Here is a 57,671-nt window from a genome sequence, read left to right on the forward strand (position 1 = left end):
GAACCTGAGAATAATACTTCTTCCGCAGATAACTATTTACTTGAGGCTTCTTCGGGTACCGGGGGCAGTATTTCTCCCTCAGGAAAAACGTATGTGTTTGGCGGCAGCAACGTAACCTTCAATATGACGCCTGATGCAAATTATAAAGTTCTTGACGTGCTGGTGGATGGGGCATCCGTAGGACCGGTCTCCAAATACACCTTCAATAATGTGTCCTCCAACCACAGCATCCATGTGAATTTTACCGTGAATTTTACTGTTATAAACAACAATACGGTTGTACCTAAGGGAAACTTCACGGTCAATGCAACTGTGCTTGGTGCTGCTTTTATTAGAAAAGCTAAGGTGCATGGTGAAGAAAAAATGGTACCGTTTCCGATTACTTGCCGCCTCAAGGTAGGGGACCATATTGAAGATCCCTGGGGAGATTACACGAATCCATCGAAAGGGAATATCAATGATGGAGAAAATCCTAGTTTATGGGAGTCTCGAATTTCCTTTAATGCAAATACGCCTGTAACGGTCGAGGCTTGCTCCTGGGAATATAATAAACGAGATAAAATCCTTACAGTTAACACTTCGACTAATTCGCCCAATTTGAAGGTTCTCAAGAACGGAGACCGTGTTCCTGATATCCCTGGATTTCAAGGTCAGGACTCAATTGAAGACTTTGTGAAGGGCTATATCAAGAACGGTAGTATTAAGCTCAAAGAAAATGAAGCTATATATCTTTTTGAGCTGGGCAATACAAACCTGAAAAGCGATGGTGCTGATTTTCAGGACCTTGTCGTTTTGATTTCAGTAAACGGAGCAGATACCCCACAGTCTGCAGTCAAGTCTCAAGATGTAGTCTCCTCTCAGGAGCCAGTTTCGTCTCAGGAGACAAGTTCCCTCTCAGGAGGCAGTTCCCTCCCAGGGGCCAGTTTCCTCTCAGGAATCAGTTCCTTCTCAGGAGGCAGTTCTCTCTCAGGAGGCAGTTCCCTCCCAGGGGCCAATTTCCTCTCAGGAATCAGTTCCTTCTCAGGAGGCAATTCTCTCTCAGGAGCTAGTTCTCAAGATACAATCTACAAGTTCGTAATCGAGCACCGTGGGGGAGATACAATTAATTTCAAATCTACTGATGAAACAAAGGTTATACTTCAGAAAGGAGATGATCAACGTTACCTCAATTTCACGGAGCTTGGAGTCTTCAAAAGTGGAGATAGAGTCATTTTGATCCCTAAAGAGTACGGCAATAATACACAGCTTTACTTTAATCAAGGGGATCAACTGGTTATCAAAATCGTGGATGTCCCAAGCAAATCCTTAATCTACTCCAGAAGCATCACAGTTAAATGAAGTCTATTAATGGAGCTGACCTTTAAGGACTCAGCTCCAAAAATAGAATTATGGTTTTTGGTTCCCGTGTTATCATGAAGCAGCTTGCTATTTAATTTATATTCTTCTGGATCAAGATATGAATGTAAACTGCCTACTTATGCGTGCGCTCGCTTAACTCTTCTATATGCTCATAAGGTTGGCTGTGGGCAGAATGTTTATTTTTCCGTAAAATCATATATCTTAAAAGTTGGTAGTTTGAAAATTCTAAATTAGGAAAACGGAATTTACTCATTGTACAAAAAATTAACTTTAAATTTACAGTAAATTAGCGAGACTGCCGAAATATGCCACAACTTCGAAAATACACTACGAATAAATGGATTAATGATATAGAAAGCAGAAATATAAGCAATGATTATGTAATTGGCAGTTTTCTTGTTTTGGTCTCACTATTGTTTTTTTCGGGTAATCTCAAATAGGTTTTAAATAACAAAACCCACTCATCAAGTAAAAGTAAATCCTCTTCTGTATCTTATGTTAGTTGGATTTTGCTTTTATCCGGAAGACATAATAAATTAGAAAACTGACATCAAATGAGTTTAGAAAGCTAACAATGTTCCTTTAACAATATCTCCAGAAACATTTAAAATTTTTAAAAGTCATTCCTGAATTATCGGCAGACAAGAAAGTCACTAAAAAATCGGAAATTGGGAGATCCCAGGTTAAACGTATGACGCAGAAGAACGGATATATGCAGTATTTTACAAAACAGAGTTGCTACCCTAACCAGGCAGAAGCCATGGAGAAAATTCATTCGGCTCTCCTGAGTGAAAAAATCGTACTCTTTGAGGGGGCATGCGGGACAGGCAAGACATTGAGTGCACTTGCTCCTGCATTGAGTGTGGGGAAAAGACTCAACAAGGTCGTTATTATAGTCACCAATGTCCATCAGCAGATGGTTCAGTTTATAAGTGAGGCAAGAGAGATTTCCCGTGACAACGACATAAAAACAATCGTTTTCAAGGGCAAGACTTCAATGTGCCCTGAAAATCTCGATTACGAAGAATGCAGGCTTAAAGGGGAAAATACATATGACCTCCTTGACCTTGAGCGAGAAGTATCTTCAAAAGAAAAAGAGCTCAAAGATGCCTATGAGAAATACAAACGGACAAAAGACCCTGCCCTCTATAACCTGAGAACTGAGCTTGAAAAAGAACTTGAAGAAACTAAGAAAAAAGCTCGGGCTTTGAGGAATAATTCCTGCCCGGAGTTATATGAAGTCCTCAAATTTGAAGGTAACGAATTTTCCAACTGGCTTTTTTCCGATGTAAGGAGCCCGGAAGAAATCCTGGAGTATGCCGAAGACCGGGATATGTGCGGGTATGAACTGCTTAAAAAAGAACTCAAAAACGCCGAACTTCTAATCTGCAATTTTCATCACGTCCTCAGCGCCGACATTTTCATGATGCTGCTTAAATGGCTCGAACGCGACCCTGAAGATATTATCCTGATTTTTGACGAGGCGCATAATATTGAGGCTTCTGCCCGTTCCCATTCATCAATAATGCTCTCGGAACTGACTATCGAAAAAGCCCTTTCGGAAGTAGGCGAGACTCCCGAATCTGACAATTCCCTTATGTTCGGGAAAGAAACTGGTTCAGGAGGCGGCATTCCCCTTGACCAGGACTATGCGGCCCGGCTATATGCGAAAAAGCTGTTTACCTGCCTCCTGACCGCTCTCAGGGATACATACGACGCGAAATTGAAATTTGGGGAAAAGAACAGGCTTGGAAAGCGCTGGCAGGATATTCAGATAAGTGATCCTTATGAGCGCCTTGACATCCTGAAAGCTCGCTTTTTGCGGGAAGCGATAAAGGAAGGTTTTGCGGATGAAGAAAAGGTCCTGACCCGGCTGCGGGAGATTGGCGATTTCGGAGGAAGGATGGAAGAGATTTATGCGGAAAATTACAAAAAAGGGCTTCTTGCGGTTCCTAAACGTTCCCAGATCCGGTATGTTGCCGACTTTTTATCTTCTTATCTCGTACTTTCGGACAGGCAAAACTACTATCCAATTCTGAACGTGCGCAGGGATTTCAAAAGCGACAGGATCGCCGGCAGGATCGAGCTTTTCACATGCATTCCTAAAAACGTGACCCAGCCCTTGCTTGATTCCGTTTATTCGGCAGTGCTCATGTCGGCTACACTCCGACCCTTCGAAATGATAAAATCCACGCTTGGCATCTCAAGGGAAATGGAAGAGATTTCCTACGGCACGACATTTCCCAGGGAAAGAAGGCTTACTCTTGCGGTTTCCATCCCTCCCCTTTTTGCAAAGAACCGGGACAGCCCGGACACGCTTGAGAACGTGAAAGAAACCCTGCTTGCAGCTACTGTTGCGTCGCCCGGAAACGTGATTATTTACTTCCAGAGCTATGCTGAAGCGCTCCGCTATACCAAACTCCTTGAGCCTGAACTTTCTATTCCTATTTTCCTTGATGAGACAGGGGTTTCAGCTCAGGAGATCCGAAAGGAATTTTTCAAAATCGGAGAGCAGGGAGGAAAAGCTTTACTTATAACCTATCTCTGGGGAACGCTAAGTGAAGGCGTTGATTTCAGAGATTCCAGAGGCAGGACAGTGATTGTAGTGGGAATTGGGTATCCGGCCCTAAACGACCGAATTAAGGCTGTTGAGTCTGCTTATGATGCGATTTTCGGCTGTGGGGAAGGCTGGGAGTTTGCAGTTCAGGTACCTACAATCAGGAAGGTCAGACAGGCAATGGGAAGGGTGGTGCGTTCTCCGGAAGACTACGGGGTAAGGATCCTCCTTGATTCACGCTATCAGAGTTCCCAGGTGCGTAAACTCGGTAAATTTTCGGTTTTTGACTATTTTCCGCCTGAAGAAAAGATAGAGTTCATTGATATTGCACCCAGGGACGTGGGAAGCCTTGTGGAAGAATTTTTTGCACGCGTCACGTCTAGTAATCTTGAAAAAAATGAGTCGGAATCTCAGGCTTCAAGTCGTGTGGATTTCGGGAACCTTGCTGAAAAGCTTTGAAAGCCTTTGAGGTAAATACTAAAATTCAAACTGTTTAGAACAACTGTTTGATATCTTAAAACTATTTGGGAACGGCGTTGTTATCTGATATTGTTATCTAATAAAAGAAGAGTTGCCTGTCGTTCATATTTTGGACTTCAGGCATTTAATTGTTTATCAAAAAGGTTTTTGCAACTTGGTTTTATGAATTTTTCACTTATGTTACTTTTATATAAGCTGATTTAGTCTTGGTGTTGCTGCCTGCCGCATTGGTTGCTGTAAGTTTAACAGTATAAGTTCCTGCAGCTGAATATGTATGCTTTGGGCTTTTTTCTGTTGAAGATTTCCCATCTCCAAAATTCCATTTCCATGAGGTTGGCGATCCTTTGCTGGTCTCCGTAAATGTTACCTTTAATGGGGCTTTTCCTGAACGCGGTGAACCCCAGAAATCTGCAGTCGGAGTCTGTGAAGTTACTGTCACTGTGATATAATTAGATCTCATCTTAATATTACTGCCTGCCGCATTGGTCGCTGTAAGTGCCACGGTGTAATTCCCTACTTTGGAATACTTATGCGTTGGATTCTGCAAGGTTGAGGATGTCCCGTCTCCAAAACTCCATTTCCATTTAGTTGGTGAGCCTGTACTTTTGTCGGTAAAAGCAACAGTTAATGGTGCTTTTCCTGAGACCGGCGAACCTTCAAAGTTTGCAACCGGCTTTGTCGGAGTTGTTACTACTTTTATATATCCGGTTTTTTTTAATGTATTACTGCCTGCCGCATTGCTTACTGTAAGTGCCACGGTGTAATTCCCTGCTTTGGAATACTTATGCATTGGATTCTGCAAGGTTGAGGATGTCCCGTCTCCAAAACTCCATTTCCATTTGGTCGGTGTCCCTGTGCTTTTGTCAGTAAATGTCACATTCAAAGGCGCGGCTCCTGAGGTTGGAGATGCAGAAAAAGCAGCAACCGGTTTTTTCGACTCGGGTTTATATATAACTAGAGGAAGGTTGTCAGAATAGATGCTGCCTGCTATATTTTTGTATGCGGAATCAGAAATTCCGTCACTATTCTTATCTATTGCGGTATTGGAAAATCCTGTACCATCAGGTTTTCCCCAGAAGTTGCCTCCTATATAAGGGCCGCCTACAATGTTAGTACCTGCGGTTTTTTTAGTGTTAAGTACGTTTCCGATTCCGTTTGTGATAGTTACAGTGTCATTGAAATAATTGTTGTAAATCTGATTAGTGTCGCATCTAGGACACATAGAAAACCCATAAACATCGTTGTCTCGAATGGTATTGCCTGATAATATGTTGCCATCAGAGTTACCAAAATGGATCCCACGACCGTTACTAAAAGCCGTATTTCCTGAAAGGATATTGTCTGTTGCAGTTCCAAGCGCAATTCCATATTGTAGATTATTCGTAGCCGTATTCTTTGAGAGTTTGTCCACTTTGGAACGCAGGACATAAATTCCATAACAGTTGTTCAAAAGCTTGTTGTTCTCGATTATGCAGTTACTGCACGAAGACAGACAGATTCCTGCATAGCCGGACCGTGTTGCTCCTACAGCCTTAAATCCAGATATCTTTATATTTTCTCCCTGCAGTAGGAGTACATTGGCACCCGAATTTTTAGCTTTTATTATTGTATTATCAGGGTTCCCAGATTCTGACCGAATTGTAAGATCATCTTTAGTTACTATGACATTTTCGGTATAGGTTCCGGGCTTTACAGTTATTATATCACCTGAACCTGAATTATTTACAGCTTGTTGAATCGAACTTCCTGGCTGCACTATAATCTCAGCCGCAGCTCCAGGGCCTGATATTAATGCTAATATAAAAATAGCTACTAATAAGGTGGTTAATGTTTTTATTTTAATTCCTCCGTCCACTAAAAGAAGTTTTGAGTGAAACATTAATTGTAATTGTAAGAAGTTTACACTGAATGCCAATGTGAATGCTCGAATGCAAGGGCATTCTCTTATTCAAAGAATTTGCTTACATTTCGTAAAATTCTTAAAGTAAAACCCTTTAGTTGAGCGGGAATTCAAATAATATAATATAAATGTGCTGAAATGATGCTAAATCGAATAAATTGAATCTAAAAAATATTGCTTATGTAAATTCTATATTCGGATAATCCAGGCCACTTAACTTAATAGAATATCTTATTTGTAGGATCTTGACTTATTTTTATTCAACTATTCATTACTCCCAAAATAAGTGAAGCTTAACTTTGAGTTGCCCATGTAAATGAATAATAGTTCTTAAAAACAGTAAAAATAGGTTATTCTCCTGAAATTAGAAATGGATTTAAATTCGTAGATGCAGAATTACTCAAATATGATTAAATCTAAACTTGATCTATCCAAAATCAGATTAAAAATAAAAAAATACAAAACCTTTATCATCGTCATATACGAAACAATATACAAAAAGGGGATGAAAAGCTGGGTGTAGAAGCCACTATCAAAGAAATCGCAGGTGAACTTGAGAGGATTGCGACTACCAAAACCGTAGTCGGAGACCCTATTACTGCTTCAGGGAAAACAATTATTCCAATTTCAAGGATTATTATGGGTTTTGGAGCAGGTGGAGGAGAAGGCAAGAAAGACACTGAATCGGGATATGGAGGAGGTGGGGGGGCAGGTGCGAAGATAGAGCCTGTGGCATTCATTATGCTTTCAGAAGAAGAAGCCAGAATCTTCCGAATCTCTGAACGAAGCGACGCCGGGTCGATCCTTAGCTCAATTCCTGAGCTTGTGCCTGAGATAATGGACAAGCTCAAAGGCATGAGAGGCAAGAGCAAAAAAGAAGAGATATTGCAGGAACAGGAAGCTAAAGGAAAAGAAACTCCGGAAAAGGAAACTGTAAAAGAAACCGAAATCAAGATAGAAGAAGGGGGATGTTTCCACTAAAGTTTCCACCGAATTTCTGGAACTAAAACCTGTTTAAGGAATTTTCCAGGGAGCGGAATTAAAAAGTCTGGGTTTTCAGGATAGTCAGGACTATCCTCTTCTTCCTAACCTGTTAATATGCTGGTAATTACTCTTCTTCTGCTGGTTTTCCTGTTCATTTTATTTATAATTCTTACAGCAATAGGTCTCACTTTCAAGCTTAAGGTTCTAAGTCTGGAAGAAAAGAAAGAACTTAGAGGCGTATTCACTGTAAAATGGCTACTCTTTTCCCATACCTTTTCCTTCGAGGAACCCGGGGAAAGCGAAAGCCTTCCCGAAGAACCGGAGAAATTGAAAAAGGACAAAACAATAAAAGAGGATCAAAGTGAGATCGTTCTGCAGGAAACTGAAAAGGCACGAGTCACTACAGAAACACAGGGTAAGGCTGAAGTGAAGAAAAAAAGGAAGATTGAAGAAAAAGAGGCTGAAGAAAAAAGAATAGAGGTGATTAAGAGTAAAGAAAAAAGAATAGAAGAGAATGAAAGTAAAGAAAATAGAATAGAAAGTGATGAGGGTAAAGAAAAAAGAAAGATGATAAATGAGGATAACGAAAAAAGAATAGAAATAAATGAGATGAAAGAAAAACAAGGCATAATTGCAAAGATAAGAGGAAAAAAGAAGCCCGAAACTGAAGAAGCTCCAGAATCAGAGATGACTACCAGAGAAAAACTTCACTGGGGCCTGGAGGCATACAAATCTCTCAGAAGACCTCTGTTTCGACTATTTTCCGATTTGCTAAACGGGATAAAAATTAAGCGTCTGGAGTCTTACATGACTTTTGGGCTTGCTGATCCTGCAGATACTGGCATACTTTGTGGGTGTATACATGCTGTTGCTGGAATGGCCTACAGCCGTTGCAGGCATTGCAGTTTTTCCATTAACCCTGTATTTATGAATCCAATGATGGATTTCCGCGGGGAGATTGAGATTCGTGTAAGAATATATTCTCTAATTTTTCCAATGCTCAAATTTATATTTAACGGGAAAACTTTATCTTTTACTTATTCGATTATAAAGGAAAAACTTTGGGGAAAAAGGAAGTTTCTCTCCTGAGATCGCGGAAGTTTAATTCTTAAGCTAGCGAAACTTAATTTTTCAAGTTAACGGAAGTCTAATTCCTAAGCTTTATGAATAGGTAATGAGGATACAGATAGACATGATTAGAGTAGCGTCTCCATCCAGACTGCATCTTACCCTGATAGACCTCAATGCAGAGCTAGGCAGGGTTGATGGAGGAGCAGGAATCACCCTGGAGTCTCCCGGCCTGGAAATTTCCGCAACTGAAGCTGATACCATAGAAGTCATCGGTAATTCTCTTCTCGCAGGCAGAATGCAAAAAGCTGCACAGGCTCTTCTTCCGGCGGGAAAAGGAATAAAACTCCAGATTAAAGATAGTCTTCCTGATCATGTAGGGCTCGGTTCTGGGACCCAGGCTGCACTGTCAACAGCAGTGGCCATAGACAGGATTTATGGGCTTGGGAAAAGCGTTAGGGAACTTGCAGTTGCTGTCGGCAGGGGTGGCACATCCGGAATAGGGGTTGCTGCTTTTGAAAATGGCGGCTTTATTCTGGATGGGGGACATAAATTCAAGGATAAAGGTGCATTTTCTCCTTCTTCAGCCAGCCGTGTACCTCCTGGCCCTGTCCTTTTCAGAAGAGACTTTCCTGACTGGCCTATTGTCCTTGTAATTCCCAATGGACAAGGAGCTCATGATACTGAAGAAGTTGATCTTTTCAAAAAGTTTTGTCCAATTCCCCTTGCCGAGGTTCAGGAAGTTTGCCACGTAATCCTCATGCAGATGCTTCCTGCGCTTGTCGAGGAAGACCTGGAGAGTTTCGGTAAGGCAATTAATCATCTCCAGACTGTAGGTTTTAAGAGAAGGGAAGTTGAACTTCAATCGAAGCCTGTTCTGGATATCAAGAATTACATGCATGATAACGGAGCAAGCGGCTCAGGCGTCAGTTCTTTCGGACCGGTAGTTTATGGCATTGTCGGAAATGTCGCGGAAGGCAAAAAGCTCCAGCAGGAAACTCAGCGCATGCTTGATGAGTCCCTTGGCGGGAGAGTTCTGCTCACAAAGGCAAGGAATCGGGGTGCGGACATCTACGGAGGGCCGGATTGAAAATCAATACCTGGTTTGGAATTCTTGAAACCGACAGAGCCGGAGAAATTCTGGAATCCAGTCTTCTTTCAAAAGACATCCGGGAGCTTGCCCTGCATTCGCTTTCTTTAAGGGACAGCAGGTCGAATTTCCCTCCTGAAGGCTTTGACCTCAAAACTGCGGCTCTCAAATCCGGGTTTGCAGAATCCCCTGCTGAATATTACTCTCTTTTGCACGAAGTTACTCTGGAAGCTGCAAAACTTCAGGTCTCAGGCGCTCTTACTCCTGACCAGCGAATTATTCAGGCTGTAGAAGCCCTGGATGATATCAATGAAACAACAAACGCCCTGTCGGAAAGGCTTTTTGAATGGTATGGAGGTTATTTCCCGGAAAGCGGGTTAGGCGGAGAAGACCTTGCACTTTTTATCGCAAAATATGGTTCCCGTGAAAATGTCAGTTCTGAAGACCCGCTTTATTCGAAAGCCAGAAACTCGATGGGTGCAAAACTTGAACCTGCCGATGAAGCACTCCTTAAAGGTTTTGCAGAAAATGTGTGCAGCCTCTATGAACGGAGGCGGCAAATCGAGGCTTATATTGAGAACAGCATGGAACTGGTTGCCCCTAACCTGAAACTTGTTTCAGGCCCAATGCTTGGGGCAAGGTTGATAAGTCTGGCAGGAAGCCTCGAAAAACTTGCTGAGTTTCCCTCCAGCACCATTCAGGTTATAGGAGCCAGCAAGGCCCTTTTCAAGCACCTCAGGGCTCGTGCTCCATCTCCTAAGCACGGAATCATCTACAGCCACCCCCTAATAAATACAGCGCCGTGGTGGGTAAGGGGAAAGGTATCAAGAGCAGTTGCGTCAAAGCTTTCCCTTGCTGCACGCATTGATTTTTATTCAGGGGAAAAAAATCCCTCTCTTACGGAAAGACTTGAAGCGAAAGTCCTGCAGATAAGGACTTTGAACCCCAGGCCTCCTCAAAAAAGGCAGGAAAGCGGAGCAAAGCCAAAAAAAAGGAGGAGAAAGTAAATGCCTGAAGTAAAAAAGCTGTCAGATGGGATCTTTGAAGTTATAAAAGACAAAAAACATCTTGCTACAAAGAACCTTGACCCTGGAAAAAACGTTTATGGAGAAAAACTGATCCCGGTTGAAGGGGTTGAGTACCGGACCTGGGACCCTCGCAGGAGCAAGTTAGGAGCCATGGTCCTGAAAAAATTCAATATCACCCTTAAGAAAGATTCTAAGGTGCTCTACCTCGGGGCGGCTTCAGGCACAACGGTAAGTCATGTTTCAGATATCATTTCGGAAGGTGCGGTTTATGCTGTTGAATTTGCCCCAAGAAGCATGAGAGATCTTATAGGACTCGCATCAAGGCGGAAAAATATCCACCCAATTCTAGCTGATGCGGGAAAACCGGACAGTTACTCTCATCTCGTTGAGCCTGTAGATATTATTTTCCAGGACGTTGCACAGCCCAACCAGGCCGAGATCGCTGCAAGGAACGCGATCCGTTTTTTAAAAAAAGATGGATATCTCCTGCTTTCCATCAAAGCGCGGAGCATCGATACTGCAGCAAACCCTAAAGAGGTTTTTAAGGCAGAGATGAAGAAACTCGAACAGGCTTTTGAGCCCGGATTTGAGATTCTTAATGCAAAGGACCTGAAGCCCTATCATGAAGACCATCTTGGAGTTCTGGCAAAGTTGAAGTGACACGCCCGTTTTTCAGGAATTTTTCGAGATTTTTACCTTCTGATATTTACCAGCAATCTTTTTTTCGTTACGGGCACCAGCTTTTTCCACTCTACGACGGCATCTTCGTAAAACTCATATTCGTCTACAGTCTTATCCGAGAATTTGCCATCCACTTCATATATATAAAATCCCTCTTCCCCATCCGTAGAAACAACCTTAACTCTGTCTCCCATTTTCTTAACTTCCACGGCAGCCACGCTTTTAAGGGCTTCAAGCAGAGTCGTACCCTGTTCAACCTCAAGCCTCCTGTTTTCTGCAAAGCGGTCCAGAAAAGAATAGACGTTGTTAAGTTTTATTCCTATCATATGAGTATTTCCGATCTTTTTTCTTTCTATAAGTTCGGCTTTTTCTAATATTTTCACATGTTTAGCAGCCACAGGCACGGAAATCCCTATTTCTCTTGCCAGGCCGGATATATGCATATCTCCTTCACTCAGGTGTTCAAGAATTGAAAGTCGTGTGTCACTTGAAATCGCCTTGAAAAGGTTTTCTCTGCCTCCGTTCAGTCCAGAATCCCGCATAACGTTTACTACCATGATGAGCTCTATTTTATCTCAAATACTTATAATTATTGTTTTTATTAGAACAAGTAAAGTAAACTATTCGATCTTTTCATTGCTTTTTTTATTTTTAATTTTAGCAAATTTACTTTAATTACAAATTTTTCTTTCCCTTTTTTCTAAAGCATTATCTTGTAAGCAGAGTGAATTTTTACATAATACTTGTTAAATATTAATTTTAATTTGATATCCACGTCACCTGATCTCGTTTTAAAAAGAGCACTATCTTATTATCTTAACTATCTTACTGTCTTAATATTTCCCGTGCCAGGATTTAACTTATTTATCTATCTTCTCCTTCTTCGGCAAGAAGCGTGGAGTAGTAAAACTCGTATTCTCAAAAATGCACTCAATGAGCCCTTATTACCCCAAAAGGTAACAAATATTACCCAAAAACCAGTTTTTATCTAATTCTACTATAGATGCTCAGAAGGTACTATGGACTCTACGGCATTAACTGTTATTGGTGTTTTGATAGGCATCCTTATCTTCGGGATTAAATCTGGAATAGGTTGTGGATTTTCAAACATAAATACACGAGAAATTTTGATAATTGGAGGCAGTTATTTTTTTCTGGCCTTCTTATTCGGAATAGTTGCTGATCACATAAATCTGGACGCCTTAGAGAAACTTTCTGAAATGGGTATGGAAGTTCATGTTTTTCTCTCCCTGCTCCTTATTGGAGCCGGAATTTACACCCAGAAAAAGTGGAATTCAGGAAAGGATGTTTCCAGACACACTTTCCTGGTTTTATCTATGCCCTGTCCGGTCTGCCTTGGGGCACTTGCTTTGTCCTGTATGCTGCTTTCAGCAAATCTCAACCTTTCCGGGATAAAAATAGGGTTTCTTGTGGGAACTGCTTTTTTTACATCAGTAGTGTTTTCTTCTTTCCTTTTCAGGATGGGAAAGGTCAGGATGGGAATAACTCCCGAAACCCTGGGAAGCGCCATGCTGATGCTTGGAATTTTTTATTTGTCAGGGGCAATGCTCATACCGGCATACATGCAAACAAAACAGATGAATATTGCCTCAACTGGCGGGGAAGAAACAGCAATATTTCCTCTTCTAATTTGTGGGGTCATTGCACTTGCTGGCTTTTTGTTGGAAAATATTAAGAGGTCTGATCAATGAGTTTAACGAGTTTTTTATTTGGAACGATGAATATCATTTCCTCGTCTTTGATGACCCCGGTGTTGATAATCCTGGGCATTCTTGTGCTTTCTACCTTGATGCAATTAGGAGAATTCCTTTCCGAGTATACAAAAAGGCATAGAGACTGGAACAGCCTGGAGACGAACTGTAAAAAAATCCAGAATGATCTCCAAAATACGGATTTTTCGGAAGCTTCCAGGACTCTTAAAAATATAAAACAAAATTACATGGTTACTTCCTTTGCAAGAGAGGCTGCAAAATATCTTGAAGGCAAGCAAATTCCCGCCATCGGGAAGCTCTCACAAGAATATGAGATTAAGATGGCGAAGCGTCTCGAATTTACAAAGATAATTTCTACAATTGGGCCTATGCTTGGACTCATGGCTACTCTGATCCCTTTAGGTCCTTGTCTACTGTATCTGACGGAAGGAGACATCCAATCCCTTGCAGAACACCTGAGAATTGCTTTTGCAGCGACCGTTGTCGGGCTTTTTGCGGCCACATTTGGCTATGTGTTTACGCAGATCCGGAGGCGCTGGTATTGGGAAGACATGTCGGATATTGATTCTATTCTGGATTCAATTGAGGAAAAGATGTTAGGATGAATGTATCTCTGGACAAGGAGGAAAAAATCATGCGAAAATCCAGAAAGTATAGGAGGCATGGCTTATTAAATGATTCTGATGACCAAAACCCCATGAGCGGAGTTATCAACATATTTGACGTGGCACTGGTTATGGTTATGGCTCTCACGGTTGTTATTGCTATGTCTCCTCAAATGCCCAGTATTGTGAGTGCCGGTAAAAACACTACAGTTGTAAAAAATCCTGAGTCTCAGAATATGCAGATTGTCATCAAGGAGGACGGAAAAGCCATAGAAACCCTAAACATGACCGATAAAATAGGTGGAGGTACAGGGGAAGTTTTGGGGACAGCATATAGGCTTGCCGATGGCAGGGTAATCTACGTACCTGATGATGGCAAAGGTAACGGTACATCCACTTCATCAGGCACATCCACTTCATCAGGTACGTCTCCACCATTTCGTACAATTAAAGTATCCGCTTCACGTGAATGATTTCAATAAAATAGGCGAATTTTATTTGTTATGGACTGAGCGATATGATTTATCCGGGATTTTGGAAAAAAATTAAATTTGTATTTGGAAAGCGGTGCCGAATAATAAGCACCGCATCTAATTCTTTATATTTTTTGACAGAGTAATCCCTTTTTAGAAATTCGGCTTATTGATAGTTTTTTCTATAATTTGAGTATAATTCGGGTCATATTTCATTAAAAACGCTACCTTCAGTCTTTTTATCCAAATAGCTAATAATCATGATCCAAAAACCTTGTTTTATGTATTTTATTCCCTAATGCTCCGAATGTTGAATCCATCATACAGAGTGGCTACTCATTGTCTTTAGAAAGTTCGGATTTTAACTGCATGTTATATCAAGAGCTTCCGATTTCATTTTTGATGTCTGATAGCTGTTTCTGTATCATTTCTAAGATTCACAACCTTTGATAATAAAATCATTCTGTGGGCCAGGCGTTCTGGTGATTTTTCTTCCGGGGTGTCCAAAGGTTCATGATGCAATATCTGGGGATAAGATGCGTACGGCACAAAGCAGGTTATTGGTCTTATGTGCAGTAGTCCTTCTACTGCTAGCACAGAATGTATCGGCTGGTGAAAATCAGGTAAATATTACTTTTATCTGTTATGACGGAAGCGCCCTTGCTGCAGCAGAGCAGTCCAATCTATATAATGCAAGTATAAATGTAACGTATATTTCGGGGTATTCCGACTTTAGCAATGTCACTTTTGAAAACCAGGACGTAATATTTACCTACATGCTCTCAACTCAGTTCAAGGATATCGGAGACGACCTTGAGAGAGCTCATGAAAACGGGACTGCTCTCATAGACATCACATCTATAATTGATCCGACATATATCAACACTTCAAGTTATGATAAGATTTTTGCCGGGACTACTCCATATAATTCTACCGAAGAGAAGTTCTTCTACAACATGGGTTCTAGAGGAGTCCTGAAGAAAAATGCAGAAAACTTCCTAATTTATCTAGCAAAAACGTATGGAGATAAAACAGAGCTAACGAAAAACTGGGTTTACGAGGATCCAATTGACTTCCCTGAAGCCGGACTTTACCATCCGGATGCTCGCTCTTCAACAAACGAGTCGGGCTGCGACTCGTTTGAAAACACTACTGATTACCTTGAATGGTACTCCAATGCAACTGAGTCTCGACATGCTTACGATAAGAGCAAGCCTACCATTGGAATATGGTTCCACGATTCTGATTATACCGGTGATAACCTTGAAGTCATAGACGCTCTTATCCGTGATCTGGAAGGAAAGGGCTGCAACGTAATTGCAGGTTTTGATACCTTCAATGACATCCACAAGTTTTACTTTGATAAAAACGGAGAACCTCTTGTCCAGTGCGTAATTTCTCTCAAGAGTTTCCGCTTGAATTACGAAGATCCTGATAAAGGTGTACAGGAGCTTGAAGACCTTGACGTTCCTGTGCTTACGGGATTGGTTGTTACAAACCCTGCGAATTCTACTGATATAGCTGACAACAATAGGGGTATCCCCAGTGAAGAGGTTGTATACAAGACCCTGCTCCCGAGCATTGATGGGATTTTCGAGTATATTGTAATTGGAATTGATAATTATGATTCCGCAACAGGCGAAAGCAACTATGAACCTCTGCCTTCTCAGATTGACTGGATGTCGAACAGGTCAATTAACTGGGCGGAGCTGAAGTTAAAGGAAAACAAAGACAAGAAAGTAGCTGTCATTTATTACAACTATCCTTCAGGAAAAGACAACATTGTAGCAAATTATCTCAACTCCACCCAGAGTATGCTGGAACTTCTCAATGCGATGAACGAAAGTGGGTATCAGGTCTCTGGAATTCCGGAAAACAACAGTAAACTCATGGAGATGATTCAGGCTCAAGGTATAAATGTAGGCTCCTGGGCTCCCGGTATTCTTAATGGGATGGTCGAAAACAGGACTGAGTGGGGACTGCAACTTATACCAATGGAGACTTACAAAGAGTGGTTTGAGTCTGAAATTCCGGAAAATCTAAGAGCCAATGTAACAGCTGAATGGGGAGAGCCCTGGTCCGAAGATCTGCCTCAAAATAAGAGTGTTATGATCTATGAGAATGAAACCGGAAAATACATTGTAATTCCTACAGTGCGTTTCGGGAATGTCTGGCTTATGCCTCAGCCTGCCAGGGGAACAGGACAAAATAATGACACCCTCTACCATAGCAGTGTTGTACCTCCCACACACCAGTACATAGCTTTCTACCTCTGGCTAAACCACGAATTCCAGCCTGATGCGCTTATTCATGTGGGAACTCACGGTACGCATGAATGGCTTCCAGGTTCTACTTACGGCATGAACCGGATTTCCGATTGGTCTCCTCTTCTGCTTCAGGACGTTCCGAATATTTATCCCTATATTGTTGCCAACGTGGGAGAAGGAATAACTGCTGAGTACAGGGGTAATGCTCTAATTATTGACCATCTGACTCCAACCCTTGAACGTAGCGGGCTTTATGGTGACTTACTAAATCTTTCAACTGATGTGGAGGAGTACTATGACCCTGGGATTTCCAATCAGACCCGAAAAGGATACCAGCAAGCCATAATTACCGAGATAGCATCACTTAACCTCAGCGTAGATCTAGGAATTGATAATGTAACGATTCTTCAAAATTACAGTGAAGAGGAATTTGATAACTTCGTCAAAAATACCCTTCATGAATATCTAGAAGATGTCGGAAATGAAAATATCCCATATGGGATGCATATTCTCAGCCATGTTCCTGCAACAAATATGACAGATCCTGAAAAAGATGAACTTACAGGAATGGTAAGATCTATGCTTGGAGGAAGCTTTGAGGATAATATCACTGGTGCTTTCTACCCTAAATCTGTTTATCCTCTCGGAATTCCGTTAAACGATACAAAAGTTACTAAACTTGTCTGGGAGGTAGTAACCAATAATACGAGCATTTCTAAGGCGCAGATTGCAGTTTATGGGAAAACTAACAGCACAGTTACACTTGATCTAGAACAGGGTCTGGATTATAAGGGCAGGCTTCTTGAATGTGACGTGGAAATTGACAGAATTCTTTCAGCCCTGAGCGGAGGCTTTATCCCACCAGGTTCCGGGTTGGATCCCATAATGAATCCGGACGCTGTACCTACAGGACGCAATTATTATAGTATAAATTCGAAACTCTATCCTTCGAAGGCAACGTGGGAAGTTGGAAAGTCTCTTGCAATCCAGTTACTTGAGGACTACTATATCGAACATGGGGAATATCCTGAAAAAGTTTCATTCTCAAGGTTCGGGGTGGAGTTTATTGCGGACCGCGGGACTCTGGAAGCCGAAGTGCTTTACCTTCTCGGGGTGCAGCCTGTCTGGGATGAGTATGGGTATGTGACCGGAGTTGAGGCTATCCCTGAGGATGAACTGCTACCGAATTATGATACTTCAAAGTCGGGAAGGCCGCGTATTGATATTGTCTACACAACTGCAGGAATGAGAGACGCTTTTCCGGATAAGATAAAGATGGTAGATAGCGCTGTGAAACTTGCAAGTTCTCTTCCTGGCATAAATTATCCCAACCACGTTAATAACAGTTCTCTTGCAATCTACAATTCCCTTGTTTCTGCAGGATACGACAACGAGACTGCAACAAAGCTCTCTACAATGCGCTGTTTTGCAGCAGCGGATGGGACCTATGAATTAGGGGTCTCAGATGCGGTCAGTGCAAGCGGGACATGGGAAGATGATGAAGCTATTGCAAACGTATACCTGGACAAAATGGGATATGCTTACGGCGAGGATTTCTGGGGCATACAGTCCAGAGAACTTCTTGAAGGCAACCTGAAAAGCGTTGAAGCGTCAGTACATTCATCCTCTTCAAACCTTTACGATTCCCTTGATAATGATGACTTTTTCCAGTACTTTGGTGGTATGAACCTGGCAACAAGGTACGTAAAGGGTGATGGGACTACTCCAGAAATGTATGTTTCGGATACCAGTGACCCGGATGAGGCTCAGATGATCGGAGTGCAGAAATACCTTAGCAAAGACTTGAGGTCCAGATATTTAAATGACAAGTGGATCGAAGGGATGCAAAGTGCCGGATACTCAGGTGGCAGCGTGATGTCCGATTTTGTGAACAACCTTTTCGGCTGGGAGGTAAGTGATCCTGACCTTGTGGACGATACTGTCTGGCAAGATGTGTATGAAACTTATGTTAATGATGCCTCTATGAGGGAATGGTTCAAGCAGAGTAATCCCGATGCTTATCAGTCTATGACAGGTAGAATGCTTGAAACTGTCAGACATGACTACTGGAAGCCCTCGGAAGATGTTATCGAAAGCCTTGCAACTGAATATGAAAAGTCTGTTGCTGAAAATGGAGCTTCATGTTGCCATCATACCTGTGGAAATCCCATGCTCAATGAGTTTGTAAATGGGATGGTCTCTGTTCCAGGTTACTCTGAGCAAATAGAAGCTGCAACTAAAACCGACACTCTGAAAACCGCTGAAGAAATCCAGAGCAGTGGAGGTAGTCATAACGGCTACAATGCTGGAAATTCTTCTATTGTATCAAAAGCCAGCCCATCTAGCAACCAGACATCTCAGGATTCGAATGGTGGATATGGTACAGATAACTCCGAAAATGCTCCTGAAAGTCAAAAATCGACAGATTCTAATTACGTGGAAGGCTATGAGATGCAGAATGAATCCGAGCAAAAACCAGAAAACAGCGGTATCTCTTTCTCTGGATCTGATATTTTCGGAATCCTTTTTGTAGTAGTAGCTGCAGGTGGAATTTACCTCGGATTCTGTAAAAAGAAACTGTAAATTAAATTCTAAAAAGGGTTTACCCTTTTTTCTTTTTCATCTGACTAAAAGGCTATTTATTTTGAGTGTAAACTTACTGATTTTCGGCACTAATTTTTTTCTTTTTTAGTCCGTTGTTTCCTCATCCTTTTCTTCAGTCTCTTTTATGTAGGGCTTAATATCCAGCACGGGTGTCCCGTTAATTGCATCAAGCCCTTTTAAATGGAGCACATTATCCTCCACTTTCAAAAGCTCTACAATGGTAAGCCCTATCCCATTAGGGCGGTAAGGACTCCGGCTGGCAAAAACTCCGGAAATCTCCCCGTCATAACGGCGGCGGTGGATGAGCTTATATCCTTTTGATTTGCTGAAGTAAAACAGGATGTACAGTTTCTCAAAATCTTCGATTCTATAAAGCCCATCGATAAACTCTTTCTTGAGGACTATCTTTGAGACTTTATTGTAGACCTCTTCATTGTATACCGGTTCAAGGTAGTCGTTTTCAACGTAGCCTACAGGAATCATTTCAATTCTTTCGGAGACCTCAGGAATTTCATTCATCTTTTGCCTCAAAACACGGAATGCAAACTATTTTTCCATTTTTAACCCTGCCCAGGGGTTCCATAAAACCTTCTCCACATTTACTGCAGACTAGGGTTGGGTAAATTACGGCTTTTTCAGGCGGCTCGATTTCCACTTCTTTGACCCAGAAAAGCTCTTCTTCTGGCATTTCCAGGATTCGTTGGCTTTTTGCATCGTGTAAAACCCGAAATTCTTTTGCCTCCTCAGGACTTGCAGTGCCTGCCCTCAATTTTGCGAATAGTGCAGTATGCTTTTCATCCTGAGGGAGAGCATCGGGCTTCAGGGAAATCCTCAGGGCTTTATTCTCCCCCCTTTTGAAGTACGTGTAAACGTGTTTCCCGTGATCCTTAAAAATAAGGTTCCCTTTCCCACAGGTACAGCCGTTTATTACCTGAATCGCATCCACGGCGCAGGACCGGTTTTCTACAATTGCGATCAGTTCTTCATCTTTACTGCGATCTTTGAAGTGTTTGGCGGCAAGTGTTGCTACCCTGTAACCAATGGAAAGTCCGGGGCAGACATGTCCATGAAACTGTACTGCAGTATCGAAATCCAAGTTTTTGACTCCTTGTTTTTTAACTCTTATTATTTCTATTGATTTTCGTGTTAGACTTTCATATTAAAAATGATTAACTTTGATGAAATAACTCCGTATTATTTGGATACTATTTATATGTTTTTTAATTGGTTAATATTACAAAAAAGCTCTCTCGTAATAAGAACAAACTTGCTTCCGAAATTTTATAAATAAAATATTTATTCTGCACTGTTTATCAGGTTTTATTCTTAAAGCGACAGAAAGGCCGAAGCCTGGTTTAAGAATTTTATGTTTGCTTAAACCTTGAAGGCAAATACAGATCGGGTTTGAGGTTATCCAATTAAAGTTTATAAACTGGACTCCGCTCACTTTATATAGTATGAATTTAAAGTAATCAACCTTCTCCTGAGAATATTATGAAGAAAACGACTTAGATAAATCCTATTCTACGTAAAATACTCCACGAACAATTATTATAATTGGGAGCCTTGTTTGCCACCTCTGATGGGCTCCCAATTGTGTGATTCAACCCCTACGATTAAGAGAAAAACCCCTTAACTCTTAACCGTTGACTTTCTCTTTATGTTATAGAGGTATATAACCTATACGACTTTGAAATTTTCGTCGCATTAAATTATTTAGCCACCTCAAAATCAGAATCGTCAGACTGAATAGCCTGTCTGAACATTCTATATTTATTTAACAACTTAAAGTTTTGCAGAAACCCATTAAATGGCTTTAAAATCAAAAGAGGGAACCACAATTGTTTATTTAACTAATAAATTATATTTAATGCCTATAAAATACTATTTTCAGATGCAAACATATACGAAATCTGATTACAAAAACGAATTAATGGTATATATATTTCAGAAATTAACATTCAATACAATCTTTTTCGATATATTACATAATATCATATATATTGATTATGTGTTGAAAATTTAATAATTGATTTCCACTTGATTGCAGGGATAAAATTAGTTTAATCATACTTAACCGATTAATAATACATTAAATAGTTTTTAAATTTATTTAAACAAATGATTTTACAAAAGATGCGTTAAAAAGATGCTTTATTATCAAACGATATTGAATAAGAAAAGTTTTACTGAATATCGCTAAACCTCGCTTTTATAAATTTTAATTTCACTTAAAGAACTTGTAATCTCGGGACGGCCAAATGTTTTTTAAGTATCTATCAGATTCCTATTTAAAAATTAAAACTTTCAGAAGAAGTACAGTTGAAAAATGAGGAAGATATTTATCAAATATCTGTATATATAACAAAAACATGAATAGCCCGCTTCTCGAATTGATTTTCCTTTCCGAAAAAAGGAAAGATCTTCTTTTATTTTTGAAGGATGGGCCCAAATCGATCTCAGAGATTAAAGAAAACCTGAATGTAGGTCTGGTGGCAATTCTCCCTCAACTAAAAAAGCTGAGGGAAAACTCCTTGATTTCAAAGACAGGCGACGTCTACAGCCTGGCTCCTCTTGGGATAGCGATAGCTGGTAGAATGAAGCAAATGACAGATGTCTTAAACGTCTTCGGAAGCAAATATGAATACTGGGCAAACCACTCAGTTGAGTCCATACCCGACCCTTTGCGGGAAAGAATAGGAGAGCTGGCTAGCTGCACGTTTTCTGAACCTCCTGATAGGACGCGACTCTTTGAACCTCACAGGGAATTTGTGGAAAACCTTATGAAATCAAAAAAAATAAGTGGTATTGCCTCGGTTTTTCACCCACTTTATCCATCTCTTTTCCTTACTTTTGCAAAAAATGGGGTGGATGTTTCTCTTCTTGTAACTCGTCCGATTTATAAAAGAATAAAAGAAGAGTACAGAGCAGAAATGAATGAATTTCTTAAATTTGAAAATGCCAGTTTTTATGTTTATGACAAAAAAATAGAAATCGCCTATGTAGTTACTGACAGATTCCTTTCCCTTACCCTACCTTTTTCGGACGGCACTTATGATCATAAAGAAGATGTCCTGTGCTTTGACCCGCAGGCTATTCAGTGGGGAGAAGACCTTTTTGCTTACTACAAGAAAATCTCGGACAAAATCACCGAAATCTAAATATCTTTTCGGATAGACCCCCGAACAGCCGGAAGATAGTTATAAATTGCACTCTTGCCATCCCTTATACTATGCAAAAAGTTCAGGAAACCGCAGAAAAAATCCGGACTATGGAGATCCGGGGCGCAGGCAGGATTGCAAAAGCCGCTGCTGAAGCTATCAGGGACTATGCCGCAGGGCTGGACGTAGCTTCAATTGAAGAATTCGGTGCCAGAATAAAAGAAGTCTCAAATTATCTTGTCAGTACCCGCCCGACCGCCGTTTCCCTTCCGAATGCCGTAAAACTCTCTTCAAAGTATTCTGCAACAAACGTGGAAGAAGCAAGGCAGGAAATCATTAAAAACGCAAACCTCTTTATCGAGAAAGCAGACAGGGCCCTTGAAAAAATCGGAAAAATCGGGTCAAGAAGAATTCAGGACGGGGATGTTATAATGACCCACTGTAACTCCCATGCTGCTCTTTCTATCATCACCACAGCCTTTAAAGACGGAAAGGATATCTCGGTAATTGCTACCGAAAGTCGCCCCAGGCGCCAGGGCTTATTGACAATTCGCCATCTCAACGATTTCGGGATTCCCACAACCCTGATCGTGGATTCTGCGGTGCGCTACTACATGAAAGAAGTTGATAAGGTCGTTGTCGGGGCTGATGCTATTGCAGCTAACGGCGCCCTTGTAAATAAGATAGGAACCTCCCAGCTTGCACTTGCCGCCCATGAGGCCAGAAAAAGCTTTATGGTCGCTGCCGAAACCTTCAAGTTTAGCCCTAGCACGATTGTCGGAAACCCCATAGAAATCGAAGAAAGAGCTGCAGATGAAGTTGTGGACCCTGCGGTTATTTCAGAGCTCTCTCACGTGAAGGTCAGAAATCCTGCTTTTGACTTTACTCCTGCCGAATACATAGATATGATCGTAACCGATATTGGAATCATACCCCCTGCAATGGCTTATACCGTTATAAAAGAGCATCTGGGCTGGGAGCTTGGAGAAATTTAAAAACAGATAATTTTTAATTTTTAGACAATCTTTATTTATTTTTACCTGAGGTTTTTAACCCTTCCTTAGCGCCTTTAATAATTTTTAATAACCCCTTCCGTAATCCTGAGTACCCTCGAACATTTCTTTATTCTTAACTTTTTGAACACTTTAAGGTAGGTTTTGGGTATAAATAACCGGTATTTTCCATAAAAACCACATATGAAAGCTCAGTCTCATTCCTCAATCATAATCTATTCAAAGAAATTTAATTAAAACGGAGAGTATTTTATGTTGTGACACAATTTAGATTATCAATTTTTTGAAGAATTATACAGTTCCCTCCCACAGGAATGTCTTATCATGCCAGAGCATCAGCAAACGCAGCGATCCACAGAATCAAAATCCACTGTTCAAAAGCAAGCAACTCCCCGAATCCAGGCACCTATTTCACATCCAATGGCTATCATCCAGCGTGCCAGAATGAATCCAAAATCCCTCACCCCGGGTGATGTTATGCAGCTCCAGAGTACTATTGGAAATAGGGCTGTTGTCAGGCTGTTATCAGAAATCGGGGCGATTCCTTCCAAAGCTAAACAAGCACCGCCTGTTCAAAGTCAAGAACTTGTCCAACGCCAGGGAATACCTGAGGAAGAAGAACCTCTTCAAGGCAAGTTTGAAAACAAGCCTGAAATCTGCCCTTCGTGTTTCGCAGCTCCTATTATGCAGAGGCAGGAGATACCAGAAGAAGAGGAACCTCTTCAAGGTAAATTTGAAACTGTCCAGCGGCAGGAAATCCCAGAGGAAGAAGAACCACTTCAGACAAAGAAGAACAATACCGGAATGCCAGATAACCTCAAGGCTGGCGTGGAGAACCTGTCTGGAATTGATATGAGTGATGTGAGAGTGCATTATAATTCATCAAAACCTGCTGAGGTAGGGGCGTTGGCATATACACAAGGAACTAATATTCATGTAGCTCAGGGGCAGGAGAGGCATTTGCCGCATGAGGCTTGGCATGTGGTGCAGCAATCACAGGAAAGGGTACGGCCAACTATGCAGTTAAAGGATATTGCAATAAATGATGATGTTGGTTTGGAGCAGGAAGCAGATGAGATGGGAGCGAAGGCGTTTACGATGGGGCAGGATGTGTTCTTTCGGCAGGGAACATATGAGCCGGGGAGTCGGGAGGGGCAGGAGTTGATCGCCCATGAGTTGACTCATGTAGTAAAGCAGAGTGGAGGCTGCAGAAGCCTAATGGCAAGGAAGAACCGACAGATCTCACACACAGAGCTGATACTGCAGGCTGCATTCGAAGAGAAGGGAATTGACTACAGAGCGAAAGCGGAAAAGATTGAGGTGATGAAAGTAGATCCGGGGAATAATTCTACGGGTGAGAAAGATATTATAAAGAAGGGAGATGCCTACGAATTAGTAGATCACCTTCCCGGTACTCCGGAAAAGAATTTGATCAAGGAGTCAATAAAAAACGGAAGAAGGGTACAGATCTTTAAGGAAGATTGCAAGGACGAAAAATGGGATCTGATTCTTATACCCAAAATTGAAAAAATGGCGTTTTCGCTGACAGCTTTGTCGAAGAGGGGGGTAGAAGGAGGACTGCCTAAGGCAGCGACTGAAAGCGCTAAAGTAGAAACTAAAGGAGGATTGAAGCGGCCACCTTTCGAATTACAAGACGTGCCTAAATCGGGCATCATCCATTCTTTCACTGGAGAAAGCAAGCAGAGTACTGGGCAAGTCCGAGTGGAGGAACTGAAAGAGATGGAGAGACGAGGGGCTCTAGTAACATACAAGGAAACTCCCATTGTTTTAGGTAAAGTGGAAAGTAAGCGGATAACCACCTTCTGCGCATATTGTTTGAAATGGATTCCATCGGAGAATCTGGATTCGGATCACATAATAACTTCAACACTACTCGGAAAGCAGCTGTTAAGGCTAAACGAAGAACTCGCAAAATACCCTAAGCTAATAGAGGTATTCAAAAAGGATTTCGAGCAGTCGGGGATCGATATAAAATTATTTTTCTTAGAAAATACTGCCAAAAAGTGGGAGGTGAGCCAGCGAGGTTGGGAACTAATATTCCAAAATCTCAAGAATCTTGTATTCGCCTGTAAGGAATGCAATCAAGTTGTGAGGGGCGATGAAGATACGGTAACATTTCTAAGGAAAATGTTATTTTTCGGTGATGCATTTTTTGACTATATGTCGACAAAAATTCCTTCTTGGAAAGATGACGTTGAGAGAGGTAGGATGCCAGGGCTCACAGATTACATACTAGATTACATACAAACTCAAGATCACACTAAGATAGCACTTGAGGAGTTCAAGAAGCAGTTCTTGTTAGATACGGATGTGCAAAGTCGAATCAGGACTAGCGCAGCCTTAATGCTTCCAGGGAAGAGTAAGGCAGACAAAGAGTTGGGAGAAGGGGGTATGCGTAAGGTGGAAACCGCGTTGGATTTAGCGACAACAGTGATGGAAGAGGCTAAAACGCCGGGCCGCAATGGAGTGGAATGGAGCCGAGGCGATAAGGAGGAATTTCTCGAGAGCATGGCGTTCCAAGTGAGCCGTTTGGGTAGCGGGGAGCCATCATATCCTCAACTGTATGAAGAAAGGGAATTTTTGAGTATGCAGCTTGAAGAGACTCAAAAAGAGGTCCAGAGGCAGAAGAAAGAAATGGAGGAAAAAGGCAAGCTTCTCGATCAGGCACTTGCCGAAAACGAGAGATTACGTGCGGAGCTGGCGAAATTTATGCAGAGTGCCCCGGTGCCTCCAAAGTAGTGCATTCTAGTCTCGTAGGTTGGGTTGAGGAATTGAAAACAAACAAACCAATCCGTTCTGCGACCCTATAGAGTATATTGGGCAACTTCCAATCTTTCAGCGCAGTGACAATCCATGATGGACTCAGTTAAATGAAATTATTCCAAATGATTAGTACAATCTTGATCTTTTCTATTTGATGCTCCCAAAATCAACGCTGCTAATAACCTATCATATTTTAATAATGTTAAAAGTCACAGTTGGTCTATAGCATCGCGTATGCCTTCAGTATGTTATACTTTTCAAGTTTCAGATAAACAGAAGATAGCAACACTTTTTAGATGGGCTCAAAATTGTTTTTCACATTTTGTTGTGGGGGAGTTTATATCCCTTGATAAAGAGAGTGACAATTGATGACAAAATAACTTTTAATTCATCCCATAATCGAAAATAAAGAAGCAAATTTAAATTTTTTGGGGTTGGTCTTTAACAAAGATTAAATTATTAATATGTATTACTTCCAAACTGTATAAAACCTGCAATCTTGTGGAAGATTATAAAATAAGATTATATTATTTTCTTTTTGTTGATCAAAGTTGCTTCAAACACTTCAGGGCATTGAAAATGAGTTCCATAAACTGCGATGGTTTAGCTGAATTTGCAAATAACTAGGGTCATAAACTGGATTCGAACTTGAAAGAAAATAACGTGGTTTCTGTTCTAGCCAGAGAATTTTATAGAAACAGTTCCGAGTATCTCCATGAAGAACTGATACGAATAGGAGCGTTTATCAGGCTTTTCCTTGAGAAAACCAGAGCTGAGGTTGTAAAGATAGATAGAACTTTGGAAACCTGTTCATTTCGGAAGTTGAAGCAAATTCGATTATACAGGATGTATGCTTCAGCTTTGAAAATTATGGATCACAGGGTTTGAAATCTGAAGAAATTGAAGTGTAGGAGAGAACGATCAGCAAGAAAAAAGCTGAGAGCCTGAAGAGAAGAATACATCTGAGATTGCAAGGCTTATCGGAACTTTTTTCCCTGACGCCTTTTGAGAGGGATGTCCTTTTGATAGGGCTTGCCCCGGAACTTGAAGAACGCTTTGTAAAGCTGTACGCCTACCTGAAAAATGACCTGAAAAAAACAATTGTCGATGGGATACTTCTTATTTTTGGTTTTTCGGATATAACGATATGCGGCTTCCCACGAAATCGAAATTCAGGCATGCTTCAAAGCCTCCATCGGGCTCATTTTCGAAGCCCTGTACGCAGGGTAAAGCCCTGAGAGAGCCCCTATCAACAAAGCGAAAATCATGGCAATTATAAGAAGCCTGGGCGTTATCAGGAAAAGCACGATCCTTGTATTTGCAAGCCAGGCATTCATAATATAAACAGCCCCTGTGCCTACAATAATCCCAAGTATTCCGCCGAAAAAGCCCATACAGGAGGCTTCTCCAAGCGTGAGGAGTAAAATATCCCTTGTTTCAGCTCCAATGGCTTTTAGAATCCCGAATTCCCTTGTAGGCAACGGACATGAGCCTTATAGCTTTGTAGTAATCCAGGTTCCGCAGGATATCGGAGATTTTTTGACGGCTTCTCCATTGAGAACTTCTCCGAGCAGGGCAGGATCCCGAGCATCCATAACAAGAGCGTCGAGTTTGCAGCGTTCGATAATTTTTGCGGCTACAGGGTCAACAGGAGATTTGGAGCCCGCTTTCATCTCGATTGCCATAACTATGTTTATGAGTTTCTCAGGAGAGATTTTGTCATACTTTACTGCCGAAGGGTCACAGTTAGGATCTGAAGAATAAACTCCGTCGATCGATGTTGCAATTGCCAGCAGATCTGCCCGCAGGAACTCCGCAAGAATTGCAGCGACAGCGTCCGTGGTCTGGCCAGGAGTAACTCCCCCCATAACGACGATTTTCCCCGAGTTCATCGCTTTTGAGGCTTCCATGTAGTTAGTTGGTATTTCCGGATAGGAATCGGGCCCGAGGGCTGCTGCAAGCAGGCGTGCGTTCAGGCGAGTAATTTCAATGCCTATATAGTCGCAGGTTACTTCATCGGCTCCAACTGCCCTTGCAGTATCGATGTAATTCCTTGCAGCTTCTCCTCCCCCGGCTACTACAAGCAGAGTATGCTTTTTCGAGAGCTTCCGGAGAACATCCGCATATTTTGAAAAACGATCGGGATCAAGATTTTTTGCGAGAATTGAACCGCCTAATGAGAGTACTATGAGCATGATGATCTCTACACATTAACAATTCGGATTTTTAAATGTATCGCTGAACACTTTTTAATTAAGTTACCAAAATCCCTTATGTACTGAAACACTTGGATAAGAGTCAAGAATAAAATGCCATAAAGTATTTATAATAACGTAATATTACAGCATCAATGACTAATCAGTCAATAGTAGAGATAATACATGAAAGAACAGGTCAAAGACAAAAGAACAGCCATTCTGAAATCAGCCCTGAAGCTCTTCACTGAAAGAGGCTTCCACGGTACTTCCACTGCCCAAATTTCGAAAGAAGCAGGTGTAGCCACAGGCACCCTTTTCAATTACTTTCCTACAAAAGAAGATCTTATCAACAGCCTGTATTTTGAGGTAAAAGGAGAGTTAAGCCGCAGTATGGGAAAAGGGATCGAGACTGAAATTACCTTTCAGGACAAGTTGAAAAAACTCTGGTCAAATTTAATCAACTGGGGTGTAAACAATCAGGATGAATTCCTTTTTGTCGGACAGTTCTGTTCTTCTCCTTATATAACAAAATTTACGCGTGAAGAAGTGATGAAAGAGTATGTCTTCCTCCATAATCTCGTGGATGAAGGAATAGTAGCGGGAGAAATTAGAGATTTTTCTGCGGAGCTGATTATTGCAATGTTTTATCAGGGTAGCAGGACGGTAGTGAACCTTATCCTTGATTCGGATCCATCACAGGATGAAAATAAGGTTTTAGAGGATGGATTTCAGATTATCTGGAGAGGTCTGGCTAAAGAATAATTTTTTTTCACTCTACTTATGAGTGATCAGTCAATCAGATATATTTTTATACAATTAAGTATTCTAACGATTGACTAATCAGTCAATATTCCACTTCACGTTATAATGAGTTCGTCTCAAAAATCAAAATTGCCCTCTTTGAAAAGTGATTTTGGGATGGGCTCTTAGATTGAATTCATCAAATGAAGAAAAAGTACAGGACTTATGATTGAGGATTTGATATGAGTTTCAATATGTATATACCTACCAGAACTTTGTTCGGGGCAGGTCAATTAAACAATTTGCATAGAAAAAAAGCTATGATTGTTATTTCAAAAGGAAAATCTGCAAGAGCGAACGGTTATCTCGCAAGAGCAGAAGAACACTTGAAATTAGCAGGAATAGAAACTATTGTGTTTGACAAAGTTGAAGCAAATCCATTGAAATCAACAGTTATGGCAGGCGGTACTTTTGCAAAAGAAAACAGCTGTGATTTTATTGTCGCTTTAGGTGGCGGAAACTGTATAGATGCGGCAAAGGCAATTTCCGTTATGGCTACTAATGATGGAGATTATTGGGATTATGTATTTGGTGGAACGGGAAAAGAGAAGGCAATGGAACATAAACCACTCCCTGTTTTTCTAACGGTGATAGCCATCACAACAACAGCAGGAACTGGTTCCGAAACTGATCCATGGGCCGTTGTAACACATGAAGAAAATCACGAAAAAATCGGACTTGGTAACGACGACACGTTTCCGGTTTTGGCAATTATCGATCCAGAACTTATGATATCTGTGCCGCCGAAATATACTGCTTATCAAGGCTTCGATGCGTTATTTCATAGTGTAGAAGGGTATGTTTCTAACGGTGTCAATCTTATGAGTGACGTGTATGCAATTACAGCTATTGAAAATGTGGGGCGTAACCTGGTAAAAGCAGTTAAAGATGGGAAAAATTTGGATGCACGTGAAAAGGTGGCTTTTGGAAGTAATCCTTCTGGCGTGGTTGGGAGTGTAGGGCGTTGCACAAGTCAACATTCCTTGGAACATGCAATGTCGGCTTATCATCAGGAACTTCCGCACGGTGCAGGTCTGATCATGATCAGCAAAGCGCATTTACACATCTTATTGACAAGCATGTATGCGATGACAGGTTTGTAAGAATGGCAAAAGCAATGGGAATGAAGGATGCGAAAGAGCCGATGGATTTCATCACCATGCTGGTGAAATTGCAGGAAGAATGTGGTGTTGCAGACCTCAAAATGTCCGATTATGGCATTAAGCCGGAAGAATTTGAAACAATGGCTAAAAACGCAAAGGATACGATGGGCGGACTATTCCTTTGCGACAGGACCGAGCTTAGTATTGATGATTGCGTTGCTATTTACAGGGCATCTTACCAATAAAAATTAGAGAATTACAAAAATTTTTGACATTCAAGGAATTAAGCTTCATGAAAAATTTTAAAGGAGAGCAAAATATGGACAAATCAAACTTAAGTGAGAGTGTAATTTTCCCGAAAGGTGAAAAACTTCCGGAACAGTTTAGTAAGTATTTTTCAGGCAACGCATGGCTTAGCATGTTGGTGCCGAAAGATAATGAATTTAATTGTCCGATCGGTAATGTAACATTTGAACCAGGTTGTCGGAATAACTGGCATAAAGCATCCGGGAGGACAGATTCTGTTAGTAACAGGTGGACGTGGTTACTATCAGGAGGAAGGAAAGCCTGCACAGGAGCTTAATCCTGGTGATGTAGTAAAAATCGCTCCACATGTAAAGCACTGGCATGGAGCAACACCTGACAGTTGGTTTGTGCATCTTTCCGTTGAGACAAATATTAACGCAGGTCCGGCAGAATGGTTAGAACCCGTAACTGATGAAGAATATCTCGCTTTGAAAGAGAATGAAAATAATAATTTATGAAAGAGTTGTATTTTCTAAGGGGAAGATAATTATTCAATATAATATTCGACAATGGATAATCAAAGAGAACGTGAGTGGCAAGAAATGACGAATTTAATAGAAAAGAAATATCTGATAGCCTATTTTTCACGTGAGGGGAATAACTATGTTAGTGGCAAGATTGTGAATCTGCCAATAGGTAACACAGAAGTGGTAGCCAAGATGATCCAGGAAATGACAGGAGGCGATCTTTTCCGTATTAACACAGTAAAGTCTTATCCTGAGGATTATACGGAAACCACCAACGTGGCAAAAAAAGAACTGCATAATAATGCCAGACCAGAGCTTTCCAGACATGTAGAAAATATGGATTCTTATAATGTGGTATTACTGGGTTATCCTAACTGGTGGGGAACGATTCCGATGCCAGTGTTTACATTCCTGGAAAAATATGATTTTTCTGGAAAAACTATTGTTCCATTCTGTACGCATGAAGGGAGTGGGTTAGGCCGCAGTGAAAAAGATATAGAAAAACTTTGTCCGAAAGCAACGCTTTTGAAGGGGCTGGCTGTTCATGGTTCTCGTGTAAGTGCAGCGAAAAAAGATGTTGCAGATTGGTTGAATAAAATCAGTATGACCTTATGAACTGTTCGAGTCCACAGGACATCTATGAATCATTTAGCAAGGGGAGATAAAATGGCAAAACGATTAGGGTTTGGATGTATGAGATTACCACTTCTGGACAAAGATGATCAAACATCGTTTGACACAGAAACATTAAACAAACTGGTAGATATGTTTCTGGAAAGAGGGTTCACTTATTTCGATACAGCGTATACATACCATGGATTCATGAGTGAGGAAGCTATTAGAGAGGCTCTGGTAAAAAGGCATAACCGAGATGAATTTACTCTTGCGACGAAACTTCCACCCAGAATGTTAAAATCAGTGGAGGATCAGGATAGGATTTTCAATGAGCAATTGGAAAATTGTGGTGTTGAATTTTTTGATTATTACCTGCTTCACAATATTGGTGTGAGTGCTTATCAGCAGGCATGCAAATACGATACATTCGGTTTTGCTTTGGAGAAAAAGGAAGAAGGCAAAATAAAGAACCTGGGCATTTCTTTTCATGCCACTCCAGAACTGCTGGATGAAATTTTAACTGCACATCCGGAATTGGATTTTGTTCAATTACAGATCAATTACATTGACTGGGAGAATCCAGGCATTCAGTCAAAAAGATGCTATGATGTGGCAAGAAAACATAACAAGTCAATTTTTGTAATGGAACCCTGCAAGGGTGGAAATCTTGCCTTAGTTCCAGAAAAAGCAGAAGAACTGATGAAAGTATATAATCCGGAAGCTTCCGTTGCTTCCTGGGCAATCAGATTTGCTGCCAGTCAGGAAGGCGTCATGATGGTACTTAGTGGTATGAGTACCATGGAACAGGTACTTGATAATACCTCATATATGGCAGACTTCAAACCTCTTAACGAGGAGGAATACAGGATCATCAACCAGGTAATTGATATTATAAATGATAATACTGCGATTCCTTGCACAACGTGCAGATATTGTGTAGAAGGATGTCCTAAGAATATTGCAATACCGAATTACTTTGCATTATATAATAGTGCAAAGCGTGCTGTAACTGATAATATTTCAAGCCAGTTTGTTTACTATCTTAACCTTACTTCAACTCATGGTAGGGCTAGCGATTGCATAGACTGTAAACAATGTGAAAAGGCATGTCCTCAGCATCTGAAGATAACAGAGTATTTAAAAGATGTGTCAGCGGAATTTGATGCCGGGCCGGGATTGCCGATAACAAGATAATGATAAATGAGAATTTAACCGAACAATTTTCGGAACAAACTGACGGTTATGAGAAAGAGTTGTTTTGATAAATTACTATAACTAAAAATATGGAGAGAATTTCAATGAGTAAAAAAGTACTGGTACTGTCCGCTAGCCCGAGGAAAGGTGGAAACTCTGACCTGTTGTGCGACCAGTTTATTCTTGGAGCAAAAGAAGCCGAACACACTGTAGAAAAAATATTTTTGAGAGACAAGGAAATCAATTACTGCACAGGATGTGGAGCCTGTTATAGCATGGGAAAGGGCTGTTCTCAAAAAGATGATATGTCTGAAGTCCTGGAAAAAATGATTGCGGCAGATGTCATTGTAATGGCTACGCCAGTGTATTTCTACACGATGAATGGTCAAATGAAGACTCTAATTGACCGCACCTGTTCCCGTTACACAGAAATCAGCGATAAGGATTTTTATTTTATTGCGACTGCAGCCGACGATAGTAAGCAGGCTATGGAGAGAACATTTGAAGGATTCCGTGGATTTACTTCCTGCCTTGAAGGAGCAAACGAAAAAGGTGTAATTTATGGAACAGGTGCCTGGAATATTGGAGACATCAAAGGAAGCAAAGCTATGGAACAGGCATGTGAAATGGGAAAAACGGTTTGATCGAAGGATAAGACGATGAGCAGAGCAGAATCATGCGAAAATAGATTTGAAGATTATTTGAGAGGTCTAACTAAAAACTAATTTTTTCACTCATTCCGTGAGTGATTAGTCAATCAGTTACAAAAATTAACGGATGATTTATCGTAAAAAATAAACAGTCAATCAAAAAGTAGGGGACAAGTAAAACAATTCAAAAATTTAGGAGAATGAAAAATGTTATACCGAAAAATGCCAAAGAATGGGGACGAACTTTCGATACTTGGATTCGGATGCATGCGCCTTCCCGTAAAAGAAGACGGTAGTATAGATGAAGAAAGAGCCACCAAGCAGGTACGCTATGCGATCGACCAGGGAGTAAATTATGTTGATACGGCCTGGCCCTATCATATGGAACAGAGCGAACCTTTTTTAGGTCATGCTCTTGCTGACGGATATCGAGAGAAGGTTAAACTCGCAACAAAACTTCCTTCGTGGCTTATAGAGAGCAGAGAGGATATGGATAAGTTCCTGAATGCTCAGCTGGAGAAACTCAAAACAGACCACATCGACTATTATCTCATCCATGCTCTCGTTGGTGAACTGTGGGACAATATTGAAAAGCTGGGTGTAACTGATTTCCTTGACAAAGCCAAAGCTGACGGCCGAATAATTAATGCAGGTTTTTCCTTCCACGGCTCGGGAGAAGACTTCAATCGAATAGTGGATGCATATGACTGGGACTTTTGTCAGATCCAGTACAACTTCCTGGACGAAAATAACCAGGCAGGTACCAGGGGATTAGAATATGCAGCTTCAAAAGGCCTTGGAGTAATCATTATGGAGCCCCTCCGTGGGGGGAACCTCACGAATCCCGTGCCTCCTGCTGTAAAAGAGCTATGGGATAAGGCTTCGACAAAGAGAACCGCTGCAGAATGGGCTCTTCGCTGGGTATGGAACCATCCAGAAGTCACAGTTGTCCTCTCCGGGATGAACGAAGAAACACATATTGAAGAGAATCTTACAGCGACAGACAAAGCATACCCAAATTCTCTGACTGAAGCCGAACTGCAGCTAATAAAGAAAGTAGAGCAGAAGTACCGTGAACTAATGAAAGTAGGCTGTACAGGCTGCAGATACTGTATGCCCTGCCCGGCAGGAGTGGATATTCCATTATGTTTCGAAACGTACAACAACCTGTACATGTCCAACAATGCAGGCGATGCAAATTTCATGTATGCTGCAAGGCTGGGTGGTGTTCTAGGCGGAGAAACCGGATTTGCATCCCAGTGCGTACAATGTGGACGGTGCCTTGAGAAATGTCCCCAGCACCTTGAGGTCCCAACAATTCTCGAATCCGTTGTAGAAGAACTTGAAGGATCTGATCTGGAGGAGAGAGTTGCCATGGCAAAGCAGCTGTTCAAGAAGCAAACTTAAAAGTGAAAACAAATATAAGTGCCAAAGAAGCAAAATGAAGATATTGTCTAGGCTGATCTATTGAAAGATTAAACAATATTTCCATTTTTTGCTATTTGTCTTCAAGTTCAGTTAACTATACTCATCCAGCTTTAGAATTTTGAATTTTTACCTCAAATTGCAAAGCAACAACAGATAATTCTGAAAATCAAGCTTGTATAAGTATAGCGCGAAATTCTAAAGAGACTCCAAACGAATAAATTGTTATCTAACAACTTGGTATTTAAACTGTTTATTGCTAAAGCATCTAATTCTTCTAGGCGAAGGTTAATACATGGATCTTACTGACATACTTAGGGCTGTTAAAGAAGGAAAAATGGATCTTGAGAGTGCAGAGCAGCAGGCTCGAGGCCTGGGTTTTGTCTCCTATATGGATATAGCAAAACTTGATTCTCATAGGAAAAGCAGAACAGGAGTGATCGAGGCTATTCTTGCCGATTGCAAAGCTCCTGAAGACGTGGTAGAAATTGCGAGGGTCATGGTTGCAGAGAGTAAAAGAGCCCTAATTACGCGAGTTTCGCCAGAACATCTGGAAGCCTTAAAGCAGGCTTTCGGCCAGGATAAACTTGAGTGGAACAGCAGGGCCCGCACTGTTGTTATCCATGACGGCACGCCTGCCTCCAGAACCGGGGGTGTCGTAGGGATCGTTTCGGCAGGTACGGCCGATATTCCGGCTGCTGAAGAAGCCAGGGTTGTAGCCTCAGAAATGGGCTGTGAGACGGTTACGGTTTATGATGTAGGGGTTGCAGGAATTCACAGGTTGATTCCGGCCCTGCATAAATTGAAAGCCACGAGGCCCGGAGCAATCGTGGTTGCAGCCGGGAGGGAAGGAACGCTTCCCACAATAGTCTCAGGATTGGTTGACGTACCTGTAATCGGGCTTCCGGTTTCGACAGGCTATGGAGCAGGCGGCGGAGGAAAAGCTGCCCTGCTGGCAATGCTCCAGTCCTGTTCTACACTCGCAGTTGTAAATATTGATGCAGGGTTTGTTGCGGGAGCATACGCAGCCAGGATTGCAAATATGATTGCAGCTGCCTACACTCACGGTAAGGAAGACAGGACAGAGCATCAAGGAGAATAACAGAGAAATAAGGAATAAATTGATAAGGAATAAACCGAAACGCAGGAAAGAATCTTATGAAAGCACTTGTATTCAACCCTTTTTCAGGGGCAGCAGGAGATATGATCCTTGGATGCGCTCTCGATCTCGGGGCTGACCGAAAAACGGTTAAAGAACTGATAGAGGCTTCTGTCAACGTATCCGTGGATATAAAAAAAGTTATGAAAAAGGGGATAAAGGCCCTGGATGTCCGAATAAACGTGCCTGAAAAAGAGCCAGTCCGCACATATCCGGAACTCATAGATGTGGTAAAAGCTGCAAAACTGCCCTCCAGTGTGGAAGCGAGTGTACTTGATACCTTTTCGAAGCTGGCTGAGGCCGAAGCTTCAGTTCACGGGCAGCCTGACCTTGAGAAACTTCATTTCCATGAGGTTGGGCAGAGTGATGCGCTTGCCGATATAATCGGCTCTTCAGCAGCTATCCATTCCCTTAACTGTGATTCCGTTTACTGCACCCCTATAAACGTGGGCAGCGGAACAATAAAATCTGCACATGGAGTTCTGCCTGTGCCAGCGCCTGCAACCCTTGAGCTTCTCAGGAAAGGAAAATTCTATTTCATGGGGGGGACTGAGCAAAAGGAACTTCTTACTCCGACAGGGGCTGCAATTCTTGCTCACTTTGCAAGACCTCTTGAAGCTTTTCCTCAGGGCAGGGTAATTTCAATAGGCTATGGAGCCGGGGATTCTGATCTTGCCGGACCCAACGTGCTTCAGGGAATGTTGTGCGAACTTGATTCTTGCCTTATTCCGGATATAATTGAGGTTCTCGAAACGAATGCTGATGACGTGAGCGGAGAAGTCCTGGGTAACCTGTTCGAAGAATTGCTTGCTATGGGAGCAAGGGATGTTGCAATTCTCCCGGCAACAATGAAAAAAGGACGTCCTGCTCATGTTATTAAGGTCATTGCAAAACCAGAAGACACTGCAAAACTCGCTCGGAAAATCATTATCGAGACAGGGTCTTTGGGAGTAAGAGTGATCCCTACCCGGCACAGGTTGATGGCTGCCAGACGGATAGAACCGGTTAAATTTGAGGTAGAAGGGCAGGTATATGAGGCTGCGGTCAAGATTGCAAGAGACTCTGAGGGAATCCTGCTCAATATCTCTGCCGAGTTTGAGGACTGCAAAAAAATCGCAAAAACGAGCGGTATCCCTGTAAAAGAAGTTATGAGAAAGGCAGAGGAAGCTGCAAGAAGGCTTTTTTCCTGAAATTCTCAAGGCATGAGGTAAGTAAAAAAGTAAATAACGATTTACTAGGTTTTAAAATGAGTAAACGAAACTGGAAATAAAGCTGGACTGGAAATAAAGCTGGAAAGCAAAAGCCTTAAACTCTGAAGCTTTCACTTTTCATTTTATTTTGCTTGGAATCCAGCCAGGATTTAAAGTTTACCCATGGAATGCAGGAGTTCCGCATTCAGCACACTTGCCCCGGCTGCTCCGCGGATGGTGTTATGGCCCATTGCGATGTAGCGGATTCCTTCTCTTATACGGCCCACTGAGACGCTCATACCTTTTCCCATATTGCGGTCAAGGCGCGGCTGAGGCCTGTCGATTTCGTCTCTTACTATCAAAGGTTTTGCAGGTTCGGAAGGGAGTTCTTTCAGCCTTGGGTCAAAGTTCAGGAAAGCTTCCCTTACTTCTTCAGGTGTCGGTTTATCCCTCATTCCGGCCCAGATGGCTTCAGTATGCCCATCTATTACAGGGACTCTGTGGCAGGAAGCACTTACTTTCACATCTGCAGGCGTGATTTCGGAGCCATTGAACTCACCAAGGAGTTTTAAAGTTTCAGTCTCCATCTTCTTTTCTTCGCTTCCTATGTACGGGATTATATTGTCATAAATTGCCATTGCGGCAACTCCGGAAAAACCTGCCCCTGAGATCGCTTGCATTGTGGCTACCTGTATAGTTTCGAGTCCAAACTGCATAAGAGGCTTTAAGGTAACGGTCATGACAATTGTGGAGCAATTCGGGTTTGTAATGATATACCCGTCCCAGCCTCTCGCATCCTGCTGGACTTCGAGAAGCCCGAGATGTTCTGGGTTTACTTCAGGAATCACAAGGGGAATATCCTCTTCCATCCTGTAGGACGAGGCATTGCTTGCCACTGCAAACCCGGCTTTTGCAAATTCGGGTTCCACTTTCAGGGCAAGGTCTGCAGGAAGTGCCGAGAATACCACATCCGCATCTACGGCTTTCGGGTCTACCGGGACAACTTTGAGATTTTCAACGCTTTCCGGCATAGCTGTGTCTAATCTCCAGCCTGCGGCTTCTTTGTATGTTTTGCCGGCGCTTCTCTCGGATGCTGCAAGGGCTGTAATCTCAAACCAGGGATGGTTTGCAAGTGCTTCTACAAATCTCTGCCCGACAGCGCCTGTAGCGCCTAAAATACCCGCTTTAATTGCTACCATTTAAAAAGCTACCTCCGGAAAGATAAGAGTTATTGATAAAAGTGATTCATAAAACTGATGCATAAAACTAAATCATAAAAAGGAAAAAGAAAATTGGAATAAACAGATTATTCCAACTAATTACCGTTTTACTCTTCTACTTTAATTGCCTGGTTCGGGCATGCCTCTTCGCATGCACTGCACTCTACGCATTCATCGTTGTCGACTACTGCGAGTCCCTTCTCTTCATCAAGAGTAATTGCATCATTGGGGCATTCATCGACACAGGTTCCACATCCGGAACATTCATCTGCATTAACTGTTGCTGGCATATTTATTCACACTCCTTTTTGATTTTTCGATATATACCTGGAAATTAAATGGGTCGTTTTTGAAACTTCCATTGGATATCGAAAAATTTGGTCATAACGCCATTGACAAGACAACCATAAAAACTTATCGCTTTTTAGCAAAAGGAAGCCTTCTAAAATCAGGATGGAGTTAACCATCAGTCAACTAAAAAATATCATTGAAAATTATAAAGAAAGGGATAAATTAAAAAAAGTTTATCAACACACCGAATCGTGCATAGCAATTCCGGCATCAGTCAGGCGATACATTCCTTCTTCAATCTTCAGGAAACCTTCCTTTAGCAGGAAATCCATGTGGAACTTAAAAAAGAAATCATTTAATCCGGATTCTTCTTTTAATTGTTTTTCAGTCTTTCCAAAGATTCCAACAATCCGGAGGAGCTTTCTTCTTGCAGGATTTATGGAAATCTTTTCCATCATCATATGTTCCAGTTTGACAGCTTCGCCTTCGGTAGGCTCGCTTTTGTTGTCAAAATAAGCATCAAGTTCATCAATTTCATCGTTCATATCAAAACTCCTTATCTTTTTTCATTTGTTAAACTCAATCCTTTTTTAATAAGTTCCGAAAAGGATAAGTGTGATTGTAACTCTCTCAGTTAATTGCAGGTTTCTACCATAGCTTTAAGTTAGGTCTAAGTTTTAGCTTTAAATGAGTTTTACACTATTTTCATTCATCTTTCCTGTATATATTAATCCTGCATATTTGCTCAATTTCGTGTTCACTATGACTCTCACCATGACTATCAGTCTCATGCTCGTGAACTTCTTTTTCAAAATAAATCCCTGATTTTTCCAGGTTTTCCTCAAGAGTACTCTCAACAATCCCTATGAGTTTGTTTTTGGGGATCTTTGTAATTGCGGAAAGTAGCCTGAGTTCTGTGTTCTCACTTTCCCGATCCTGGAGAAGCTCTACCTGAGGTATTTCTTTAGAAGAGGTTACACTGCCCTTAACCACAGATTCCGGAAGTTTTATGGAAAGTTTTACATGCCCTACAAATTCAGGATTAATTTCCCTAATCTTCTCCTGAATGGTCTGGAGGTTTTCTTCTACGAAACGTACACTTTCCTCAGGACTGAAGTCCCACAATCCAAGGGTATAAAGAGCTGAGTAAGCCGAAACTTCAGAAAGCTCAATGGAATTTTTCATTTCCTGGAAAGGTTTTTTAAACCCCGGCACGGCGAGATGGAAAAGCAGCTTTTCGAATTGCTCATCTTGATGTTTTGCGGAAAATTTCAGAATCCGGGCTTCAGGGTTCATCACATGGAGCATCTTCTCAGCAGCCAGGACAGTTTCAACAGACGTTACATCGATCTTGTTTATGCAGAGAACTTCAGCGTCTTTTATCTGCGTCTCTATAAATCTCGGGATCTCTTTTGCCTCGGTCCCGAACCGACCAGGATCTATAAGGGTTACTATCGGGGCAAAGGAGAGCTCAGAGAGTCCCATTGTTTCGATTTCTTCTTTTATTTGCCCAGGGAAGGCGATTCCTGTCGGTTCGATAATAACAATGTCAGGCACAAACTCTTCCTCAAGGGTCTGAAGGGTATACTGCATGCTTATCCTGAGTGTACAGCAGATGCAGCCGCTTGTAAGCTCTTCAGTTACAATGCCAGGGCTTGTAAGAATATCCCCGTCAAGCCCGATTTCCCCTATTTCGTTTACAATAATTGCAGTCTTTTTCCCTGCATTACTGAGCTGCTTGCTGATTCTCAGTATAGTGGTTGTTTTCCCGCTTCCGAGAAAACCTCCTATGATCATAACTTTCATGTCTCTCTCCTTTTTTCGACAATAAAATTGTTTTTTAGGTGGTCAAGGGGTATAATCTATTTTATGATATATATAAAATTGGCAGTAAGCCCCTAGTCAATAGAGTCGCGGCGTAATGCAAACCTTTTGGGAAAAGGTTTGATCGAAAATCCCTAGCAACGTTTGAGTTTGAGAACCTTATCCCAAACCCTATCGGCGTGATCACAACCCTTTTGAAAAAAGGCTTGACCGAAAATGTTGCAATGAAAAACCTACCCCGAGCGATGGCGTGATCAACCAGCGCAACGGTTGCGGCTCAAGAGTTGCGGTTCAACAGGGCCAATTTATAAATTGAGAAACGGTTTTTCAATTACTGATGAGGACGAATTTAGAAAGTTTCAGTTTCTCTCCCGGCGGCTGTACCTCTACAATATGCAACCTGAATCAGAAAGAATTCCAGACTAAATTTAAGTAAAAGATGGATCTAGGTTAGGCTCTTTTTCATGGCAAGAGCGGTCGGTCGGATATGTGAGGTGATTCGAAAGAAGACCAGTAATATGATTTTAATATTGAAAAATAGGTTGCGTTCTCATCAAAGAACCTGGAAGTTCCGAAAGGTTTTAAGAGATTTTGTATATGTGGGAAGAGATACTGAGGTACTGGACTCACGGGTTGCGAGTTTTAATTGATTCTCTTTCCGTTTTATCCCTTACTTGTGGAGTAGATATTAATGAATGGGGTGTTAAAGGGATGAGAACGCAATTCTTACTATGCTCTTACAGTATATAATATTTTTAACACAGAATGTTATTTAATTATCCAGATATTAACATATCATTATAATTCTAGTTCATTGTTATAAGCTTATATGATTGTTATAACACTATCTTATGCCTGTATAAGTGGGGGGCTTCGCACCTTATTTTATTCTGTTAAACTTGAGGTATAATTGAGGTATAATTGAGGTATAATTGATATCTATGTGATAGAATATTTTCCAGGCTATATGTGAAAAACCAGTTCTAAAGAAAAATGAAATTATCTGTTGAACCTGAATTTTTCAGGTTTAAGGGGATAAATTTAGGGTAAGGGCTAGGGTAAGATCCTGAAAATTTTCTTCTGGTTTTGAATCGGCTGGAAACAACTTAATTTATATCAACAGAATAATTTATATATTTCTTAGTAAAGATGAGAGAAAATAAAGGAGCTGCAGAACTAGATTTATTTCAAAATCACTTAGTGATTGATTTCTTGTAATCATTTTGTAGTCACTCTTAGGAGCATTTACATGCAAAGCAATCTAATTTCGCCGGAAATGAAAGCTTTCCTTATTTCCATAGGTTCGGTTTCCGTAGATTCCTCCCTTATCCCACGGGCTCGGGGTTCGACTGCAGGTCCGGGGGCAGGTACGAGTTCCGTTTTTTTCAGGTCGGGAGAAAAACGGGTAAGGCTCAGCATAAATAAAGACTCTCCGCTTTCGATTCTGAAAGTTGAAGGCGAAGGAAATGTTGGGGTTTTTTATCAAGGAAAAGAGCTTGTGCGGGGAAAACTTGAGCATGCCCCTGCACACTGCCCTGATCAGGCTTTTATAACCCTTTGTGAAAAATGCGTGTTTGACTGCAAATACTGTCCTGTGCCCAAATTGCAGGGGCATGTTAAGAGTGAAGAAGAAGTCCTGAGTATAGTTGATGAGGTTTTGCGGGCAGGAAATCTGAAAGCTATTTCCCTTACTTCGGGCGTTGAAACCTCAATAGAAGGAGAGGTTGAGCGTGTGCTCAAACTGCTTCCTGCTCTCAAAAAGTACAATGTCCCCATTGGAGTCTCGGTGTACCCTACTGAAGGGTGTTCCAGAAAATTCTATGAAGCAGGAGCTTCTGAAGTCAAGTACAATGTTGAAACTATGGATCGGGATATCTTTAAAAATGTTTGTGGGGATCTTTCTCTTGATTATATCCTGGATAGACTCAGGGAAGCTGTGGAAGTTTTCGGGAAAAACCGGGTTTTCAGTAATTTTATAATAGGGCTTGGGGAAAGTGACGATTCTGTAAGAAATGGAATCGAGACCCTTGCACAAATGGGAGTAATTCCTGTCCTGCGGCCGGTAAACCCGCATCCTCTGAGGGCCGGAGATTGCTTTACGGAACGTCCGTCTCCTGAGCGTCTTTTAAAGCTTGCAAAGCTTGAAGCCGAAATTCTCAAGAAATACAGGCTCGATCCAGAGCTTGCAAAAACGATGTGCCTGAAATGTACAGGCTGTGACCTTGTTCCCTTTGTTGATTTTTAATTTCTACTACTTTTTTATTTTTCCTTTAAAAGTTTGATTTTTTTTTCAAAGAGTCCGTCTTATATAGGACTCATGCATTTGAGTCAAAAAATCAAGTACAATAGACGTTTTTGCTAAATCTGTATTTTAGGCAATAAAAGGTTTAATGTATTGATTCCCATTTCAGCCACATAAGTCCTGCTTTTAATTCTTCTAAGAGAGACCCCATTATTTCTACTGGAAACTTCCATGGGTTAATTTTTTATTACTATTGATTATTTCATTTTTTTTCTTTTTATTTCATTTCTATATACTTTTTCAATTTGCCCTATGAGTTTTAGTTTTTATGTGAAAACGATCCTGTTTTCTTTTCTGATTTGATTTTTAAAAGTTCTGGAGCACTTTTCTATCCAACTCTATCTCTTATAACTCATTTACAATTCGCTTACTGTGTTCAAATATTTGTTTTCTTTCTCGCATTCATTCTCATATTTTTATTTTCGTTCTTGGAAATTTCAGTACTCCATTATTTCCACTGGAATCTATGGGTTAACAGCCGGTTTTTCCTGGAGTATATACATACACCTGAGTTAAATTCAGGCTTTTTCAAGCAAACGCAAAAATGTCTCAAAAAGTGTTATGCCGTGTAAAAAATACTTTTTCTTATTCTACATTTTTTCATTTATCATTCGATCCTGCGTATAGCGCGTGGGATGATTTTGGGTTAATTTGCTCTTGTAATGTTCCTGAGAATTATTTGTTAAATTATTACTTTCAGGGGCGTAGAATAAAAAGAAATAAAACTGTGACTTTTAAGACGGTAACTTCAAAAAAGAAAATCAAATTCTGAGAACGAACAAAGAAACTTTAAAAAGAGACCTTACATATTTGATTTTGAAAAGAAAATTCAACTTAGATAGATTTTAAAAGGTTAGCAGCTTAAAATACAGATATCGAGTAAAGTTTTGGAAATGACAAGAAATGAATAATATTAGTGAGTCCAGGGCATGAAATTTAAAGTTTTTAACCCGGAGTTTTTTCTTTTTGAGATCTATTAAGTCTTACTCACGCCCCTTATTATATTCATTATGTGTATTTATCTATAATTTTGGAGATGGCATCTCTATAAAAAATTGTAACCCGTTCATTTCCACTGGAAAGAGTGAAATTGGACCCCCCTTACCTTCTTCTTTCGGTCTGATTTTAAATTTCACTTTTATTTCCGGGTAAACTTTAGCTTTTATTTTTACATCAGGCTTTTTAACCTTCAGGCTTACCTTCCCAACTTCGATAATTCTTCCGCGCTTACGCCCTCGTGAACTACTTTTGCAATTCTTCGGACAAGGCCTGTAGGGTCCTGGGCCTGGAAAACATTTCTTCCTATGGCAACGCCCTTTCCTCCGGCTTCGAGAGACCCTTCGATCATTTCCAGCAATTCCTGTTCAGAATCCATCTTCGGACCGCCTGCGATGATTACGGGTACAGGGCATCCTTCAACTACCTCTTTAAAAGTTTCAGGGCTTCCGGTATAGTTTGTTTTGATTATATCGGCTCCAAGTTCGGCTCCAATTCGGGCCGCATGCTTTACGACATCCACATCATATTCAGAGCGGACCTTTTTTCCGCGCGGGTACATCATTGCAAGGAGCGGTATTCCCCATTCGTCGCACTTTCCTGCCACGTATCCTAGTCCCTGTAGCATCTCGTACTCATCTTCAGCCCCGACATTCACATGAACCGATACAGCATCAGCTCCGACTTTTATAGCCTCTTCTACGGTTGTTACCAGAACCTTATGGTTTGGATCAGGAGCAAGGGAAGTTGAAGCTGAAAGATGTATTATAAGACCAACATCATGCCCGTATCCACGGTGTCCGTATTTTGCAAGCCCCATGTGCCCGAGTACGGCATTTGCCCCGCCTTCTGCAACCTTGTTTACAGTTTCCTGAAGGTTTTTAAGTCCTTCAATCGGACCTGCACCAACTCCGTGGTCCATAGGAATAATAATAGCATTGCCGGTATTTCGATTGAATATACGCTCCATCCGTACAGATTTACCTATAATGTTCATAGCCTGCATATTACGAATCAGATAATATATACTTTATTGGTATATTTCCTAAGAACTCAAATATCAAATTTTCTTCTATTTACTTTTTTAAAACTCTTTTTTCACTAATGAAAGGTTGAAAAAACTTCAAAATATAAAATAAAGCTTAAAAACTGTAAAATAAAGCTTAAAAAACATAAAATAAAACTTAAAAAATATTGAGTAAAGTTCAAAGAGCTTTTAAAAAATCCTAGAAAAGTCTTTGAGGCCTTATTCTGTATTTTCGTTTTGGTAGATTCCTGAATACCCTTCTTCCACTTTCGCATCCAGGGTATAGAATAAAAGCTGCATAATTCGGGCGTCTTTCTTCAGCTTGAAGCCTGCCGAGTTGTAGACTACCAGCATTGACTCGCTGCGACCCCTGTACCCTGCATCCCATACCGCGGTTTCAAGGGTAGCTCCACAGCGAATAAGGGTTGACCGTGGCTTTGCAATCGCAGCCAGGTTCATGGGAATATTTACGATTTCATTAAATAATACTTTATAGATTCCCTTGGATAAGTAAATCCAACCATCACTCCCGAATTCAAGAGTTTTTCCATCTGGAAGCTTTCTTTCAGAATTGTCAAAATCTACAGCTCCAGAACCTTCTATTGTTTTTATCTCTTTGAGGGTAAGTTCAAGTCCGTTAGGCTGGATCTGGGTTTCTATATCAACGGCGTTTTCAAGCAAAGAGGGCTTTGCCTTTATAAGTTTTCTCAGTTCTGTGCTGGATAGAAGCGTCATCGGAAATGTAATTGAAAAGATTCTTTATTACTGTTTCGGATTCCCTCTTTCTGAAGTTTCTCTTTTCCTGTCTTTATTTTTTATTATATCATTAATATTATTCTCTTTTCTATTTTAGACGGGTATTTATGAAAAGGTTTATTGTTCTCAGGTAATAACCACACCTGTCGAGATTTTCATATTAATAATCAATTGGGTTTGATAAATGGCTTATGAGAGGCTTCTAATGATAGCAAAAAGACCTACTGCATACATTATTTTCTCTGTGTTTTTTATATTCTTATTAACAGGCTGTGCCCTGGCTGCCACGGACAGAATGCAAGGTATTTCCACAGAAGAGACCTCATGGAACTACTCTCAGGAAATTTTGATCACTGAGAACGCCGGTAAAACTCTACAAGGGTATCCTATCCTTGTTCGTTTAAACTCTTCGAATTTTAATTTTTCAAAGGCAAAAAGTGACGGTTCAGACATTCGATTCTCTTCCGAGAATAAAACACTTAATTATTGGATTGAGACTTGGAAGCCTGAAAATGAGGAAGCTCTTATCTGGGTCAGGCTTCCATCTCTCTCTGCAAACCAAACCACTAAAATCCTCATGAGGTATGGAAACCCCGGAGCTGAAGCTGTGAGTAGTGGAGAGAATACATTTGACTTTTTTGATGATTTCGAGGGCAACAGCCTTAACGAGTTTCGTTGGAATGTTGAAAATGAAGGAGGAGGCCTGGTTGAAGTTAAAAATGGAATATGTAACGTTTCAGCTCCGAGTCCTCATGTTCATGATTTCTCTATGGTTTACAGCAAAAACAATTTTAACATCAATTCTATGTTTGTGGTCAAAAGAATGAAGGTTACCACAGGTGAGGATGATAGAGGGCCTTCACTGCAGCAAGGTTTTGTAGACCAGATTGACAGCAGAAGCAATGAAATCAAACATGAGACCGAATTTGCTAATGAAAGCCGAGTGGGCCTGGAAACAATTTACGAGAAGCAAAAGAGCACTTTCTATGATCTTACTGATGTTAGTGTTCCTGAAGGAGAATGGTATGTCTCAGGAATTGCCTGGTATGAAGAGAGCAATGCTCCCAAAGTATCCTGGTTTAAAAATGGTATCCGCGACTCTAAAATGGATTTTGCCTCTAATGATTCCGTAACCAATCTCCCGATGCATATTTATCTATATGCTGCTTCTTACAAGGATTCCTCAAAAAACACAGGCTGTATGGCAGTTGATTATGCGCTGGTTCGAAAATTTGTAGGAACCGAACCAATGGTCAAGGTTATCTCAGCTCAGGGAGAAAATAGAATTTCTTTAGAAAATGGTTCCGTAAATAACTCTAAAGACTTTTCTGTAAACAATTCTAAAAGTGATTCTCTAAACAATTCTAAGAGTGAATCTGTAAATAATTCTGAAAATGTCTCTGAAAATAAATCTGAGGACATTTCCGAGCCTGGGTCCAAGTTGAATTCTGAGACCTCTACTTTCGAAGGAGCGGCGCAGGTGCAGGAAAATCTGAGCCAGAATGATACCAGTGCCTCAGAGTCTAAATTCCCTAAATACAATGTCGAGATTTCCGGAATCAAGCTTTCTTCCCCTTACAATTTCGATTTCTCTACACTTACAAAAGAGCTCAACTCTTCAGGCATAAATACGATTTTTCTCAGTGTAAACAGCGAAGATATATGGCAATACGAGCGCTTTGTGAAAATGGCTCATGAAAATGGAATTTCCGTACATGCCGTGCTCCTGGAAGATGTAAATTGCACAAAAAAAGGAGCTGGTAACCTCTGCCAGAATACTCTGGACGCAGTACTTGATTATAATGAAAAGTCCCTTGCTCCCTTTGATGGGGTCGATATATACGTAAACTCTTCTGCCTGGGAAAGCCCTGAAGAAAGCGCGATCGATTACAGGAAGCTGTTTGAAACCGCCAATAAAAAGGCCGAAGAAAACGTATCCATCTCAGCAAGCCTTCCGCTTAATTATACTGCATCGCAAATCAAGGAAATCACTCCTTTTGTTGATTCCTTCGTTATCAGGGCTTATCCCGGCGAAACTGAAGAGCTTAACACCGTTTCAGGTATTGTTGACGTCGTTGCCCTCGAAATGGGAGAGATAAGAGGCGCTGGTTCAAGAGGAATAATAGAAATTTCTGTGAAAGAAGGCTTTAAGGATAAGTATTCAATACAGCAGCTTTTTGCCGGCCTCGCAGATTATTATTCAGATGATTCGGCTTTCCTAGGAGTCTCGGTTTTCAACTGCGATACCTATAAAGAACTGCCTCAAACACAGCCAGAAGAGAAGGAGTCTCCAATTCCTGGATTTAACGTCCTCTCAGTGATTCTTGCGGGGCTTGGAGCTTTTTTCTTCTTAAAAGTAAAGAGAAATTAAGAGCCTATATAAAAGTCAGTAATGCATGTTGAAAAGTTACTAGGACTTACGCAGTTGAACTGAGAAATCAATAGTACTAAACCTTCAACTGCCTAAAATATGTATTTAGACGTAGCGTCTATTGTGCTTGGTTTTTCACCTCCAATGTGTAAGTCCTAACCTCATCATTAAGGTATTCTCCCAGAATACCTTTTCCAGTAACCTTTCAGTGTGTAAGTTTTCAAAAAAAGCAGGAAGTAGGTTCGTCAAATACATAAGCAATAAGGTTATGACGATCAAGATGAGTTGCGGATTCAGAGATGGGTGAGAGTCATCAAGGTAAGATTGGAGGAGATTTTACAAAATTCATTATGAGATGAACTTTTAAAAAAGAATATATTGTAGAAGTTTATTGGAAAAAATAAGATGATAACCATCAAGTCATATTATTTCGCGACTTATCGGTGTAACTGAAAACCAGCGTACATTTCGAAGTGGAATATGTCGGTTTTTGTTGTCATTCAACATCATCCATAGAAGATCTAAACCAAATCTAACTTCTGTGCAGTCAAATGACTCATAATAACCATCCATCCACCTGACATTTACTTTTATATTAGTCATATAGCCGAACCTCCTTATCACATTCTTTTATAGCATCAATAAGCAGGAAACCATTGATGATAATCCAACAAATTAGTGAAGCAGCCAAGTTACTTACATTATTAACTTGTACTGTGTAAAGTCCATATTCATTTAGAGATACTTTTATGAGTTGCATTTTCCAGTAGATATGGAAAGGAAAAGAATCTGCCACTCTAACTATATTGAAATCCAAGTAAAAACCTGGACGTCGACAAATTTCGATATTGTTCTTCTGTTGAATTTATGTTTTTATTTCATCATTTCTTGTACCTTTCGAATGTCAGCTATAGCTTTTTTCTTTAACTCGGTCATCTTTTCCTCATTAATTATTTCATTTTCCATCCATTGCGTTAGTATCTCCATTCTCATTACCATAACTTTCTTTTTCTGTTCTTCAGTTAGAAGTCCCCACATTTCAGTCATAAGTTCCACAATAGCAGGCATCGCTCCAGCATGCGTCATTGTGTGCGTTCCCATTGAATGTCCTTTGTCCATGTTTACCTACCCCTTTAATGATATTCATAAAACAAAATTTTGATAATTTCTGCGATACAATTATTATTTTTAGAGACTTTTTTATCTCTTCTGGAACCACCAAACTTTACCATCGATCCCACTAGCGATTGACTGCAATCAATCAAAAGTGCAGAAAATAATAGAAAGTCTCGATTTCAAATTGTACCACCTGATGATTAGTATTCAAGGAATATAATATTAGAAGAAAAATAAATACGAAATGAGTAATAATTAAGTTGATCCCAAAACTCAAAACTACTCCTTAAATCTCAAATGTAGTTAATCAATCGAGTTTCGGATCTCAAAAAAGGTCTGGAAACTGATATTGATGTAGCAATTATGTTGGTTTTGGGATGGTCTCATTAAAAAAGTCAAAAATCATAGTATGCCTGACTCAAAAGAATAAGGCTGCTCGGAAGAGAAGTTTATATTATGGCAAACCTTTGAGCAGAAACTTAATTTCCAAAAATATATCTATCCATATTCTTCAATCTTAGGACTTACGTACTTGAAGTACAAAATCAAGCACTTTCGGCATTGTGACTTGTTTAGTGTTTTAGACAGTTGAAGGTTTAATGCTATTGATTTCTCAGTTCAACCGTATAAGTCCTATCCTAGACAAAGATCTTTTTTGAGAATTAGTAATAAGTTGTTTTATATTCGATAATTTATATAATTATATACACATATTTGCCTTTAGTCGAATGTGAAATGGAAAATTGAATTGTTATAATAAAAGAAATCCGATCTCAAAGAGACATTGATTGTGGATATTTGCTGCAGCCGCATTGAACCGGTGCTTTAAATGAAAGAAGCAATGCACTCCAGTCAGCTCCGGTAACAAAGTTTCTTCCCAAATACGAATTAATAGAGGGTGAGCTTGTACACATTCAATAAATTATATCAGTGCATTTTCCAAACAGGAGAACTTCCTTCTTTGTAGGGAAAGGCAATTTTCTCTTTGGCTCTGGTTTGTTTTATATGTACAAAAATATTCTGGAAGAAAAATCCTGTGATTCAGGATGAATAAATCTCTTTAACTGAGCCTATACCTGTATCTGGAGCAGGCATAGTGATAAGGCCCAAATGAATAAAGGAGATGGAATATATGGAGCAACCAATTGGTACTGGGTCCAAAACGGAGTTAGAAGTATCGCAAGCACCCTGGTGGTCTATACTTCTGGAAGGGATTATTGCTATTGTTATAGGTATATTCCTCTTATACGAGCCTATAGCAACTACTATTCTGTTAATACAACTCCTGGCCATTTTCTGGCTAGCAGAAGGAATTGTTGCTGTAATAGGAGCGCTGATATTTACGAAGGACGGGAAATGGAAGCTGCTTTCAGGCATTCTGAGCATTATTGCAGGAGTTGTCATACTAATGTACCCTATCATCAGTCCTTACATAGTTCTTAAGCTCCTCATTGTCTTCATAGGAGCATTAGCTATTATCAACGGTGCTGTGGTACTTACCTCAGCACTTAAAGGAGGGGGGTGGGGTACGGGTATTCTTGGCGCTCTTACCATAATCCTTGGTTTGCTTCTGCTGACTAACTCTCTGGCAGGAGTCCTGATCCTACCCTGGATATTCGGATTTTTCCTTATTATCGGGGGAATTGGAGCAGTTGTCTGGGGAATAAAAATACGAGCCTGAATACGGAATTTTGCGGGAAAATTTTCCGAACTTCCACAAAAACTTATAAATTTTTTTGAATAAGAGAAATCTTTTTATGTTAGTCAAACATTTATTCTTTTATTACATTGTTTAAAATTTGAACTTTTTAAACGTTTGAACGGGGGTTCTAGCATTAAAATTCTTGGATTGGTGGGTAGTCCTAATATTAATGGAAACACCGCAAAGCTTGTAAACGCAATTCTTGATGGAGCTACCGAAAACGGTGCAGAAAAAGTAATTTACAATTTAGCCTCTCTAAGTATTAAAGGCTGTGACGCCTGCTGCAGATGCCAGGAGTCAGGCTGCTGTGCAATAGACGATGACATGCAGGAACTTTACAAAGAGATCCAGGCTGCAGACACTGTTGTACTCGGCTCTCCTGTTTACATGTGGCAGATGACTGCCCAGACTAAACTCTTAATCGACCGCCTGACCGCCTTCTTAAGGCCTAACTTTTCGAGCAGGCTTGATAATAAAAAACTGATCCTTGTTTTTTCCCAGGGCAGTTCGGACAGGGATGCCTTCAAACCGTATTTTGAATACACAGCCGGACTTCTCTACTATCTCGGCTTTGATGTCTTGGAAACCGTTATTGCGGCGGGCACGGATAAGCTTGAAGTTTCATTCAGGCCCAAGCTGCTTGAAAAAGCAAAAGAGCTCGGAAAATTGGTCTCGACTTCCCCTCTTTCTGATCCTGAGTTCAGAAGAGCCGAGTCAAGCATGATTCCATTTCTCTGATTTTCTCGTCTTATTTTCTTTTTATTTTTGGTTTTTACTACTTTAACCTTTTTCACTCAATTTAAACTTTCTTTTTCCTTTTTAAACTTTATTTCATTCTTTCAAACTTCATAAAACTCGCCTGGGTATTCTACAATCCCTGCTGATCTTTCAAGCGTGCCTTCCTTTTATTCCAGTGTCATAAACGCTTCAACAGGTGCGCCGAAGGGATCTGTGATTCCCTAGGCATTTGCCTGCCTAAACCCGAATTTCGGATACTATTCAGGATGCCCCAGCGCTATAATGGAATAGTATCCTAGCCGCTTGCAGGCTTTTATCACTTCTCATATGAGTTCGCTTCCTATTCCCTGCCTCTGGAACTCAGGCAAGACTGCAACCGGGGCAAGTGAAATCGTCTCTTTTTCTATTCCTTCCTCTAATTTGATTACTACAGGGAAAAAGAGAATATGCCCAGCTATTTTTCAGTCAACTTCAACTACGAGTGAAAATTTTGGAATAAATTTTGGTTTTTTCCTTAGATTTTCAACGAGCTTTCCTTTATTGGGCCGCCCGAAGGCAAGATCGCTTACTTCGGTTATTGCCAGATAGTTAGAAGGATTTTCGAGGCGATTGTTCTTACCATCAGCTTAAAAATCTGGATATACTTATCTGATACTTTTATTTGACAGTAAAAATCTTATCTCGAATTCGAGAAGGTTCTCAACAATTTTTATAAAATTACCGATCTATACGCTTTTTTTAGCAGAATTTATATGTTTGAGAGATTCATTTAAAGAAAGTTTAAGGAAAAATGAATTTCATCTGAGTTTATAATTTTACACTTCCCCCAACCTTTCCCTCTAAAATCTGTAAAACGGAGCTCCATTTATGATCCCCTTTTTCAGTGCAGGAAAACTCGCGTTTGGAAGCATTAAAAGTGCAAAGCTGCGTTCGACCCTTACAGTGCTTGGAATCGTTATAGGAGTTGCAGCCGTAATTGCAAATGTGTCCCTTGGGGCAAGTTTCAACCAACATTTTACGAATGAAGTAACCAATATAGGGTCGAACTTCATTTATATTCAGGGGATGCAGCCCAAGCTTTTTTATGACAATGAGTTGAAGATTGTTGAGGGCACGCCCGGGATCTCGGGAGTTTCGCCTTTGAAGTCACAAACTGCAGAAGTCACGTACATGTCTGAAACCAAAAATATTATAGTTAGCGGTATCGGAAAATCTTATGACGAGGTTGCAAACACAAAACTTCAGAAAGGGGACTTTATCACTGACAACGATGGATATGTGGCGGTTATCGGGCACAAGGTTGCAAACGAGAAATTCAACCGAAATATCTCAGCCCGGAACTCCATAAACATAACCTTCAGGGTCGGAGAAGACGAAAAAGTTACAAAGACCTTTAAAGTTAAGGCAATAATTCAGAATCCGGAAAATACTGTTATCCAAGCGTACAACGATAACGAAGCCGTTCTTATCCCAATCGACGTCATGAACGAGATTCTTGGAGAAAAAGATTATGGCGGGGTTTTTGCAATGGCTGATGATCTTGCAACAGTTCAGGAAACCTCGGATGAAGTCGACGAGCGCCTTGCCCGAAATTTCGGGATTTCTGAAAGGGAACTGGAAGATAAAGATTCCCGTCCTTATATTATAATCAATCAGGCAGAAGTATTGGAACAGACGAATATGATGGCAGCAGCCCTAAGCTCTTTCCTGACGGCCGTTGCGCTAATCTCATTGCTGGTCGGCTCAATAGGGATCATGAATATTATGCTTGTAAGCGTAACTGAAAGGACAAGGGAAATTGGAGTGCTAAAATCCCTGGGATTTACAGGCTTTGATATCCTTTTCCTTTTCATGGTTGAATCAATCCTGCTCGGAGTTTTTGGAGGCCTCCTCGGGAGTACAGTAGGAATCGCAGGCGCATACAGTGTTGAAACCCTCCTCAAACTGCCTGTTGTCTTTCCTTTCAGCCTTATGGCAGCAGGATTCTTTGTGGCCGTTCTCGTAGGCTTTGTCTCAGGGGTTTACCCGGCAAGAAAAGCCGCAAAAATGAAGCCTGTAGACTCACTAAGGCACGAGTAACCCAAGTTCCACTTCCCGAGTTCCATTGCCCGAATCCCGTCTCGGGAGGAAGGGCTCTTTTCGTTACGCTACGCTTCGTTCAAGAGGGCTGAATATGGGTAAGAAAAACTGTTTTTCAATTATTTGAGCAGAATGATTTATGTGGGATATACTGAACTACACTTCAAAAAGTCAATTTTGCAAAAAAATATCTTTTATGGGTTATTTACAATTTTCATTTTGCATGAAGAATTTAATTCTCCAATTTATATAATTATAGTTTGTCCTTCCATTCCAATTTGTGAATCTACCATGGACTTAACTTCCGAATTCGTAATCGATCTTTACTGATTCGAAAAATAGTAATATCTCCGGAACAACTAACTTATATGCAAAGGGGGTTTGCAACTGGCACAAAAAGCGATTAAAAAATCTGAAGAAGAATGGAAAAAGGTACTCACGCCTGAGCAATATCACGTCCTGCGGCAGAAAGGTACGGAAAGGCCCTTTTCTGGTAACTTTTATTATAATAAGGAAAAAGGAGTTTACACCTGTGCAGCCTGCGGGCAAGAGCTTTTTTCTTCAAACACCAAATTTGAATCTGGATCCGGCTGGCCAAGTTTCTATGATGTGATTTCGAATGATAAGGTAAGGCTCAAAGAAGACACCAGTTATTTCATGAACAGGATCGAAGTAATCTGTTCCCGGTGTGGAAGTCATCTGGGTCATGTCTTTGAAGACGGACCTGCACCAACCGGGAAACGCTATTGTATCAATTCCGTTTCTCTTAATTTCAAGAAAGAAGAGGAAAAAGGCAAGAAAGGCGAAGAAAGAAAATGAGAAGGAAAGTAAGAAGAGTAAAAGGTAATATTCGAGTAAGTGGAATCTCTATGACTTGCAGATTTAAGAATTTGGGAGAGGAGGTTCAGGTAAAACTTGAAACTGGATAAACTGGATAAGAAACAGATAGAGGTAATCGGTTTTTTAACTTTTTTAATATTTTACCTTTTAGTTTTCAATCTGCTGTTTTTAGTTAAGGGATCAGATCTTCCTATCTATGTCCCTGGGACACTCATTTTTGCCCTCTTCGGATACTGGCTGGGGGGAATCCTGTACGAGAAGTATTTAAAATGAAAATTTGCTCGAAAAATAATAAAACTATCACAGCCTAACATATATCTATATAGATATTTTACTGAACTTTGTTTTTCATAATATTTATCATAGATTATAACAATCTATTAAATAGATGTTAAAAGCAATTATTTTTGATGTGGATGGGGTTCTTGTAGACTCCATGCGTTTCCAGGCTGACGCCTGGGTTAAAGCCTTCAAGGAAGTTGGAATTACCATCACCAGAGAAGATATTTACGAGCTGGAAGGCTCAAACAACAGGAGGTTAATCAAATCAATTTTTGAAAAGGCCGGAAAAGAGCCTGAGCCCTGGCATTTAGAGCAACTGCCTGAAAAGAAACGAGAAGCTCTCGAATTTGATCGGATAAAGCCCTTTGAAGGTATACTGGATTGTCTAAAAGCGTTAAAACGACACTTCAAGCTCGCTCTGGTTTCCGGGTCACATACTGATACAGTAAATAAAGTTGTGAATAAATATTTCTCTAACTATTTTGATGTCATAATTACTGGGAGTGACCTTGAGCGTGGAAAACCGGATCCTGATCCTTATCTCAAAGCCCTTGAGAATCTTTACCTGACAAAAAACGAGTGCATAGTAATTGAAAATGCACCTCTAGGGATAACTGCCGCCAAGAGGGCAGGGCTTTACTGTGTTGCAGTTGCGAGTATGCTCGAGCCTGAAAAGATAGAGCATGCGGATCTCGTGCTCGAAGACCATGCTGCCCTTCGTGGTTACCTGAAGAGCCTCATTCCAAAGTGATATGGTTTTTCATGATTTTTTTCTTCACTCAGCCGGATTTGCAGAAATATTACAGAAACTGAAAAGGTTTTTCATAAATTTTTCTCATTAACTCTTTTTCAAGTATTTCTCTTACAGCACGAGGCCTGTCCAGTTCTCTGGCAAGTCTTCGCAGTCTTTCGGTTTTATTCCTGTATCCCTCTTCTTCAAGGACTTCCCGAATACATTCAAGTACGATCTCAGGAGGTGTGGAACAGCTGATAATCCTTCCATAACCTTTCTCCTCAATTACTCCAGCGTTATTCTCCTGCTCGCTATGTCTCTGTAAGGAAAAGAAAGAATAGAGATTCCGGATCTCAGGGCTTCCATAAACGAAATTTGCTAATTTTAGAACGGATAACTTTTGAAGTCATGAAGATTAAAAGAAGAAAGTAACATGGGGAAGTTATGTAAACTTCTTATTGATGGCACGGTTTTTGATCTGTTCGTATATTTTTTTGTCCCACGCTACTAATTATCGATACTACTCTCACATATATATGTTTTTTCTTTTTTTCTATGTAATTATTAAATTAAATATATCCTTATGCTCTGAAAATATATTATTTTATTCCTCAAGTTTAATTGAACTATCTTTAGATATAGATTACTTTATTTAATTAATATTGTTCTTTATATTACTTTCCTTTTTGATCAGTCTATTAACTAGAGAACATCCCGCCCGAATTCCACAAGCCTTTTTAAATAACTGCTTGCCCGCAAGCCTTTTCAAAAAAGGCTTGAGCGAAAACCCCTGGAGACGTTTGAGTTTGAGGACCTTCTCTCCAAAACCCTATCGGCGTGATCAACCGGCGCAACGGTTGTGGCACAACCCTTTTTAAAAAAGGCTTGACCGAAAACATTGTGCCAGTGTGATCAAGAGGGGAAACACTTGTGAGTATAAATTATGTAAATCAAAGTCAAGCGTTTACGTGCAAAATTAAATTACACAGGAGCAGAAAACAGGAGGAAACGGCGAAAACATACAAAACAAGTTAAAGACAGCGAGAAATATTAAGGATTTTGCGAACTCAAAACATATCTAAAAAAGAAAAAAGAGAACCGGAGGGTTCGGCTTAGAGGCCGTAGTTCTCCGGCTTGAAGACCTTAACTTCATTCTTGTACTTTGTAAGACAGTCGCCCATGAACTTGTCCATGTCATCTGGGAGGGCTTCGAGGGCTGCCTTTGCGTCTGCGAGAGCTTTGGTTTCGAACCTGGAGAGCTCGAGCTTGTCGGCTGCACCTTCTTCGACGATCTTGCAGCATTCAACTGCGGCGTTCTTTGCCCTAAGGTAGATGTTGTCTCCGTCCTTGACAATTGCCTGACCGACTCTGTATGCGTTGTCATATGCAAGCATATAGGCCTGAGGGTCTCTGTATCTGTCGGAGAGCATCATGAGGTCTCTGAGAACTTTGTCGTTCTTGGTTTCAAGAGCGGTGTTCATGAGGGCGCAGTCGTATGCGAGGGTTTCGGACCAGCACTGAACAGTTGTACCACCGAACTCACCGTGATACTCAACAGACTCGTTAGACCAGCAGTCACAGCACTGCATGACCAGGTTACCCATTACATCAGAGTGGGCGCAGGTTGAAGTCTTACCTTCCATGGTCATTGGCATACCTGTGATGGCTTTGACGATAATGTTTTCATATCCACAGTCTTTTCCGGGTCCTACTGCACCTGCTTCGTATGCAACAAGGGACCTGGGAGCGGAAATTGCTCTTGCGATAACTGCGATTGTGTGGGCCAGGTTCTTGTTGAGCAGTCCACCACCAATGAACATTGCGGTGTTTGCCTGTGAACAGTCTGTGTCACCTGCGGAAACAGTTCCGGTCTTCTTTGCGATCTTGGAGATATCGGTCCAGATCATTTCCATATCAATGGAACCGAGACAGCCAATTGCATAGAGCATACCAGGAATATCATTCCTGAGAACTGCATAGTCGAAAATTTCCTTACCACCCATGCTCTCTACAGAAAGCAGGTCAGCACCATTCTCGGCACACTGTTCGAATGCCTCAAGGAAGACAGAGTATTTGTCGCCTCTGAGCTGCATGAATTCTCTGTTTTCACGGATGTCACCAATGGTGTGGCGGAGTGCGCACTTTATGCCATATTCATCGTGGTATTTCTCCATAATGGTTTTCTGGGCATGTGCGACTTCTGCTCCCCAGGAAGGGTTGTTGGACATCTGCTGAACGTGTTCGGTTTCAAGGATAATTGCTGGGAAACCAACCTGAACCATTCTTTCCATGATGTCAGTGGTGATCCTCTCGTATTCCTTTACGAGCTTTTCCTTGGATGCACCAGCTTCAGGTCTTGGAGCATAATTAATTTCAGGAATTGTGTAACCTGCACCGATCTCAAGGCCGAGACCTGCCTTTACAGGGTACTTGGATACGCCGAAAGTCATTTCGTCTGCATTTGCGTATGCCATTGAAGTGTATCTTTTTGCTGCCATT

The 57,671-nt window shown here is 40.9% G+C and carries 49 protein-coding genes and 1 pseudogene; 34 read left to right on the forward strand and 16 right to left on the reverse strand.

The annotated features are described in order from the left end of the window. Together BP621_RS14305 and BP621_RS14310 are read left to right on the forward strand one after the other, a co-directional pair. Positions 1 to 1,338 (forward strand): hypothetical protein (locus BP621_RS14305; RefSeq protein WP_292391165.1); only part of this gene is annotated, 1,338 nt, incomplete at its 5' end. Positions 1,339 to 2,050: 712 nt separating this feature from the next. Continuing rightward, a complete protein-coding gene (locus tag BP621_RS14310) occupies positions 2,051 to 4,375 on the forward strand; it encodes an ATP-dependent DNA helicase (RefSeq protein WP_292391166.1) in 2,325 nt (774 codons plus the stop codon). 196 nt (positions 4,376 to 4,571) lie between these two features. Here the strand turns inward: BP621_RS14310 and BP621_RS14315 are convergent, their stop codons facing one another. Further along, a complete protein-coding gene (locus BP621_RS14315; RefSeq protein ID WP_292391167.1) occupies positions 4,572 to 6,251 on the reverse strand; it encodes a PKD domain-containing protein in 1,680 nt (559 codons plus the stop codon). Positions 6,252 to 6,890: 639 nt separating this feature from the next. Between BP621_RS14315 and BP621_RS14320 the strand changes: the two genes are divergently transcribed. The 5 genes from BP621_RS14320 (at position 6,891) to BP621_RS14340 (ending at position 11,126) form a co-directional block, all read left to right on the forward strand. Then, positions 6,891 to 7,277 carry a GerW family sporulation protein gene (locus tag BP621_RS14320; protein WP_292391298.1) on the forward strand — a complete coding sequence of 129 codons (387 nt, stop codon included), beginning with the start codon at positions 6,891 to 6,893 and terminating at the stop codon, positions 7,275 to 7,277. Positions 7,278 to 7,607: 330 nt separating this feature from the next. Then, a complete protein-coding gene (locus BP621_RS14325) occupies positions 7,608 to 8,369 on the forward strand; it encodes a DUF2953 domain-containing protein (RefSeq protein ID WP_292391168.1) in 762 nt (253 codons plus the stop codon). A gap of 103 nt (positions 8,370 to 8,472) precedes the next feature. Further along, positions 8,473 to 9,438 carry a beta-ribofuranosylaminobenzene 5'-phosphate synthase gene (locus BP621_RS14330; protein ID WP_292391170.1) on the forward strand — a complete coding sequence of 322 codons (966 nt, stop codon included), beginning with the start codon at positions 8,473 to 8,475 and terminating at the stop codon, positions 9,436 to 9,438. Then, the gene (locus BP621_RS14335; RefSeq protein ID WP_292391171.1) at positions 9,435 to 10,445 is read left to right on the forward strand and encodes an NOP5/NOP56 family protein; all 1,011 of its coding nucleotides are present in this window, start codon (positions 9,435 to 9,437) and stop codon (positions 10,443 to 10,445) included. The genes BP621_RS14330 and BP621_RS14335 overlap by 4 nt, the downstream gene beginning before the upstream one ends. Continuing rightward, positions 10,446 to 11,126 (forward strand): fibrillarin-like rRNA/tRNA 2'-O-methyltransferase, encoded by a 681-nt coding sequence (locus BP621_RS14340; protein WP_292391173.1) that lies wholly within the window; start codon positions 10,446 to 10,448, stop codon positions 11,124 to 11,126. Positions 11,127 to 11,158: 32 nt separating this feature from the next. Here the strand turns inward: BP621_RS14340 and BP621_RS14345 are convergent, their stop codons facing one another. Then, positions 11,159 to 11,704 carry a helix-turn-helix domain-containing protein gene (locus BP621_RS14345; RefSeq protein WP_292391175.1) on the reverse strand — a complete coding sequence of 182 codons (546 nt, stop codon included), beginning with the start codon at positions 11,702 to 11,704 and terminating at the stop codon, positions 11,159 to 11,161. 462 nt (positions 11,705 to 12,166) lie between these two features. Between BP621_RS14345 and BP621_RS14350 the strand changes: the two genes are divergently transcribed. The 4 genes from BP621_RS14350 (at position 12,167) to BP621_RS14365 (ending at position 18,808) form a co-directional block, all read left to right on the forward strand. Then, a complete protein-coding gene (locus BP621_RS14350) occupies positions 12,167 to 12,859 on the forward strand; it encodes a DUF2162 domain-containing protein (RefSeq protein ID WP_292391176.1) in 693 nt (230 codons plus the stop codon). Beyond that, a complete protein-coding gene (locus BP621_RS14355) occupies positions 12,856 to 13,485 on the forward strand; it encodes a MotA/TolQ/ExbB proton channel family protein (RefSeq protein ID WP_394339313.1) in 630 nt (209 codons plus the stop codon). The genes BP621_RS14350 and BP621_RS14355 overlap by 4 nt, the downstream gene beginning before the upstream one ends. A 29-nt stretch (positions 13,486 to 13,514) precedes the next feature. Continuing rightward, entirely contained in the window at positions 13,515 to 13,958 is a 444-nt protein-coding gene (locus BP621_RS14360) for a DUF2149 domain-containing protein (protein ID WP_292391180.1), read from the forward strand. A 536-nt stretch (positions 13,959 to 14,494) separates the two neighbouring features. Continuing rightward, complete coding sequence (locus tag BP621_RS14365) at positions 14,495 to 18,808, forward strand: cobaltochelatase subunit CobN (RefSeq protein ID WP_292391181.1); 4,314 nt, start codon at positions 14,495 to 14,497, stop codon at positions 18,806 to 18,808. A gap of 105 nt (positions 18,809 to 18,913) precedes the next feature. Here BP621_RS14365 and tsaA read toward each other — a convergent pair whose 3' ends face one another. Both tsaA and BP621_RS14375 read right to left on the reverse strand, forming a co-directional pair. Next, positions 18,914 to 19,348 (reverse strand): tRNA (N6-threonylcarbamoyladenosine(37)-N6)-methyltransferase TrmO, encoded by a 435-nt coding sequence (tsaA, locus tag BP621_RS14370; protein WP_292391182.1) that lies wholly within the window; start codon positions 19,346 to 19,348, stop codon positions 18,914 to 18,916. After that, the gene (locus BP621_RS14375; protein WP_292391184.1) at positions 19,341 to 19,925 is read right to left on the reverse strand and encodes an FmdE family protein; all 585 of its coding nucleotides are present in this window, start codon (positions 19,923 to 19,925) and stop codon (positions 19,341 to 19,343) included. Before BP621_RS14375 ends, tsaA begins: the two co-directional genes overlap by 8 nt. 1,276 nt (positions 19,926 to 21,201) lie before the next feature. On the opposite strand from BP621_RS14375, the gene BP621_RS14380 reads away from it, so the two are divergent. From BP621_RS14380 to BP621_RS14400, 5 genes are all read left to right on the forward strand, one after another. After that, positions 21,202 to 21,990: a helix-turn-helix transcriptional regulator gene (locus tag BP621_RS14380; RefSeq protein ID WP_292391186.1), complete on the forward strand. Its 789-nt coding sequence runs from the start codon at positions 21,202 to 21,204 to the stop codon at positions 21,988 to 21,990. 71 nt (positions 21,991 to 22,061) lie between these two features. Then, positions 22,062 to 22,985, forward strand: coding sequence for a ribose 1,5-bisphosphate isomerase (locus tag BP621_RS14385; RefSeq protein ID WP_292391188.1), 924 nt, complete (start codon positions 22,062 to 22,064; stop codon positions 22,983 to 22,985). A gap of 438 nt (positions 22,986 to 23,423) precedes the next feature. Continuing rightward, positions 23,424 to 25,763: a DUF4157 domain-containing protein gene (locus BP621_RS14390; protein WP_292391189.1), complete on the forward strand. Its 2,340-nt coding sequence runs from the start codon at positions 23,424 to 23,426 to the stop codon at positions 25,761 to 25,763. A 672-nt stretch (positions 25,764 to 26,435) separates the two neighbouring features. Next, complete coding sequence (locus tag BP621_RS14395) at positions 26,436 to 26,675, forward strand: hypothetical protein (RefSeq protein ID WP_292391191.1); 240 nt, start codon at positions 26,436 to 26,438, stop codon at positions 26,673 to 26,675. A 32-nt stretch (positions 26,676 to 26,707) separates the two neighbouring features. Then, a complete protein-coding gene (locus BP621_RS14400; protein WP_394339314.1) occupies positions 26,708 to 27,025 on the forward strand; it encodes a hypothetical protein in 318 nt (105 codons plus the stop codon). On the opposite strand, the gene BP621_RS14405 is transcribed toward BP621_RS14400, so the two are convergent. Together BP621_RS14405 and pyrH are read right to left on the reverse strand one after the other, a co-directional pair. Beyond that, positions 26,960 to 27,268, reverse strand: a complete 309-nt coding sequence (locus tag BP621_RS14405; RefSeq protein WP_292391193.1) for an ABC transporter permease — start codon at positions 27,266 to 27,268, stop codon at positions 26,960 to 26,962. The two genes, BP621_RS14400 and BP621_RS14405, sit on opposite strands and share 66 nt — an antisense overlap. A 12-nt stretch (positions 27,269 to 27,280) precedes the next feature. Continuing rightward, positions 27,281 to 27,982: a UMP kinase gene (pyrH, locus tag BP621_RS14410; RefSeq protein WP_292391195.1), complete on the reverse strand. Its 702-nt coding sequence runs from the start codon at positions 27,980 to 27,982 to the stop codon at positions 27,281 to 27,283. 186 nt (positions 27,983 to 28,168) lie between these two features. Here pyrH and BP621_RS14415 point away from each other — a divergent pair, with 186 nt between their 5' ends. The 10 genes from BP621_RS14415 (at position 28,169) to larC (ending at position 36,895) form a co-directional block, all read left to right on the forward strand. Next, positions 28,169 to 28,747, forward strand: a complete 579-nt coding sequence (locus BP621_RS14415) for a TetR/AcrR family transcriptional regulator (RefSeq protein ID WP_292391197.1) — start codon at positions 28,169 to 28,171, stop codon at positions 28,745 to 28,747. A gap of 221 nt (positions 28,748 to 28,968) precedes the next feature. Then, positions 28,969 to 29,889: an iron-containing alcohol dehydrogenase gene (locus tag BP621_RS14420; RefSeq protein WP_292391199.1), complete on the forward strand. Its 921-nt coding sequence runs from the start codon at positions 28,969 to 28,971 to the stop codon at positions 29,887 to 29,889. A gap of 2 nt (positions 29,890 to 29,891) precedes the next feature. Beyond that, complete coding sequence (locus BP621_RS14425) at positions 29,892 to 30,134, forward strand: hypothetical protein (RefSeq protein ID WP_292391201.1); 243 nt, start codon at positions 29,892 to 29,894, stop codon at positions 30,132 to 30,134. A gap of 225 nt (positions 30,135 to 30,359) precedes the next feature. Beyond that, the gene (locus tag BP621_RS14430; RefSeq protein ID WP_292391203.1) at positions 30,360 to 30,653 is read left to right on the forward strand and encodes a cupin domain-containing protein; all 294 of its coding nucleotides are present in this window, start codon (positions 30,360 to 30,362) and stop codon (positions 30,651 to 30,653) included. A gap of 51 nt (positions 30,654 to 30,704) precedes the next feature. Beyond that, positions 30,705 to 31,277, forward strand: a complete 573-nt coding sequence (locus BP621_RS14435; protein WP_292391205.1) for a flavodoxin — start codon at positions 30,705 to 30,707, stop codon at positions 31,275 to 31,277. A gap of 51 nt (positions 31,278 to 31,328) precedes the next feature. Further along, complete coding sequence (locus tag BP621_RS14440) at positions 31,329 to 32,471, forward strand: aldo/keto reductase (RefSeq protein ID WP_292391207.1); 1,143 nt, start codon at positions 31,329 to 31,331, stop codon at positions 32,469 to 32,471. Positions 32,472 to 32,575: 104 nt separating this feature from the next. Beyond that, positions 32,576 to 33,115: a flavodoxin family protein gene (locus BP621_RS14445; RefSeq protein WP_292391209.1), complete on the forward strand. Its 540-nt coding sequence runs from the start codon at positions 32,576 to 32,578 to the stop codon at positions 33,113 to 33,115. A gap of 213 nt (positions 33,116 to 33,328) precedes the next feature. After that, entirely contained in the window at positions 33,329 to 34,528 is a 1,200-nt protein-coding gene (locus BP621_RS14450; protein WP_292391211.1) for an aldo/keto reductase, read from the forward strand. A gap of 313 nt (positions 34,529 to 34,841) precedes the next feature. Then, positions 34,842 to 35,648 carry a nickel pincer cofactor biosynthesis protein LarB gene (gene larB, locus BP621_RS14455; RefSeq protein ID WP_292391214.1) on the forward strand — a complete coding sequence of 269 codons (807 nt, stop codon included), beginning with the start codon at positions 34,842 to 34,844 and terminating at the stop codon, positions 35,646 to 35,648. A 56-nt stretch (positions 35,649 to 35,704) separates the two neighbouring features. Continuing rightward, on the forward strand, positions 35,705 to 36,895 hold the full coding sequence (larC, locus tag BP621_RS14460; protein ID WP_292391216.1) for a nickel pincer cofactor biosynthesis protein LarC: 1,191 nt from the start codon (positions 35,705 to 35,707) through the stop codon (positions 36,893 to 36,895). Positions 36,896 to 37,065: 170 nt separating this feature from the next. Here the strand turns inward: larC and asd are convergent, their stop codons facing one another. The 4 genes from asd to BP621_RS14480 all read right to left on the reverse strand — a co-directional run bounded on the left by asd (position 37,066) and on the right by BP621_RS14480 (position 40,212). Beyond that, positions 37,066 to 38,094, reverse strand: a complete 1,029-nt coding sequence (gene asd / locus BP621_RS14465) for an aspartate-semialdehyde dehydrogenase (protein WP_292391218.1) — start codon at positions 38,092 to 38,094, stop codon at positions 37,066 to 37,068. 128 nt (positions 38,095 to 38,222) lie between these two features. Beyond that, complete coding sequence (locus tag BP621_RS14470) at positions 38,223 to 38,405, reverse strand: indolepyruvate ferredoxin oxidoreductase subunit alpha (RefSeq protein WP_292391220.1); 183 nt, start codon at positions 38,403 to 38,405, stop codon at positions 38,223 to 38,225. Between the two features lie 237 nt (positions 38,406 to 38,642). Then, the gene (locus tag BP621_RS14475) at positions 38,643 to 38,951 is read right to left on the reverse strand and encodes a hypothetical protein (protein WP_292391222.1); all 309 of its coding nucleotides are present in this window, start codon (positions 38,949 to 38,951) and stop codon (positions 38,643 to 38,645) included. A gap of 160 nt (positions 38,952 to 39,111) precedes the next feature. Then, positions 39,112 to 40,212, reverse strand: a complete 1,101-nt coding sequence (locus BP621_RS14480) for a CobW family GTP-binding protein (protein WP_292391224.1) — start codon at positions 40,210 to 40,212, stop codon at positions 39,112 to 39,114. Positions 40,213 to 41,479: 1,267 nt separating this feature from the next. Between BP621_RS14480 and BP621_RS14485 the strand changes: the two genes are divergently transcribed. After that, positions 41,480 to 42,475 (forward strand): radical SAM protein, encoded by a 996-nt coding sequence (locus BP621_RS14485; RefSeq protein ID WP_292391226.1) that lies wholly within the window; start codon positions 41,480 to 41,482, stop codon positions 42,473 to 42,475. Positions 42,476 to 43,727: 1,252 nt separating this feature from the next. Here BP621_RS14485 and BP621_RS14490 read toward each other — a convergent pair. After that, on the reverse strand, positions 43,728 to 44,525 hold the full coding sequence (locus tag BP621_RS14490; RefSeq protein ID WP_292391300.1) for a 2-amino-3,7-dideoxy-D-threo-hept-6-ulosonate synthase: 798 nt from the start codon (positions 44,523 to 44,525) through the stop codon (positions 43,728 to 43,730). Between the two features lie 249 nt (positions 44,526 to 44,774). Beyond that, positions 44,775 to 45,290 (reverse strand): deoxyuridine 5'-triphosphate nucleotidohydrolase, encoded by a 516-nt coding sequence (locus tag BP621_RS14495; protein WP_292391228.1) that lies wholly within the window; start codon positions 45,288 to 45,290, stop codon positions 44,775 to 44,777. Positions 45,291 to 45,516: 226 nt separating this feature from the next. Here BP621_RS14495 and BP621_RS14500 point away from each other — a divergent pair, with 226 nt between their 5' ends. After that, complete coding sequence (locus BP621_RS14500; protein WP_292391230.1) at positions 45,517 to 47,682, forward strand: DUF2341 domain-containing protein; 2,166 nt, start codon at positions 45,517 to 45,519, stop codon at positions 47,680 to 47,682. Positions 47,683 to 48,555: 873 nt separating this feature from the next. On the opposite strand, the gene BP621_RS14505 is transcribed toward BP621_RS14500, so the two are convergent. Further along, positions 48,556 to 48,801: a hypothetical protein gene (locus tag BP621_RS14505; protein ID WP_292391232.1), complete on the reverse strand. Its 246-nt coding sequence runs from the start codon at positions 48,799 to 48,801 to the stop codon at positions 48,556 to 48,558. A 1,129-nt stretch (positions 48,802 to 49,930) separates the two neighbouring features. Between BP621_RS14505 and BP621_RS14510 the strand changes: the two genes are divergently transcribed. Both BP621_RS14510 and BP621_RS14515 read left to right on the forward strand, forming a co-directional pair. Next, the gene (locus BP621_RS14510) at positions 49,931 to 50,479 is read left to right on the forward strand and encodes an HdeD family acid-resistance protein (RefSeq protein ID WP_292391234.1); all 549 of its coding nucleotides are present in this window, start codon (positions 49,931 to 49,933) and stop codon (positions 50,477 to 50,479) included. 135 nt (positions 50,480 to 50,614) lie between these two features. Then, a complete protein-coding gene (locus tag BP621_RS14515) occupies positions 50,615 to 51,238 on the forward strand; it encodes a flavodoxin family protein (protein ID WP_292391236.1) in 624 nt (207 codons plus the stop codon). A gap of 323 nt (positions 51,239 to 51,561) precedes the next feature. On the opposite strand, the gene BP621_RS17260 is transcribed toward BP621_RS14515, so the two are convergent. Further along, positions 51,562 to 51,696, reverse strand: coding sequence for a GNAT family N-acetyltransferase (locus BP621_RS17260; protein WP_394339315.1), 135 nt, complete (start codon positions 51,694 to 51,696; stop codon positions 51,562 to 51,564). Positions 51,697 to 52,105: 409 nt separating this feature from the next. Here BP621_RS17260 and BP621_RS14520 point away from each other — a divergent pair, with 409 nt between their 5' ends. The 4 genes from BP621_RS14520 (at position 52,106) to BP621_RS14535 (ending at position 55,190) form a co-directional block, all read left to right on the forward strand. Continuing rightward, positions 52,106 to 53,317, forward strand: a complete 1,212-nt coding sequence (locus tag BP621_RS14520; protein WP_292391239.1) for an ABC transporter permease — start codon at positions 52,106 to 52,108, stop codon at positions 53,315 to 53,317. A 387-nt stretch (positions 53,318 to 53,704) separates the two neighbouring features. Next, positions 53,705 to 54,136 carry a peptide-methionine (R)-S-oxide reductase MsrB gene (gene msrB, locus BP621_RS14525; RefSeq protein WP_292391301.1) on the forward strand — a complete coding sequence of 144 codons (432 nt, stop codon included), beginning with the start codon at positions 53,705 to 53,707 and terminating at the stop codon, positions 54,134 to 54,136. Between the two features lie 96 nt (positions 54,137 to 54,232). Next, entirely contained in the window at positions 54,233 to 54,430 is a 198-nt protein-coding gene (locus BP621_RS14530) for a hypothetical protein (RefSeq protein ID WP_292391241.1), read from the forward strand. Between the two features lie 115 nt (positions 54,431 to 54,545). Next, positions 54,546 to 55,190 carry an HAD family hydrolase gene (locus tag BP621_RS14535; RefSeq protein ID WP_292391243.1) on the forward strand — a complete coding sequence of 215 codons (645 nt, stop codon included), beginning with the start codon at positions 54,546 to 54,548 and terminating at the stop codon, positions 55,188 to 55,190. A 49-nt stretch (positions 55,191 to 55,239) separates the two neighbouring features. On the opposite strand, the pseudogene BP621_RS14540 reads toward BP621_RS14535, so the two are convergent. Together BP621_RS14540 and mtaB are read right to left on the reverse strand one after the other, a co-directional pair. Then, positions 55,240 to 55,544, reverse strand: a pseudogene (locus tag BP621_RS14540) (glycosyltransferase); the annotation flags it as partial. A 740-nt stretch (positions 55,545 to 56,284) separates the two neighbouring features. After that, positions 56,285 to 57,670: a methanol--corrinoid protein co-methyltransferase MtaB gene (mtaB, locus tag BP621_RS14545; RefSeq protein WP_292391245.1), complete on the reverse strand. Its 1,386-nt coding sequence runs from the start codon at positions 57,668 to 57,670 to the stop codon at positions 56,285 to 56,287. Position 57,671: the final 1 nt, after the last annotated feature.

The sequence above is a fragment of the Methanosarcina sp. UBA5 genome (assembly GCF_002505485.1).
Classification (GTDB): Archaea; Halobacteriota; Methanosarcinia; order Methanosarcinales; family Methanosarcinaceae; genus Methanosarcina.

Excerpts from the sequence above, each read along its gene's own strand:
- BP621_RS14475 (WP_292391222.1), bottom strand. The coding sequence starts at position 38,951 with ATGAACGATGAAATTGATGAACTTGATGCTTATTTTGACAACAAAAGC.
- pyrH (WP_292391195.1), bottom strand. The coding sequence starts at position 27,982 with ATGCTCATAGTACTCTCATTAGGCGGTTCAATTCTCGCAAAAAATCTT.
- BP621_RS14470 (WP_292391220.1), bottom strand. The coding sequence starts at position 38,405 with ATGCCAGCAACAGTTAATGCAGATGAATGTTCCGGATGTGGAACCTGT.
- BP621_RS14495 (WP_292391228.1), bottom strand. The coding sequence starts at position 45,290 with ATGACGCTTCTATCCAGCACAGAACTGAGAAAACTTATAAAGGCAAAG.
- BP621_RS14435 (WP_292391205.1), top strand. The coding sequence starts at position 30,705 with ATGGATAATCAAAGAGAACGTGAGTGGCAAGAAATGACGAATTTAATA.
- BP621_RS14380 (WP_292391186.1), top strand. The coding sequence starts at position 21,202 with ATGAATAGCCCGCTTCTCGAATTGATTTTCCTTTCCGAAAAAAGGAAA.
- BP621_RS14330 (WP_292391170.1), top strand. The coding sequence starts at position 8,473 with ATGATTAGAGTAGCGTCTCCATCCAGACTGCATCTTACCCTGATAGAC.
- BP621_RS14520 (WP_292391239.1), top strand. The coding sequence starts at position 52,106 with ATGATCCCCTTTTTCAGTGCAGGAAAACTCGCGTTTGGAAGCATTAAA.
- BP621_RS14345 (WP_292391175.1), bottom strand. The coding sequence starts at position 11,704 with ATGGTAGTAAACGTTATGCGGGATTCTGGACTGAACGGAGGCAGAGAA.
- BP621_RS14350 (WP_292391176.1), top strand. The coding sequence starts at position 12,167 with ATGGACTCTACGGCATTAACTGTTATTGGTGTTTTGATAGGCATCCTT.
- BP621_RS14340 (WP_292391173.1), top strand. The coding sequence starts at position 10,446 with ATGCCTGAAGTAAAAAAGCTGTCAGATGGGATCTTTGAAGTTATAAAA.
- BP621_RS14440 (WP_292391207.1), top strand. The coding sequence starts at position 31,329 with ATGGCAAAACGATTAGGGTTTGGATGTATGAGATTACCACTTCTGGAC.
- BP621_RS14355 (WP_394339313.1), top strand. The coding sequence starts at position 12,856 with ATGAGTTTAACGAGTTTTTTATTTGGAACGATGAATATCATTTCCTCG.
- BP621_RS14505 (WP_292391232.1), bottom strand. The coding sequence starts at position 48,801 with ATGGACAAAGGACATTCAATGGGAACGCACACAATGACGCATGCTGGA.
- BP621_RS14485 (WP_292391226.1), top strand. The coding sequence starts at position 41,480 with ATGCAAAGCAATCTAATTTCGCCGGAAATGAAAGCTTTCCTTATTTCC.
- larB (WP_292391214.1), top strand. The coding sequence starts at position 34,842 with ATGGATCTTACTGACATACTTAGGGCTGTTAAAGAAGGAAAAATGGAT.
- tsaA (WP_292391182.1), bottom strand. The coding sequence starts at position 19,348 with ATGAATGAAATTCCTGAGGTCTCCGAAAGAATTGAAATGATTCCTGTA.
- asd (WP_292391218.1), bottom strand. The coding sequence starts at position 38,094 with ATGGTAGCAATTAAAGCGGGTATTTTAGGCGCTACAGGCGCTGTCGGG.
- BP621_RS14420 (WP_292391199.1), top strand. The coding sequence starts at position 28,969 with ATGAGTTTCAATATGTATATACCTACCAGAACTTTGTTCGGGGCAGGT.
- BP621_RS14365 (WP_292391181.1), top strand. The coding sequence starts at position 14,495 with ATGCGTACGGCACAAAGCAGGTTATTGGTCTTATGTGCAGTAGTCCTT.
- BP621_RS14310 (WP_292391166.1), top strand. The coding sequence starts at position 2,051 with ATGACGCAGAAGAACGGATATATGCAGTATTTTACAAAACAGAGTTGC.
- BP621_RS14450 (WP_292391211.1), top strand. The coding sequence starts at position 33,329 with ATGTTATACCGAAAAATGCCAAAGAATGGGGACGAACTTTCGATACTT.
- BP621_RS14445 (WP_292391209.1), top strand. The coding sequence starts at position 32,576 with ATGAGTAAAAAAGTACTGGTACTGTCCGCTAGCCCGAGGAAAGGTGGA.
- BP621_RS14390 (WP_292391189.1), top strand. The coding sequence starts at position 23,424 with ATGGCTATCATCCAGCGTGCCAGAATGAATCCAAAATCCCTCACCCCG.
- BP621_RS14415 (WP_292391197.1), top strand. The coding sequence starts at position 28,169 with ATGAAAGAACAGGTCAAAGACAAAAGAACAGCCATTCTGAAATCAGCC.
- BP621_RS14480 (WP_292391224.1), bottom strand. The coding sequence starts at position 40,212 with ATGAAAGTTATGATCATAGGAGGTTTTCTCGGAAGCGGGAAAACAACC.
- BP621_RS14360 (WP_292391180.1), top strand. The coding sequence starts at position 13,515 with ATGCGAAAATCCAGAAAGTATAGGAGGCATGGCTTATTAAATGATTCT.
- BP621_RS14510 (WP_292391234.1), top strand. The coding sequence starts at position 49,931 with ATGGAGCAACCAATTGGTACTGGGTCCAAAACGGAGTTAGAAGTATCG.
- larC (WP_292391216.1), top strand. The coding sequence starts at position 35,705 with ATGAAAGCACTTGTATTCAACCCTTTTTCAGGGGCAGCAGGAGATATG.
- BP621_RS14490 (WP_292391300.1), bottom strand. The coding sequence starts at position 44,525 with ATGAACATTATAGGTAAATCTGTACGGATGGAGCGTATATTCAATCGA.
- BP621_RS14385 (WP_292391188.1), top strand. The coding sequence starts at position 22,062 with ATGCAAAAAGTTCAGGAAACCGCAGAAAAAATCCGGACTATGGAGATC.
- BP621_RS14425 (WP_292391201.1), top strand. The coding sequence starts at position 29,892 with ATGGCAAAAGCAATGGGAATGAAGGATGCGAAAGAGCCGATGGATTTC.
- BP621_RS14535 (WP_292391243.1), top strand. The coding sequence starts at position 54,546 with ATGTTAAAAGCAATTATTTTTGATGTGGATGGGGTTCTTGTAGACTCC.
- mtaB (WP_292391245.1), bottom strand. The coding sequence starts at position 57,670 with ATGGCAGCAAAAAGATACACTTCAATGGCATACGCAAATGCAGACGAA.
- BP621_RS14500 (WP_292391230.1), top strand. The coding sequence starts at position 45,517 with ATGATAGCAAAAAGACCTACTGCATACATTATTTTCTCTGTGTTTTTT.